The 50,078-nt window shown below is 60.5% G+C and carries 78 protein-coding genes and 2 tRNA genes (1 of these 80 running past the window's edge); 29 read left to right on the top strand and 51 right to left on the bottom strand.

The window, feature by feature from the left end:
• From C0Z16_RS28100 to C0Z16_RS27955, 33 genes are all read right to left on the bottom strand, one after another.
• A protein-coding gene (locus C0Z16_RS28100) for a portal protein (RefSeq protein ID WP_102635323.1) crosses the window boundary here: on the bottom strand, positions 1–1,259 show its 5' portion. The gene continues 841 nt to the left of window position 1, outside the view; 1,259 of the gene's 2,100 nt are visible here — the first part of the coding sequence; its start codon is at positions 1,257–1,259; its stop codon lies beyond the left edge, outside the window.
• A 3-nt stretch (positions 1,260–1,262) separates the two neighbouring features.
• Entirely contained in the window at positions 1,263–2,159 is an 897-nt protein-coding gene (locus C0Z16_RS28095) for a hypothetical protein (protein WP_146014362.1), read from the bottom strand.
• 8 nt (positions 2,160–2,167) lie between these two features.
• A complete protein-coding gene (locus C0Z16_RS28090; RefSeq protein ID WP_102635321.1) occupies positions 2,168–2,521 on the bottom strand; it encodes a hypothetical protein in 354 nt (117 codons plus the stop codon).
• Positions 2,518–3,015: an HNH endonuclease gene (locus tag C0Z16_RS28085; protein ID WP_102635320.1), complete on the bottom strand. Its 498-nt coding sequence runs from the start codon at positions 3,013–3,015 to the stop codon at positions 2,518–2,520. Before C0Z16_RS28085 ends, C0Z16_RS28090 begins: the two co-directional genes overlap by 4 nt.
• Complete coding sequence (locus tag C0Z16_RS28080) at positions 3,015–3,194, bottom strand: hypothetical protein (protein WP_102635319.1); 180 nt, start codon at positions 3,192–3,194, stop codon at positions 3,015–3,017. The genes C0Z16_RS28085 and C0Z16_RS28080 overlap by 1 nt, the downstream gene beginning before the upstream one ends.
• Before the next feature lie 128 nt (positions 3,195–3,322).
• Positions 3,323–3,514, bottom strand: coding sequence for a hypothetical protein (locus tag C0Z16_RS28075; RefSeq protein ID WP_102635318.1), 192 nt, complete (start codon positions 3,512–3,514; stop codon positions 3,323–3,325).
• Position 3,515: 1 nt separating this feature from the next.
• Positions 3,516–5,096 (bottom strand): hypothetical protein, encoded by a 1,581-nt coding sequence (locus tag C0Z16_RS28070; protein ID WP_102635317.1) that lies wholly within the window; start codon positions 5,094–5,096, stop codon positions 3,516–3,518.
• Entirely contained in the window at positions 5,093–5,650 is a 558-nt protein-coding gene (locus C0Z16_RS28065) for a hypothetical protein (RefSeq protein WP_102635316.1), read from the bottom strand. Before C0Z16_RS28065 ends, C0Z16_RS28070 begins: the two co-directional genes overlap by 4 nt.
• Before the next feature lie 2 nt (positions 5,651–5,652).
• Positions 5,653–6,555: a hypothetical protein gene (locus C0Z16_RS28060; RefSeq protein WP_102635315.1), complete on the bottom strand. Its 903-nt coding sequence runs from the start codon at positions 6,553–6,555 to the stop codon at positions 5,653–5,655.
• Positions 6,556–6,632: 77 nt separating this feature from the next.
• Positions 6,633–6,803 (bottom strand): hypothetical protein, encoded by a 171-nt coding sequence (locus C0Z16_RS37865; protein WP_158244530.1) that lies wholly within the window; start codon positions 6,801–6,803, stop codon positions 6,633–6,635.
• Between the two features lie 2 nt (positions 6,804–6,805).
• The gene (locus tag C0Z16_RS28055; RefSeq protein WP_102635314.1) at positions 6,806–7,093 is read right to left on the bottom strand and encodes a hypothetical protein; all 288 of its coding nucleotides are present in this window, start codon (positions 7,091–7,093) and stop codon (positions 6,806–6,808) included.
• Positions 7,093–7,461: a hypothetical protein gene (locus C0Z16_RS28050; RefSeq protein ID WP_102635313.1), complete on the bottom strand. Its 369-nt coding sequence runs from the start codon at positions 7,459–7,461 to the stop codon at positions 7,093–7,095. Before C0Z16_RS28050 ends, C0Z16_RS28055 begins: the two co-directional genes overlap by 1 nt.
• Before the next feature lie 235 nt (positions 7,462–7,696).
• Positions 7,697–8,290: a hypothetical protein gene (locus C0Z16_RS28045; RefSeq protein ID WP_102635312.1), complete on the bottom strand. Its 594-nt coding sequence runs from the start codon at positions 8,288–8,290 to the stop codon at positions 7,697–7,699.
• On the bottom strand, positions 8,287–8,502 hold the full coding sequence (locus C0Z16_RS28040) for a hypothetical protein (RefSeq protein WP_102635311.1): 216 nt from the start codon (positions 8,500–8,502) through the stop codon (positions 8,287–8,289). Before C0Z16_RS28040 ends, C0Z16_RS28045 begins: the two co-directional genes overlap by 4 nt.
• Positions 8,499–8,828 carry a hypothetical protein gene (locus tag C0Z16_RS28035; protein ID WP_102635310.1) on the bottom strand — a complete coding sequence of 110 codons (330 nt, stop codon included), beginning with the start codon at positions 8,826–8,828 and terminating at the stop codon, positions 8,499–8,501. The genes C0Z16_RS28040 and C0Z16_RS28035 overlap by 4 nt, the downstream gene beginning before the upstream one ends.
• The gene (locus tag C0Z16_RS28030) at positions 8,825–9,055 is read right to left on the bottom strand and encodes a hypothetical protein (RefSeq protein WP_102635309.1); all 231 of its coding nucleotides are present in this window, start codon (positions 9,053–9,055) and stop codon (positions 8,825–8,827) included. Before C0Z16_RS28030 ends, C0Z16_RS28035 begins: the two co-directional genes overlap by 4 nt.
• A complete protein-coding gene (locus C0Z16_RS28025; RefSeq protein WP_102635308.1) occupies positions 9,055–9,333 on the bottom strand; it encodes a hypothetical protein in 279 nt (92 codons plus the stop codon). Before C0Z16_RS28025 ends, C0Z16_RS28030 begins: the two co-directional genes overlap by 1 nt.
• Position 9,334: 1 nt before the next feature.
• Positions 9,335–9,619 (bottom strand): hypothetical protein, encoded by a 285-nt coding sequence (locus C0Z16_RS28020; protein ID WP_102635307.1) that lies wholly within the window; start codon positions 9,617–9,619, stop codon positions 9,335–9,337.
• Positions 9,616–9,771, bottom strand: a complete 156-nt coding sequence (locus tag C0Z16_RS37860; protein ID WP_158244529.1) for a hypothetical protein — start codon at positions 9,769–9,771, stop codon at positions 9,616–9,618. The genes C0Z16_RS28020 and C0Z16_RS37860 overlap by 4 nt, the downstream gene beginning before the upstream one ends.
• A 12-nt stretch (positions 9,772–9,783) precedes the next feature.
• Positions 9,784–10,206: a recombination protein NinB gene (locus C0Z16_RS28015; protein WP_102635306.1), complete on the bottom strand. Its 423-nt coding sequence runs from the start codon at positions 10,204–10,206 to the stop codon at positions 9,784–9,786.
• On the bottom strand, positions 10,203–10,487 hold the full coding sequence (locus C0Z16_RS28010) for a hypothetical protein (RefSeq protein WP_102635305.1): 285 nt from the start codon (positions 10,485–10,487) through the stop codon (positions 10,203–10,205). The genes C0Z16_RS28015 and C0Z16_RS28010 overlap by 4 nt, the downstream gene beginning before the upstream one ends.
• The gene (locus tag C0Z16_RS37525) at positions 10,484–10,663 is read right to left on the bottom strand and encodes a hypothetical protein (protein WP_146014361.1); all 180 of its coding nucleotides are present in this window, start codon (positions 10,661–10,663) and stop codon (positions 10,484–10,486) included. The genes C0Z16_RS28010 and C0Z16_RS37525 overlap by 4 nt, the downstream gene beginning before the upstream one ends.
• Positions 10,660–11,223 carry a hypothetical protein gene (locus C0Z16_RS28005; protein ID WP_146014360.1) on the bottom strand — a complete coding sequence of 188 codons (564 nt, stop codon included), beginning with the start codon at positions 11,221–11,223 and terminating at the stop codon, positions 10,660–10,662. Before C0Z16_RS28005 ends, C0Z16_RS37525 begins: the two co-directional genes overlap by 4 nt.
• Positions 11,220–11,762, bottom strand: coding sequence for a polynucleotidyl transferase (locus C0Z16_RS28000; protein WP_244201382.1), 543 nt, complete (start codon positions 11,760–11,762; stop codon positions 11,220–11,222). The genes C0Z16_RS28005 and C0Z16_RS28000 overlap by 4 nt, the downstream gene beginning before the upstream one ends.
• A complete protein-coding gene (gene dnaB, locus C0Z16_RS27995; protein ID WP_102635303.1) occupies positions 11,759–13,150 on the bottom strand; it encodes a replicative DNA helicase in 1,392 nt (463 codons plus the stop codon). The genes C0Z16_RS28000 and dnaB overlap by 4 nt, the downstream gene beginning before the upstream one ends.
• Positions 13,147–13,962: a hypothetical protein gene (locus C0Z16_RS38995; protein ID WP_244201381.1), complete on the bottom strand. Its 816-nt coding sequence runs from the start codon at positions 13,960–13,962 to the stop codon at positions 13,147–13,149. Before C0Z16_RS38995 ends, dnaB begins: the two co-directional genes overlap by 4 nt.
• Positions 13,952–14,206: an HNH endonuclease gene (locus C0Z16_RS39630; protein ID WP_158244528.1), complete on the bottom strand. Its 255-nt coding sequence runs from the start codon at positions 14,204–14,206 to the stop codon at positions 13,952–13,954. Before C0Z16_RS39630 ends, C0Z16_RS38995 begins: the two co-directional genes overlap by 11 nt.
• A 23-nt stretch (positions 14,207–14,229) precedes the next feature.
• Positions 14,230–14,418 (bottom strand): hypothetical protein, encoded by a 189-nt coding sequence (locus tag C0Z16_RS27980; protein WP_102635301.1) that lies wholly within the window; start codon positions 14,416–14,418, stop codon positions 14,230–14,232.
• The gene (locus C0Z16_RS27975) at positions 14,415–15,167 is read right to left on the bottom strand and encodes an HNH endonuclease (RefSeq protein ID WP_102635300.1); all 753 of its coding nucleotides are present in this window, start codon (positions 15,165–15,167) and stop codon (positions 14,415–14,417) included. Before C0Z16_RS27975 ends, C0Z16_RS27980 begins: the two co-directional genes overlap by 4 nt.
• Positions 15,164–15,421: a hypothetical protein gene (locus C0Z16_RS27970; protein ID WP_102635299.1), complete on the bottom strand. Its 258-nt coding sequence runs from the start codon at positions 15,419–15,421 to the stop codon at positions 15,164–15,166. The genes C0Z16_RS27975 and C0Z16_RS27970 overlap by 4 nt, the downstream gene beginning before the upstream one ends.
• Entirely contained in the window at positions 15,418–15,690 is a 273-nt protein-coding gene (locus C0Z16_RS27965; RefSeq protein WP_102635298.1) for a hypothetical protein, read from the bottom strand. Before C0Z16_RS27965 ends, C0Z16_RS27970 begins: the two co-directional genes overlap by 4 nt.
• Positions 15,687–16,049: a transcriptional regulator gene (locus tag C0Z16_RS27960; protein ID WP_102635297.1), complete on the bottom strand. Its 363-nt coding sequence runs from the start codon at positions 16,047–16,049 to the stop codon at positions 15,687–15,689. Before C0Z16_RS27960 ends, C0Z16_RS27965 begins: the two co-directional genes overlap by 4 nt.
• Before the next feature lie 286 nt (positions 16,050–16,335).
• Positions 16,336–16,551 carry a hypothetical protein gene (locus C0Z16_RS27955; protein ID WP_102635296.1) on the bottom strand — a complete coding sequence of 72 codons (216 nt, stop codon included), beginning with the start codon at positions 16,549–16,551 and terminating at the stop codon, positions 16,336–16,338.
• 91 nt (positions 16,552–16,642) lie between these two features.
• Here C0Z16_RS27955 and C0Z16_RS27950 point away from each other — a divergent pair, with 91 nt between their 5' ends.
• The 23 genes from C0Z16_RS27950 (at position 16,643) to C0Z16_RS27845 (ending at position 29,763) form a co-directional block, all read left to right on the top strand.
• A complete protein-coding gene (locus tag C0Z16_RS27950) occupies positions 16,643–17,278 on the top strand; it encodes a helix-turn-helix domain-containing protein (protein WP_244201380.1) in 636 nt (211 codons plus the stop codon).
• A gap of 391 nt (positions 17,279–17,669) precedes the next feature.
• On the top strand, positions 17,670–17,864 hold the full coding sequence (locus C0Z16_RS27940) for a hypothetical protein (RefSeq protein ID WP_102635293.1): 195 nt from the start codon (positions 17,670–17,672) through the stop codon (positions 17,862–17,864).
• Positions 17,865–17,897: 33 nt separating this feature from the next.
• Positions 17,898–18,131 (top strand): hypothetical protein, encoded by a 234-nt coding sequence (locus C0Z16_RS27935; protein WP_102635292.1) that lies wholly within the window; start codon positions 17,898–17,900, stop codon positions 18,129–18,131.
• 9 nt (positions 18,132–18,140) lie between these two features.
• Positions 18,141–18,281: a hypothetical protein gene (locus C0Z16_RS38265; RefSeq protein WP_167403566.1), complete on the top strand. Its 141-nt coding sequence runs from the start codon at positions 18,141–18,143 to the stop codon at positions 18,279–18,281.
• Between the two features lie 136 nt (positions 18,282–18,417).
• Entirely contained in the window at positions 18,418–18,588 is a 171-nt protein-coding gene (locus C0Z16_RS37855; protein WP_158244527.1) for a hypothetical protein, read from the top strand.
• 261 nt (positions 18,589–18,849) lie between these two features.
• Positions 18,850–19,038, top strand: a complete 189-nt coding sequence (locus tag C0Z16_RS27925) for a hypothetical protein (protein ID WP_102635290.1) — start codon at positions 18,850–18,852, stop codon at positions 19,036–19,038.
• On the top strand, positions 19,035–19,274 hold the full coding sequence (locus C0Z16_RS27920) for a hypothetical protein (RefSeq protein ID WP_244201379.1): 240 nt from the start codon (positions 19,035–19,037) through the stop codon (positions 19,272–19,274). The genes C0Z16_RS27925 and C0Z16_RS27920 overlap by 4 nt, the downstream gene beginning before the upstream one ends.
• Positions 19,271–19,435: a hypothetical protein gene (locus tag C0Z16_RS37850; RefSeq protein ID WP_158244526.1), complete on the top strand. Its 165-nt coding sequence runs from the start codon at positions 19,271–19,273 to the stop codon at positions 19,433–19,435. The genes C0Z16_RS27920 and C0Z16_RS37850 overlap by 4 nt, the downstream gene beginning before the upstream one ends.
• Positions 19,435–20,238: a RecB family exonuclease gene (locus C0Z16_RS27915; RefSeq protein ID WP_102635289.1), complete on the top strand. Its 804-nt coding sequence runs from the start codon at positions 19,435–19,437 to the stop codon at positions 20,236–20,238. Before C0Z16_RS37850 ends, C0Z16_RS27915 begins: the two co-directional genes overlap by 1 nt.
• A 4-nt stretch (positions 20,239–20,242) precedes the next feature.
• The gene (locus C0Z16_RS27910) at positions 20,243–21,463 is read left to right on the top strand and encodes a hypothetical protein (RefSeq protein WP_102635288.1); all 1,221 of its coding nucleotides are present in this window, start codon (positions 20,243–20,245) and stop codon (positions 21,461–21,463) included.
• A gap of 49 nt (positions 21,464–21,512) precedes the next feature.
• Positions 21,513–22,121 (top strand): hypothetical protein, encoded by a 609-nt coding sequence (locus tag C0Z16_RS27905; RefSeq protein WP_102635287.1) that lies wholly within the window; start codon positions 21,513–21,515, stop codon positions 22,119–22,121.
• A gap of 97 nt (positions 22,122–22,218) precedes the next feature.
• On the top strand, positions 22,219–23,997 hold the full coding sequence (locus C0Z16_RS27900; protein ID WP_102635286.1) for a recombinase RecF: 1,779 nt from the start codon (positions 22,219–22,221) through the stop codon (positions 23,995–23,997).
• Between the two features lie 28 nt (positions 23,998–24,025).
• On the top strand, positions 24,026–24,646 hold the full coding sequence (locus C0Z16_RS27895; protein ID WP_102635285.1) for a 3'-5' exonuclease: 621 nt from the start codon (positions 24,026–24,028) through the stop codon (positions 24,644–24,646).
• Complete coding sequence (locus C0Z16_RS27890; protein WP_102635284.1) at positions 24,643–24,996, top strand: hypothetical protein; 354 nt, start codon at positions 24,643–24,645, stop codon at positions 24,994–24,996. The genes C0Z16_RS27895 and C0Z16_RS27890 overlap by 4 nt, the downstream gene beginning before the upstream one ends.
• Positions 24,993–25,718: a hypothetical protein gene (locus C0Z16_RS27885; RefSeq protein WP_102635283.1), complete on the top strand. Its 726-nt coding sequence runs from the start codon at positions 24,993–24,995 to the stop codon at positions 25,716–25,718. The genes C0Z16_RS27890 and C0Z16_RS27885 overlap by 4 nt, the downstream gene beginning before the upstream one ends.
• Positions 25,715–25,903 (top strand): hypothetical protein, encoded by a 189-nt coding sequence (locus tag C0Z16_RS27880; protein WP_244201378.1) that lies wholly within the window; start codon positions 25,715–25,717, stop codon positions 25,901–25,903. Before C0Z16_RS27885 ends, C0Z16_RS27880 begins: the two co-directional genes overlap by 4 nt.
• Positions 25,904–25,969: 66 nt before the next feature.
• Positions 25,970–26,335 carry a DUF1566 domain-containing protein gene (locus tag C0Z16_RS27875; protein ID WP_102635281.1) on the top strand — a complete coding sequence of 122 codons (366 nt, stop codon included), beginning with the start codon at positions 25,970–25,972 and terminating at the stop codon, positions 26,333–26,335.
• 29 nt (positions 26,336–26,364) lie between these two features.
• The gene (locus C0Z16_RS27870; protein WP_102635280.1) at positions 26,365–26,823 is read left to right on the top strand and encodes a DUF1566 domain-containing protein; all 459 of its coding nucleotides are present in this window, start codon (positions 26,365–26,367) and stop codon (positions 26,821–26,823) included.
• A 17-nt stretch (positions 26,824–26,840) separates the two neighbouring features.
• Positions 26,841–27,215: a four helix bundle protein gene (locus tag C0Z16_RS27865; RefSeq protein WP_102635279.1), complete on the top strand. Its 375-nt coding sequence runs from the start codon at positions 26,841–26,843 to the stop codon at positions 27,213–27,215.
• Positions 27,190–28,557 (top strand): RNA-directed DNA polymerase, encoded by a 1,368-nt coding sequence (locus C0Z16_RS27860; RefSeq protein WP_455430268.1) that lies wholly within the window; start codon positions 27,190–27,192, stop codon positions 28,555–28,557. The genes C0Z16_RS27865 and C0Z16_RS27860 overlap by 26 nt, the downstream gene beginning before the upstream one ends.
• Positions 28,554–29,201 carry an HNH endonuclease signature motif containing protein gene (locus tag C0Z16_RS27855; RefSeq protein ID WP_102635278.1) on the top strand — a complete coding sequence of 216 codons (648 nt, stop codon included), beginning with the start codon at positions 28,554–28,556 and terminating at the stop codon, positions 29,199–29,201. The genes C0Z16_RS27860 and C0Z16_RS27855 overlap by 4 nt, the downstream gene beginning before the upstream one ends.
• Positions 29,188–29,436: a hypothetical protein gene (locus C0Z16_RS27850; protein ID WP_102635277.1), complete on the top strand. Its 249-nt coding sequence runs from the start codon at positions 29,188–29,190 to the stop codon at positions 29,434–29,436. Before C0Z16_RS27855 ends, C0Z16_RS27850 begins: the two co-directional genes overlap by 14 nt.
• 6 nt (positions 29,437–29,442) lie before the next feature.
• Positions 29,443–29,763 carry a hypothetical protein gene (locus C0Z16_RS27845; RefSeq protein ID WP_102635276.1) on the top strand — a complete coding sequence of 107 codons (321 nt, stop codon included), beginning with the start codon at positions 29,443–29,445 and terminating at the stop codon, positions 29,761–29,763.
• Positions 29,764–29,828: 65 nt separating this feature from the next.
• Here the strand turns inward: C0Z16_RS27845 and C0Z16_RS27840 are convergent, their stop codons facing one another.
• On the bottom strand, positions 29,829–30,077 hold the full coding sequence (locus C0Z16_RS27840) for a hypothetical protein (RefSeq protein ID WP_102635275.1): 249 nt from the start codon (positions 30,075–30,077) through the stop codon (positions 29,829–29,831).
• Between the two features lie 44 nt (positions 30,078–30,121).
• Here C0Z16_RS27840 and C0Z16_RS27835 point away from each other — a divergent pair, with 44 nt between their 5' ends.
• The 4 genes from C0Z16_RS27835 to C0Z16_RS27820 are packed head-to-tail and all read left to right on the top strand — an operon-like array spanning position 30,122 to position 33,157.
• Positions 30,122–31,084, top strand: coding sequence for a phage Gp37/Gp68 family protein (locus tag C0Z16_RS27835; RefSeq protein ID WP_102635274.1), 963 nt, complete (start codon positions 30,122–30,124; stop codon positions 31,082–31,084).
• Positions 31,081–31,806 carry an ASCH domain-containing protein gene (locus C0Z16_RS27830; RefSeq protein WP_102635273.1) on the top strand — a complete coding sequence of 242 codons (726 nt, stop codon included), beginning with the start codon at positions 31,081–31,083 and terminating at the stop codon, positions 31,804–31,806. Before C0Z16_RS27835 ends, C0Z16_RS27830 begins: the two co-directional genes overlap by 4 nt.
• 2 nt (positions 31,807–31,808) lie before the next feature.
• Positions 31,809–32,054 carry a DUF4224 domain-containing protein gene (locus tag C0Z16_RS27825; protein WP_102635272.1) on the top strand — a complete coding sequence of 82 codons (246 nt, stop codon included), beginning with the start codon at positions 31,809–31,811 and terminating at the stop codon, positions 32,052–32,054.
• Positions 32,051–33,157, top strand: coding sequence for a tyrosine-type recombinase/integrase (locus C0Z16_RS27820; RefSeq protein ID WP_102635271.1), 1,107 nt, complete (start codon positions 32,051–32,053; stop codon positions 33,155–33,157). Before C0Z16_RS27825 ends, C0Z16_RS27820 begins: the two co-directional genes overlap by 4 nt.
• 92 nt (positions 33,158–33,249) lie before the next feature.
• On the opposite strand, the gene C0Z16_RS27815 is transcribed toward C0Z16_RS27820, so the two are convergent.
• From C0Z16_RS27815 to C0Z16_RS27740, 15 genes are all read right to left on the bottom strand, one after another.
• Positions 33,250–33,326: transfer RNA gene (locus C0Z16_RS27815), tRNA-Pro, on the bottom strand.
• 61 nt (positions 33,327–33,387) lie between these two features.
• The gene (locus C0Z16_RS27810) at positions 33,388–33,795 is read right to left on the bottom strand and encodes a MerR family transcriptional regulator (RefSeq protein WP_102635270.1); all 408 of its coding nucleotides are present in this window, start codon (positions 33,793–33,795) and stop codon (positions 33,388–33,390) included.
• A gap of 46 nt (positions 33,796–33,841) precedes the next feature.
• Complete coding sequence (locus tag C0Z16_RS27805) at positions 33,842–34,252, bottom strand: integration host factor subunit alpha (protein ID WP_006052505.1); 411 nt, start codon at positions 34,250–34,252, stop codon at positions 33,842–33,844.
• Between the two features lie 69 nt (positions 34,253–34,321).
• Positions 34,322–36,757, bottom strand: a complete 2,436-nt coding sequence (gene pheT / locus C0Z16_RS27800; RefSeq protein WP_102635269.1) for a phenylalanine--tRNA ligase subunit beta — start codon at positions 36,755–36,757, stop codon at positions 34,322–34,324.
• A 140-nt stretch (positions 36,758–36,897) separates the two neighbouring features.
• A complete protein-coding gene (gene pheS, locus C0Z16_RS27795) occupies positions 36,898–37,911 on the bottom strand; it encodes a phenylalanine--tRNA ligase subunit alpha (RefSeq protein ID WP_167403565.1) in 1,014 nt (337 codons plus the stop codon).
• Between the two features lie 157 nt (positions 37,912–38,068).
• Positions 38,069–38,428, bottom strand: coding sequence for a 50S ribosomal protein L20 (gene rplT, locus C0Z16_RS27790; RefSeq protein ID WP_006052502.1), 360 nt, complete (start codon positions 38,426–38,428; stop codon positions 38,069–38,071).
• 29 nt (positions 38,429–38,457) lie between these two features.
• Positions 38,458–38,655 (bottom strand): 50S ribosomal protein L35, encoded by a 198-nt coding sequence (gene rpmI / locus C0Z16_RS27785; RefSeq protein WP_006052501.1) that lies wholly within the window; start codon positions 38,653–38,655, stop codon positions 38,458–38,460.
• A gap of 247 nt (positions 38,656–38,902) precedes the next feature.
• A complete protein-coding gene (infC, locus tag C0Z16_RS27780; RefSeq protein WP_074263967.1) occupies positions 38,903–39,427 on the bottom strand; it encodes a translation initiation factor IF-3 in 525 nt (174 codons plus the stop codon).
• A gap of 49 nt (positions 39,428–39,476) precedes the next feature.
• Positions 39,477–41,384, bottom strand: a complete 1,908-nt coding sequence (gene thrS / locus C0Z16_RS27775) for a threonine--tRNA ligase (protein WP_102635268.1) — start codon at positions 41,382–41,384, stop codon at positions 39,477–39,479.
• Between the two features lie 251 nt (positions 41,385–41,635).
• Positions 41,636–41,712, bottom strand: a tRNA-Val gene (locus C0Z16_RS27765).
• Between the two features lie 138 nt (positions 41,713–41,850).
• Positions 41,851–44,094, bottom strand: a complete 2,244-nt coding sequence (locus C0Z16_RS27760; protein WP_102635267.1) for a RelA/SpoT family protein — start codon at positions 44,092–44,094, stop codon at positions 41,851–41,853.
• A 78-nt stretch (positions 44,095–44,172) separates the two neighbouring features.
• Complete coding sequence (locus C0Z16_RS27755) at positions 44,173–44,526, bottom strand: RidA family protein (RefSeq protein WP_102635266.1); 354 nt, start codon at positions 44,524–44,526, stop codon at positions 44,173–44,175.
• Between the two features lie 82 nt (positions 44,527–44,608).
• Positions 44,609–45,520: an alpha/beta fold hydrolase gene (locus C0Z16_RS27750; protein ID WP_102635265.1), complete on the bottom strand. Its 912-nt coding sequence runs from the start codon at positions 45,518–45,520 to the stop codon at positions 44,609–44,611.
• Between the two features lie 293 nt (positions 45,521–45,813).
• Positions 45,814–46,455, bottom strand: coding sequence for a CoA transferase subunit B (locus C0Z16_RS27745; protein WP_102635264.1), 642 nt, complete (start codon positions 46,453–46,455; stop codon positions 45,814–45,816).
• A gap of 2 nt (positions 46,456–46,457) precedes the next feature.
• Positions 46,458–47,162 (bottom strand): CoA transferase subunit A, encoded by a 705-nt coding sequence (locus C0Z16_RS27740; protein ID WP_102635263.1) that lies wholly within the window; start codon positions 47,160–47,162, stop codon positions 46,458–46,460.
• A 240-nt stretch (positions 47,163–47,402) separates the two neighbouring features.
• Between C0Z16_RS27740 and C0Z16_RS27735 the strand changes: the two genes are divergently transcribed.
• On the top strand, positions 47,403–47,948 hold the full coding sequence (locus tag C0Z16_RS27735; RefSeq protein ID WP_102635262.1) for a LuxR C-terminal-related transcriptional regulator: 546 nt from the start codon (positions 47,403–47,405) through the stop codon (positions 47,946–47,948).
• Between the two features lie 100 nt (positions 47,949–48,048).
• Here C0Z16_RS27735 and C0Z16_RS27730 read toward each other — a convergent pair whose 3' ends face one another.
• The gene (locus tag C0Z16_RS27730) at positions 48,049–48,492 is read right to left on the bottom strand and encodes an acyl-CoA thioesterase (protein WP_102635261.1); all 444 of its coding nucleotides are present in this window, start codon (positions 48,490–48,492) and stop codon (positions 48,049–48,051) included.
• Positions 48,493–48,697: 205 nt separating this feature from the next.
• Positions 48,698–49,474: an SDR family oxidoreductase gene (locus C0Z16_RS27725; RefSeq protein WP_102635260.1), complete on the bottom strand. Its 777-nt coding sequence runs from the start codon at positions 49,472–49,474 to the stop codon at positions 48,698–48,700.
• A 188-nt stretch (positions 49,475–49,662) separates the two neighbouring features.
• Between C0Z16_RS27725 and C0Z16_RS27720 the strand changes: the two genes are divergently transcribed.
• Positions 49,663–50,078 (top strand): NAD(P)/FAD-dependent oxidoreductase (locus C0Z16_RS27720; protein WP_146014359.1); only part of this gene is annotated, 416 nt, incomplete at its 3' end.

Here is a 50,078-nt window from a genome sequence, read left to right as displayed (position 1 = left end):
TTCGGATCGGTCGCCATCGTGATGCCGCCGGGCACATTGCGTACGAGGCTGCGCAGATCCACCTGCGCGCCGCGCTTCACCACGAAGTGTTTGTTCAGCACCAGCTTGACGTTGTCGAGCCGCTGATTGGCAATCTCGTTTGCCTCTTTCTGGAGGCCCTCGACCAGTTGCGGAACGCCGGACGGATACGTCTTGTGCGTCTCGATAATCGCGCAGCCCATCTCGAGCGGGCGCATTCCGTGGAAATAGACCTCCTTCAGAGGCTTCGGCTCAGTGAGCATGAACTCAGTGCCGAGCGTCCAGTAGACCCACTCCTTGCCTTTGCGGCGCACGAAGTTCTCGTGGCACCAGACGATGTCGAAGTCGGCTAGAGTGACCTTCGCTTCAGTCGTCGGGTCTTCACGCTTATTGGCGCGCGCCAGACGCGTCGTGTCGAGGCCTCGCGTCAGCGCCGATCGGATCACTGCATCGGAGGCCTTTTTCCACTTCGGCTGGCCGGTCTTATCGTCCGCCGCTTCCATCATTTCCTTCACGTCGTAGACGTACATCGGAACCATGCGGATCACGTACGGGCTCGAGTGGATCGGGTCCATCCAGTCGGCGGCCGCGTCGATGCGGATATTCTCGAGCGGCTGCAATTCGATGCACGGGCGGTCCTCGACCACGCTGTCATGCTGCGCGGCCTTCAGCACCGGCTGACCATTCTCGTCGTACTTGCCCTGCCCGGTGTCCTCGTCGACCTCGTGCACGTGGTGCGTTTTCTTCTCAGTCCGGTACCGCCAGTACTGGTAAGAGCACACCGCGCCCATCGTGGCCGCATCCTGAAAGCCACCCATCAGCACCTGGAACCACGGAATCGTCTTGGTGAGCCGGTACTGAACGAGGCTCTTGATCACCTGCGCCGACGCGACCTGTTTCGGGTCGCCCTGATTCATCGCCGTCGTGTCGATCACATCGACGTTCGAAAAAAAAGCCGCGCAGGCGGCGGCTTCAATCTTGCGGATCAGGGTCCGAGTCTTCGGGCGGTACACCTTCGAACGGTGCCGGAAGGCGTCGGTGTTGTATTTCGAGTCCGGCGCGTGGCGCGACTGGAAGGCGTACAGCGCCTTCGTCCACTCGTTTCTCAGATTGGAATCCAGATAGGACGTCGACTGCTCGTAAGCCTCAGAAGCGATCGACAGCCAATCCGGCGAGCCACTGCCAGCGGCAGCTTCGCGCTTGGCGAGATCGGGTGGGGTCGGGCCGGCGACTTGGTACATAGATCAGTTACCCACGCAGATGTAGCCAACCGTATCGGTGCCGCTTCCGTAGAACGTCACGGAGGTGCCGCTCTGCTTCGCCGCGTTCGCCGCTGCCGCGGTGGTCGAGAGGTCGCTGACCGTGCACTGGTATGTGAGTGTCGAGGTGAAGACTGCCGCGCCGCTGAAGGTGACCGAGACCGTGCCAGCGACCAGCGTGACCTGACCTTCAACGATATGCGGTGTGGTCACCGCCACGCCCGCGTTGCTGTAGACCGGCGGCACGCCGAGATTGCCAGCGGCCGCGCTCGCAGTCGTTGCTCCGGTACCGCCGCCGGCGACACCAAGCGTCGCGAATGTCGGGTCCGCGCTTGCACCTCCGCCGACGAGCGGCAATCCAGATGCTCCCGGACCGGCCACCGCCACGGCACTCGTGCCCTCGCCAATCATGACGCCATGCGCCGTGATGGAAGTCAGGCCGGTACCGCCGCCGGCGGGTGTGATGTTGGTGAAGATCGGATCGGCAATCGCGCCCTGAGAAACGAGAGGAATGCCACTGTTGCCCGGCGCGGCAATCGTCACCGCAGATGTTCCTGCACCGACCAACACGCCATGCGCGGCCAGCGAAGCGGATCCGGTGCCGCCGCTGGCGACCGGCATCGCCGGGTTGAGTCCAGAGATCGAGCCGCCGGTGATGCTGACGTTGCTCGCGCTCTGCGATCCCAGAGAGACGGGCGGATTGCACGTCGGTAGCGTGCTGCCTTGGCTCACTCCATTGCGGTCGTAGTAGACACCGCCCTGCAGGGAGAAGATCTGTCCACATGAGTTCGCGGTCGTGGCATAAGGCTGCGACGGATTGAACTGCGCGAAAGCGGGTGTGGCACACGCGAGCAGCGCAACCGCGTACAGGATTCTTTTCATGGTCGATTTCACGTGTTGTCACCCCGGAAAAAGCGCGGATCGGATCCTTCGAGAACCTGCGCGAACTGGCCAGCCCATGCGCCCCGCGCCATCTTCGCGCGTTCGAGGAGTTCGCCGCCCGCCAGCACTGCGGCGCGCTTCATCTCCGACCACGTCGCCAGCTTGTCGGGATGCAGCACGAAGCCGTAGAACGAGCTGATCGCCAGATTCTTGACGACGATGACGCCGCCTTGCCAACTCACCGCCCACAGGTGGTTCGGGTAGTGCTCGTTGAGCGCCTCTCCGACGTTCTTGGCGGTCTCCATCTGGGCGATGTCTTCGGTGCCGGTTAGGTCGGCAAGATGCATGTCAGCGTTGCTCATACGGAGGCTCCATGGTTGGCAAACTCGCCGTGCAGCATGTCGGCAGCTAGGCAGTAGACTTCATGGGCTTCTTCGGCGGTGTCGTAACACCCAAGGTGCTTCATCTTGCCGAGCCAGCCAATAGATGCTACGAACCTCTTCGCAGCTTTGTGAAAATGCACGCCTTTGATGCCAAGCTTGTTATCGGTTCTGGTGACCCTGTTTGCGCAGTTTTGCGACTGGGTGCAAGGCCTCAGGTTCTCGATCCAGTTGTGATCGCCGATGTTGTCGCGGTGATCGACCCGGCGGGGCATATGGCCATGCACGTACAGCCATGCGAGCCGGTGCGCGCGGTACATCTTCCCATCGATCTTGATGCGGCGATAACCGTCTTCGACTTTGCCAGCCACCGAGCCGGCAGGGTGAGTGCCCCGCTTGCGCTCGACGCGGTACGTGAATATCCCTGTCAGAGGGTCGTAGCAGAGAAGCACTTTCAATCGTTCTTGAGTCAGCATCAATCTTCAACCCAGTCAGGTTCGGTGAAATCGCGCATCAGCCGCGCGCGGCCCTGCTCGCCCATCCATCTGAATTCTTTCGGCGTCACGTGGACTCTCACGTCCGCCGGCAACCGGTCATAGTCTTCGTCGCCGGTCGGCGCGAGAGCATCGTTGAATGCGCTATTTGGCGATCGCACGCATGCTCCTCTTCCAGTTCTTGTACGCGGCGCGCGGGGTGATGCCGAACCCAATGGCCCAGCACTCGTCGGTGCGTTTCATCTCGCCGCAGCACCACCGGCCGTTGCGCATGTAGATGCGCGGCCGCTCACTCGCCTGATACGGCATACGGGCCCTTCAGCGAGTCTTCCATGTAACGGCCATTGCTCCACTCGTACACCGTGTCGCGCTCGCCCCACTCCTCGCCCCACGCAGCGATCACCATCGACGTCACGCTGTAGGTGCTGAACGTGACCTTCTGGCCGTAGTTCGGTTGCCACTGGTAATTCGGGGGATTCATGTCAGTCCTCGGCGTAGTCGGGTTCGAGCGATTGCTCGTCAACCATGATCGGCGCGGGCAGTTCCATGTCGTAGATGCGGCTGCACACGTCGACCAGATCCTTCTTTGCGCCGAACGGGAACAACCGGAATTCGTCCATGAAGTCTTTCGTCAGGTCGTACGCGCGGCCGTTCTCGTCGCGCCGCACGATATTGCGACCCACGCGAAAGCCCTCGCCCGCTTCGATCACCGTACGCTGGTTACGCGTGACCTTCTTCTCGTCGAAGCCGTGCGGCAGCTTGAAGCGGCCCATCCGGAAGTCAGGCTCAAGCCGCTGCACGCGGTCGATCTTTGAGCCGCCGCCCTCGCGCGGCCACGCCAGTTCCTCGATATCGAAGAAGTTCTGTTCGATCTTCATCCGCTCTTCGAAGTAGTCGAAGTCGGACTCCGCGCCGAACTTCTCGTAGCCGCACTTGACCAGTTGCACGCCAGGCATCGACATCCAGCGCCGGCGCAGCAGCTTCATGGCATCCCAGCGCTCGGAGAGCTTCATCTTGTGGCGGAAGCCGTCTAGCAGGTACTTGTTCGACGCGGCGTCGATGCCGACCACCGCGAACGCCGTGTTGTCGCTGTCCTTCTTCTTGCTGCGCGCCGGGTCGCACAGGACCGCCACGTTCAGGATCGACGGGCGGATGTCATAGTAGGTCAGCCACTCGACCTTGAACGTCGCCTGCTGGCCGCTCAACGGGTTCTGAAGCATCTGGCAGGCGATCGTGTATTCGCCCTGCGTGACCTTCTTCTTCTCCCACTCTTCAGCCGAGAGCAGGACGGGATCGCCGTTCGCGGTACCGTCGTGCGTGGCGGGGTAGATCCGCTCCTGCAGACTGCCGCGGTCGATGATCGACTGGTACGTGTCCGCGAAGCTGTAGCGCGTGCCCACGTGCCAGCGGCGCCCACCGGCCATACCGAGGTTGTCCGACAGTTCCCACGCTTCCGTGGTCTTCTTCACCTGCTCGGGCGTGGTCACCGACTCGCGCGTGACTACATCGTCATAGATGCGCAGCTTGTAGTGCGCCGACGTCGGCTGGCCGTCGACCAGTCCCCACGCCTCGACGGTCGCTTCCTTCGGGTTGCTCGACCGCTTGACCAGCAGGCCGTTATCGAGGCTCCAGCGCGGCGACGACTTCTCAGGCGTCCGGTACAGGATGTCCGGAAACGCGCTCTTGAGCGTGTCGTTCGACTGCAGTTCCATCATGATCTGGCGCATGAACTTCTGCGCGATCCCGCGCGTGTGCGCAAAGATGCCAATCGTGATGTCCGGGTCCTTCAGGATCTCCTGAATCGCGCCGGCGAACGTGATGATGGTCGACTTGTAGTGCTCTCGCGCCCACAGGTCGAGCTTCTCGTCCGGGTCGGCCTCGACCTCGCGGCACCGGGCGTAGATCCACGGGTGCAGCATGTCGTGCCGACGGCAGACACGCACCAGCAGGTAGAAACGGTCCTCCAGCGTCAGCGCGCGGATCGCGCTTAGATCGCGGCCCCCATCGTCCAGCTTGTCCCACTCGACGAGCAGTTCATCGAGCGGCAGTTCATGAAGACTCATGAGCCACGGATCTTCGCCCGCAGCTCGGCCGCGCGACCGAGATCGATCTGGTTGTCGTCGTCTGGCGGCGGCTCGGCCTCACCGATGCCGTACGCCTCGCGCTCGAGACCGATCAGCCGCGCCCGCGATCGCACCAGCGACTCATGCGTCGAAGCGAGTAGCGCGACGTCCTTCGGCAGGACCGCCGATCCCATCAGATTGTCGATCTTCTCCGCGATCTTGCGCGTCCGGTCGGCTTCGGTCTGGATGTCGCGGCGGTGCGCGCTGATGATTTCGACGTTCGTATGGGCCGCAGCTTGTACGCTTTCGGCGTCGCTTTGTACTGATTTTGTAGCGTTTTCACGCGCCTTCTCAGCCGCAAGCCTTATCAGTTCGGCCTTCGTCTGTACTCTTACCTGTTCCGATAAGTCGCGGGACCATCCTTCGGCCTTCTGCTTCTTGACGATCGACGAGACCGCGACCTCGTGCTTCGCAGCTATCTGGCGAAGAGAGAGTTGACCGATGCGGTAGTCGCGCTCGATCGATTCCCAGTCGATGTCTGAACGGCGCCCCATGCCTATTGCTGGGCGAGCATCGCGCGCAGTTGCACGATCATCTTGTGGCCGTCGGTGCGCGAGGAGCGCAGGGCGGTCGTGAAGTACTCGTCGATCGCATCCAGCAGACCGAGCGGCGTGTCCGGCGCGGGCGCCTGCGGCGCCGGGTACGAGACGGGTGAATCGAGCGGAAGCTCGCCTGACGCCTTTAGCGTCGTGCCGTCCGGATAATGGCGCGTTTCGAAGCGGTCCATCAGGTCAGCGAAAGTAGCAACGGCGTCGGCCGTAGCGGGTGCGAGCGGGGCAGCGTCGGTCGAAATCACAGTACTGGCAGAATCGCCCTGCCCCGCGTCGTTTCCCGCATCAGCGCCGTCGGCTGCAGGGGCGGCAGTAGAACTCGAGGGCGAGAGCGTGCCTGAGTCTTTTTGCTCTTCGGCGTGCGGCTCCCCCGCATCACCAGCCGAAATGCTCGCGCCGGAGCCGGCTGATGGTTGCGAGGACTGATTCGCGGCGGGCTCCCCCGGCTGCGCCACCTCAGCGCTCGACTGAAAAGCCGAGGGATCGGCAATAACAGGCGTGGCAACACCAGCGGGCGACGTGCCCGCACCGACGTTTCCCAGGTCAGACGTAGCCGATGCTGTGCCTAGGATCGCAATAGCTGCATCGGCAGAGACGTTTCCCGCTTCACCCGCGCCGTTCGAGCCCGCGGCATCGTGCGCAGAGATCGCGCCCTGCGACGGCGCGTCCGAGACACCACCAGCAGCAACGTTTCCCACGTCAGCCGCCGCAACCGTCGCGGCGGAAGCGCTCGACGAGGATTGCGTAGAAGCGGCCGACGTCTGGACGACCTCCCCCGATGGCGCCACCTCCGGCGCGGGCTGCTGTGGTTCCGTGCTGCTTGGTGCTGCGTCCTGAATGTCGCTCATGTCATTCCTCGATTCGATGTATCTCAAACTTAAGGCGGAGATGACTGCGAGGCCACCGCCGCCAGCCATGAAGATGCTCACTTGCGCCCCTTCTTCGTGTGCTCAGGGAGCTTGCTGACCTTCTTGCCGTGCGTCTCGGCCACGAACCCTTTGGCAACCTTCTGCGGAACCCCGGTCTTCTTGGCAACCGCCGGATCATGCGCAGCCGCCTGCATCAGGCGATTCTGTGCTTTCGAACGAACTGGCATGGTCACCCTCCGATCCGCGTGTAACCGTCTTCGAAGGCTCCCGCCGGAGAAAAAGACTTGTATCCGTCGGCATACACCACGTAGTAGCCGCCCACCTGCGGGCGATGCTTCATGGCCCACGCTTCGTCCACAACGAACGGTGCGTAGCCATCATCTGCCGGCGTGATCGTGGCATTACCGCGAGGCTCGCCTTCGAGCGGAGGTCTGTCGTAGCAGACGTCTTTGATCTTCAGCGCCCATATTTCCTTGTGGCACCGGTATCGAGGCATTTCCTTCTGGACGCCTTCCATCAGCGTGCTCCCCGCTTCATCGGCGCCTTAGCGGCCGGCTTGCTCTGCGCCACCTTGGCGTAGCTATCGGCTTCCTTCGCGGCGTGCCGCTTGGCTGCAGCGTGACGTTTCGGGTCGGACTGGATCTCTGCCGCGCGCTTCAGCGAGTGCATGTCCTCGCGTGCTCGCCAATCCTCTTCGCCTTGCATCGTTGCTATGGGTGCAGCCTTGCGGGTAGCCATGGAAACCTCCGGGAATAAAAAAAGCCCGTGGCCGGAATGGCGACGGGCGGAAACCCGGTCGTGACCGGGCATGGAGACGCTAAGAATGGGAAGGCCAGTCCGGGAGTGCTCTGCGGCGCCGGCCGCCGCGTGACTGGCAAAAAACATTCACTCTCACGGTTGACGATTCGGCGACAAACCGTCACGCAGTGCCTAGCTCATCCCAGCCATGCACCCGTCTAAATCGCCATGCGTGAGAAGGCCTGTCCGTCTAACACTACGGCACCAACCGCCGCTGACCGGCCAGAAACGAAAAAAGCGCACGCCGTTTCGGGCTGTGCGCTTTTCTGTGACATTTACGGAATGTATCGAAACAGGATGGTATTACGCATTTTTTGAGAAGTCAATGCGACACTGGCTCGTCGTCCCGAATGAGCATGCCCGCATCCTCGAGCCGAGCCGTAAAGCTGAACCACGCCCTGCCCTCAAGATCCTTCAGGAATTCCTTGATGCGCGCGTGGTGCTCGCCGGCCGTCTTTCTCGACACGCTGCAATAATCGGCGATCTCCTGAATGCTCAGCTTCTGCCCGAAGAACTTCTGCGTCGACGCGAGGCGAATCGCCCGACTTGATATGCCGGTACCGACAGCGAGCAGCGCGTGATCGCATAGCTGGCTCGTAGCCATCGTCCAGATCGGGTTCGGCGTCCATTTGCTGCAACATGGCGAGCCGCACGTGCAACGAAGACGCTTGGCGCTGCAACGCGCGATCAGAGCGATCGACTCGTGATAGTCGAGCCGGATGATTTCAGCGAACACCATGCCGGCCTGTCCGGAACCGTCGAGCCCCGAAAGGCCGCGGCCGCTACCGTGCGCGCCGTGCTTGAGCAGAAGCGCCATCGGCGACTTGGCGTACTGCTGATCCGAGAAGTTGAGCGAGAACACGATCGCCTCCTTCGCGTCCTTGAAAATCCCTTCGTGCTTTGCGCCTTCCTTCATTTGCCGCTCCCGTCATCGTAAAGTTCACAGCGCTTCGTCTTGTCCACGCTGAGCTCAGCCTTGCGTTTTCTTTTCCGGCACGCCACAGCCGTTGTGTTGAACAGTTTGTCCGTCTTCAGAAAGATGCAGCCCGCGCAGGTGCGCCGCTCGCGACGGATCAGGATCTCGAGCGGGTCGCCGCGCTCCCACTTTGGGTCCTCCTTCTCCTTCACTCCGCCACCACCAAATGGCCACGCTCGACCAGCGCGATGTATGTCTTGCAGACCATCTCGGCTTCGAAGACGCGACGTTCGTGCTTCTCCATCACGCCGCCCTGGTCAAGCATCGAGTGGCAACCGCGCACACCGGGCCGATCAGCGCACAGCGCCGCCAGCGCGGCGTCGCTCGCCTTGATCCCAGCGCCCTTACCTAAGTTCATGTGCGCCGCCTGTGTGTGCCCAGAGATGCCGCAACACATACATGGCAATTGAGCGACGGCGCGCCGCAGATCTTCGCAGCGGAAGGTGAGCGTTTTCGGGAAGATGAGGCGCGCGGTCATCGGTTGCGCCTCCGCGGCGTCCAGTGCCAATCGAAGACGACACCCTGCAAATCGGCATCCTTCGGAAGTACCACGCAATCGACCCGCGCGAGACGTTCGCCCCGGTAGTGCGTTTCGAGGATGCGATAGCGGCGTCCCGTGCGCGTCCTGATCTCGTCGCCGCAAACAGGTTGGCGTGTGCACCAGCCGTCGACGCGCAACTTCACCGGATCCCATACGGCTTTCATCAATCACACTCCCCGCCGTCGCTGTCTGAGAACCCGAAGAGGGCCGAGGCCAGCGGCTGCACAGGCCGCTCATAACCGGTCAACCTCGGCACATCCCGCACCTCCCGTACGGCGTCAGCCGGCAAGTCGACTACGTTCGGATCAATCGCGTCGAACATTCGTCGCGCAGCATCGCTTTGCTGCAGATCAGCGTCTGCGCGAAGGTTTTGCGAGTATTGGTCAGCAACTGCTTGACCGAGGACTTCGAAGACGCCAAACGGATAGAAAACGCAGAACATGTCAGGCCTCCATCGGACCAACGATCGGCCCGTCATCAAGCATCGCGAGCCGTCCGTCTAGATTTGCGGGGACGAACCACTTCGCGTCGGGCCCGCACTCTCCATCCTTGGCACGCAAGTGCTTTGGTTCGCCGGCATAGGTCAGATGCTTCCCAGTTACCGGGTCGAATTCCTGTCTCTCGCTACGGGCGAGACATGCATCGCCAACTGCAAACTTCCACAGTTCGCCCGCGGGCTGGTAGTGCTTGCAGTCTTTGCAGAACTTCATAGCAAGATCGTCCTTCATTTGTAGCAAGCCGATGCCACAAGCAGGACACCGATGGTCACGAAAAACCAGACACCTATGGCGTCGCACACTTTTCCCGTGCGGTGATAGGTGTACAGCGTCGAGCCGGTCGGCATGACCCACGCGAACAAGAACCACAAAACATCTTTCATGGGGATCCTCGGTCAGAATGCTTCTTCGAACTCAACGCCATGCTCCGCGGCCGCGTTCGACTGCACGCGCGTCACGTAATCGGCGAACTCTTTCTGGCTCATGTCGGACGTCGATTTGCGCCGGCTGAAAATCTCTCCAGTCGGCAACGTGACTTCAACGCGCGGGCAGTACTGCTCGGCGTAGTACTCGTGCCACGTGTCCGCGCTGAATTGGTTTCCGTTCACCCAGGCTTGCTCGGCGATCCCGCGCAGCACGACGCCCCAATAAAAGGCGTTGGCCTCTGGCGTGCGCCGGCGCTCTTCGGTTGTGACGATCAGCCGAAGCGGCGTTCCGCGATCGATGAACGCCTTGGCGTGCTCGCGCATAAGTTCCTTCACGAGTTGCCAGACGGCAGGCCCGCTGATCGTGAACTCGCGGTACAGTCGCGCGCTCACGCAGGCTCCTTGATGTCATCAGTTGCCTTTTCCGGCACTGGAACGCCACGGATCGGCTGCAGAAGGCAGTCTTCGATTGCTTCAACCTTCACGCGCATGAACCCGATGTCCACAGGGATGATTTCGCCGATTTTCCAGACCGGCATCCCGTTGTGCTCCGGGCCCAGTTCGACGCACCGCACGACCCGACCAAGAACGTCTCGCTCAAGCGCCTTCCTCACCGCATCGATGCAAGGAAACAGGCGGACCACAATGGCGATGTCACCCTTCCTGCAGTTCATAGCCGCACCTCGCGTGTCGAGTGGGTAGCGTTCGACGAGCCTGACGGCTTGTGCTCGTCGCAGTACTCGCGGCCTTCATGTTCCCAATGCGCCTTCACGCGCGGCCCCTGCTTCCGGCAGACGCAGCAATAGCGCCAGCCGCCGGCCTTCACCATGTCTTTTGTGATTCGCTTCACGCTGCCTCCATCTCGTCGTCAGTGATGCTCATCGACTGCTGATAGACGCGACCGACCATGCTCACCGGCGGTGGCCGAACGAAGCCTGCAGCAGTCAGGAAAGGGTTCACCTCGCGCCGCAAACGCGCTTCTGTGCGCGGGCCGACAACTTTCTGGTACGGGTAGGAAGCGTCCGGTAGATTGCCGAGCTTCCAGAGCGCGGCAGGCTTGCGGGTGGTCTTGCGATAACCAGCGACGTACAAGCCGTTGCCGTGCATCTCTTTTACGAAGTCCAACACCGTGCACTTGCTGACCTTTGCTTTTTCGACGATTTCGTTAATCGTCAGGCCGTTCTCGCTCAATTTGATCGCGGAATTCATCCGATCGCGCGCGACCCGTTGGTGCGGCAGAGCGAAGCAACCGGGTTTGCGTCGCATATGGTTTTTGTCCCGGAACTCCGCGATTGCATCGGTTGATCGGCCTGGCAATCGAGCAGCGATATCCTCGAGACTCGCCCCGTTGGGCCACATCTCCCAGACAATCCGCGCTTCCCATGTCATCCATGGTTTTCCACCGCTCATGACCCGCACTCCTTTTCGATCGCGTAATGAAGGATCGCGAGACTGTCCGCCTCGTTGTCATCCGCTGGCCGGAACCCGCGACGCCGCGCCTCGGCGAGCATCTGTTCCTTGTTCGCGCGGCCGTTGCCAGTGAAGCTTTTCTTGATCGTGCCGACACTCACCGGCACCAGGCGGATCCGGTTCACGTCGCAAAAGATCTCCAACTGCGCGAGGAAGCCGCCATACACGTGCGCCGCGATCACGTTCGGGTTATCGCGCGTGCCGTGCGCCATCACCTCTTCGTAGTAGATCGCATGCAGTTCACCGACCTCGCGCTTCAACGCCGACAGGTGCGCCGTAAATTTCAGCCACCGTTGTCCGGCGTTGTCGCGGGCCCGCGCCGCGAAAGAGACACTTCCGCTGCGCACGCGCGCATCACCGTTCTTCAGCGACCAGCCGCATTGCGTACCGATATCGAGCGCGAGGATGTTTCGCGCCCCGCTCGCGACGTGCACCGGCTCAATCGCCGGCATGTCGAATTCCGTCTGGATCGCGCTCATTCTTCAAAGCCTCTTTGCTGGCGTGGTTTGGTGCGCGGCACCGGGATGTAGCCGCCCTGCAGATCGCCGAACTTGGCGTGCTCGCCGATGAACGCGAGATGCGCGACGCCGAGCGCGCCGTTACGCTGCTTGCCGATGATCACTTCCGCGACGCCCTTGTCGGGTGAGTCGGGGTTGTAGACCTCGTCGCGGTACAGGAAGAGAATCGTGTCGGCGTCCTGCTCGATCTCACCTGAGTCCCGAAGATCCGACATTAGCGGCCGCTTGTTCGGGCGCGCCTCGAGTCCGCGGTTCAGCTGCGCAAGTGCAATGACCGGAACGCCGAGGTTCTTGGCCAGGCTCTTCAGGCCGCGCGAGTACGAGCCAACCTGCTGCGTGCGCCCTTCTCCTTCGCCGCCTGTCATGAGCTGCAGGTAGTCCACGACGATCAACTTCAGGCCATGCTTACGCTTTGCGGCGCGCGCACGGCTCGTGATCTCGGCCAGCGACAGGCCAGCACTCTCGTCGAGCAGCAGAGGCATCTCCGCGAGTCCGGCGACGGCGCTCGTGAGGCGTGGCCAGTCCTCGTCGGTCATCTTCGAACCGTTCTTGATCCGCGGCAGGGGGATGCCGCCTTGAAGCGAGATGCCGCGCTGCGTGAGTTGCTTGCCCGGCATTTCCATGGAGAAGACCAGCACCGTCCCCTTGCACTCGGCGACGTACATCGCGATCGCCATGGCAAGGGCCGTTTTCCCCATCGACGGCCGCCCGGCGAGGATGAAGAGTTCGCCATCGTTCATGCCGCCGTCGAGCCGCCAGTCCAGATCGCGGAATCCCGTGGGAATCGCTTTCGACGGCGCGCCGTGGGACTGTTCATCGATCTCCTCGACCACCGGCGCCAGGTATTCGCCGATGAACCGGGGCTCGCTCGCGCGAGATTCGGCCAGCGGCTCGAACTTCGACTGGGCCAGCGCGATGATCTCCGACACTTCCATGCCGTTCCGGTTGTAGGCCATCGAACCGATCTCATCGGCGGCGGCCAAAATTCCGCGCAGCTTCCAACGGTCGATCACGATCTGCGCGTAGCGCGCGACGTTTGCAGACCCGGGCGTGTTGTTCGCCAGCGCATTGAGGTACGGCAATCCGCCAGTGCGGTCGACGTGACCGGCCGTCTGCAAGTGCTCGTAGACCGTGACGACGTCGGCCGTGCGACCGGCCACGATCATTTTCTGGATCGTCTCGAACAGCAGGCGGTGCTCGTAGCGAAAGAAGTGCTCAGAGCGAAGTCCGCCGAGCATGTCGATCGCTTCGTTGTTGAGCAGCAGGGCGCCCAGAACGGACTGCTCCATCTCGACCGAATGCGGTACTTCACGGATGTGCTCGTTCGGAAATTCGTCGGGGGCGTTCATGCCGCGTCCCTCCCGTGCGCACGCTTAGCCTGCTCACCGACCGTCGTCAGCGCGCATGCGCCGTCCGCACCGATCCACCAGAGCTTGAACCAGTTGCCTCGGACAGACTTCCGGAAGACCGTCCGCCAGTCCTTGTAGCGCTTGGCACCCTCTTCGCAGTACCGGGCTTTGAACTCCAGCCAGTGCAGGCGCAAGAACTCGTCCGGAATGCCAGTCTTCGCGGCGTAGTCAAAAACCGTATCGGCTTCCAGAATCGGCTTCTCGCTTTTTTCCTTGCACTGCTCGAGGAACGTCTTCAACGCGATGATCGGTCGTTTTTTCGTTTCAACGATTTCGCCCCCCTTGGGGGGTATGGGGGGTTGTTTACTGTTCTTATTCTTCTCTTCTCTGGTAACGCTTTTTGTAACGCTATGTGCGTTACTTTCAGAGTTACCATCTGCGTTACCTTCAGCGTTACCGTCTCGTTGCTTGCTGCGTGACAAAGCGACACGTTTATTGCCGAGAGCCCGTTTCTTGGCGCTTTCGCCGTTGTGCACCTCAAATTTTGGAATATCGATGGCGCCGTCGTCGCCTTCCAGCCAATCGGCCTCGAACATCGCATCGGCGAAGCCAGGACACGAAACGTAACGATCAATCCACGAACGTGTAACGCTCATAGCGTTACCGTCGACAGTGTGGCGATCGGCCCAACTCCAGAGCTTCTGTAGGCGTCCGACGACGCCGTATTCGTCGATGCCGGTCCTGCTCGCAATGAGCACTACCGCAGGGTCGTCTACGAGATCGTGGCGCATCTTGATCCACTCACCGGCCATTACAGACTCCCAAGACTTTGCTGCCCTTCTTTGTATTGCAGCGAGTACACAGGACACGCAAATTGACGCGCGAACTGCTTCCACCCAGAGACCTAGGGTAAATGTGGTCAATGCTTAAATAGACGCCTTCAATCGGCGTGTAGTAGCCGTATCCGCCGCGCGGGAACCGTTTTTCCCACCCGACAATGCTGCAATCAGCGCAGCGATAGCCGGCATCGCGAAACACGCGACGACGCAGCGACATGGGAACGCCTGACTTTCTTGGCATTACCGGTTGACTCCCTTGCCGACGCCCGCCGTAGCTGTGACGTCGCGCAGATATTCATCGATCTTTCCGCGGAGTTCGCCCCATAACCAGACGCGCGCATCTTTCGTCTCGGCCACAGTCATACGGGCGCCGAGCTCGTGAATCTCGAAGAGCCGGTGATCTTCAGGAAAAGGGAGTGGATGGTTCATGCCGCGGCTCCCATGCCTTCAAAGTCGAACAGGGTCGGCGTGGACATCTCGAGTTCGGCCGCTTCTAAATCAGCGATCTTGTCGATTCCATCCAAGTCGGGGAAATTGGGTGAGTCAGGCTCTTGAGGGAGCCACGCGCGAGTCACATTCGCGTTGCTGTGAACCCACAGATGACACTGGCGGCAGAGCAGCACCAGGATTGCCGGGTTTGCGCGCAGGGCCGAAATCTGGAAACTCCAGACGTGGTGAATATGGAATGTCTGCTCGGTGGAGCGGTCGACCGTTCGCCAATCCTTACCGCAGTTTCGGCAGCACGCGTTATCGCGCGCCCAAACGTAGCGCACCACTACCTTCCATTCCGCCGAGCGGTAGAACTCCTGACGCTCAGGCGTCGCACCACCTGCCCAATTGGGGTTTGCTTCAGGAAGTGACCCCTTCAGCCAATGCTGCCCATTGCGAAGGTACGGAACTGCGCCGCGCGCGATAGACGCGGCGCGCACCCGCGCGATGCTCTCGGGCGAGTGGCGACGGCCGGCGAACGCGCTGCGCTCGCCCTTACGGAAGTGCACCGCAGCGTTAGATCCGCGAGGCCGCGTGGAGATGTCGGCCGCGACCAGCCACCCGCGGACGGTCGACGCATCGCGGTCGTACAACCAGCCGATATCCGGGCATGAAAGGCCGAGTTCGGTATAGAGCCGCGCGAGTTCGTCGTTGGACGGGCGTGGGTAACGTGATTTGGTTGCGCTCATGACGCATCCAATTTCAATCGAATCACCTCACCCCGTTCGTCGGTCGCCAGTTCAGCCATACCACGTAGCGAGAGCCATTCGAAAGCTTCCTGAATGGCTGGGTCGGCAATATCGAGAGCAGCGACTTCGTGGCAGTTCTCATCGACGAGGCCGAACAGATTCGGCTCAAGTGAAACTGCATGCGCCCTGATCAGTTCGACCATCGACTCATCAGCGATCGAGAATGCCAGGGCGACAATTTCTTCGTGTTTCACGAGGCCTCCAGCGCCAATGCGAGCTGGCCCCGCGCATACCGCCGCGCGAGCCATTCGGTGTATTGATCAGGAAAGAGAATCAGGTTGTTGCGGTCGAGCTTCGTTTCGGTGAGATATGCCGAGATGTGCCGGCTGTTCCACACGATGTACCCCGCCATGCAACCACCAGGAAAAGTGGTGCGATCGGCCTCGACCACCTCATCGGGCGTCATGCCACGCGAGCGCGCATAAGCGACGAAACGCGGATTCCAAGAATTCGGCGCGTTCACGCTGCCTTCCCCTGCAGGAGCTGGCGCAGAAGCCTGTTCTCGCGTTCGGCTTCCTCTCGGCGCGCGCGCTCTTCGGTAGCGATGCGCTCTGCCTCCGTCTGGATCATCACCAGCGTGCAACCAATCTGATACGCCAGCCACTCGGCGTAGATCGTGTTTCCCACGACCTGACAAAAGTCGCGCAGAAGATCGGCATTCAGCGTCGCCATGCCTTTCTTTATTTTGGAGAACGTGCCGGCATCGATCTTCAATGGCATCGCAACCTCCTTGTCTTCCAGACCACTCGCATCGCACGCGAGCGTGAAAGCCGCGCCAGCAGTGCGTTTTGACCGGATGATCTCGATCGGCATGGTGATCATTTCGGGCTTCCTGGTAAGGGCCAACTCCTGCTGATCTTCAACCGGTCGAAAAAGACTTGAACTCACTTGGTTATCCCCCACCGCCGAAAAAAATGGACCATGAGGTCCTGTACTCAGCGAGCAAACGTCGATGACTTCCGATCTATTCGCCCACCAGTTTTGTAATTACCGGCCGCCCTACGTCAGGGCGACCGGATCAGGAATAAAAAAGCCCGTCCCGAAGGACGGGCAAAACCACGCGTCCGGGGGAACGCGAGGGGACCGTCAGATGGCGGACGGTAGGCATTCAGGCCACCGTCTCGCCGGAGTTCTGTACTGCGCGCAATTCCTCACGCCACTGCAGGATGGCCATCAGCGTGCTCGACTTGCAGTCGGACTGACCGTTGAGGATTCGATTGACCGTCGGCTGCGAACAGCCGATCCGGTCGCCAATAGCCTTTTCGCCGAGCTTGGTCAAAGCCTTGATCTCGGCGAGCAGCTGGGAGGGAGTTAGCGTGTTCATGAATGCCAATTCTATACGCGAACGAATATTTGTCAATGCGCGAATGAATCGAACTTTGACCCGCCCTATTCACGCTTGCATAGTTGGGACCATGAAAGAAGACGTTGGCGACCGACTGAACGAGCTTATGCAGGCCCATCCGCTTTACCGTGGACGCGGCGGACAAAGCGCGCTCGGCAAAAAGACGGGCGTTCCGCAGCCCACCATCAACCGTATTCTCGGGAAGAAATCGCTGCCTGAACTGGGCACGCTGTCAAAGCTGGCTATCGAGTTCGGCGTCACAACTGACTGGCTAATGACCGGGCGGCCGCCGAAGTTCATCGCGGATATCGTTCTCACCGATAGTGCAGGCAACGTGACACTCGTCGAGGCGAAGCAGCATCGACAGGACCGGCGAGCCGTTGAAAAAATGGCCGCAGAACAGGCGCTGCCCGAGTACGTGTCCGAGGCGATCGCCGCAATCCATAAGGCTTACGCGGACAACGTACCACGCGAAGCATTTGATGCCGTGCGGGTACTTTTTTCTCAGCTAAAACCCTCGGTTGGTGGCACTATTACTCCTCCGAATAAAGACGAGGCGGTGAAGTCCTCAACCGCGATGCAGAGCATCCGCGAGACGGCCGAGAGAGCCCAGAAGGACGCAGAGAGCCACCTCGCCACACGTACCGAGGACCAACGTGCGGCGCGAAGAATCGGGGAAAAGCGATCAAAAAATATTCGACATTGAGTTGTATAGAAAGCGCAGGCGTCGAATACCAACTGATCGCGAGGCAAAGCCAATGGCAGTCCGAGAACCAGGCGGGTTTGACGGTCAGAGCACCGTCTACCGGGGAAACCTGTACGTGCACATAGACGAGGACGGAAAGGTCGACTTCGATATCGTCCGTGCCGAGCGCAACGACGCGCCCGCCCTAGTTATGGCATGTCTTGTCATGTGCATGAAGCTCACGCAGCTTATAGACGAAGAACAGCGCTCGTAGCACCTCTCCACGACACTCGCCTGCGCCGGCTCCAAGCCGGCGTTTTCGTCTGCGCATAATTATTCATTCGCGCATTGACATTTCTATTCGTTGACGTATAGTTCCGATCAACGCAGCACACAATACACGGAGAAAGCGATGACCTTCACCTACTTCTGGAACGGCGCCAGCGTATCGCGCGCACAAGCATCCCTCCTCGTCGCTCGGGAGGCTTACAGCCACGGCTACGAGAAAGAAAACTGGGAGCCCGCGTTTCGTTCGCCGGGTACCGAAGAGCGTCGCGAGTTTCTCAATGAGATCAGCGGCTACCAACTCGAGATCGTTGCCCACTAAGCGATCGATCGCCTCTCTCCTCGGAGAACAGCCATGCAAACCGGAACAGTTCGTGACGAAGAAGGAAATGAGTTCGCGGGCCAGAAGCGACCGAATGGTTCGGTCACCTGGAAGGTGGGCTCGATGACGCGCTACGCGGATATCGGCGACTTCGCCGATCTGGGGTTCACATGGACCCCGGCCCCTGCGGATGACGATGCCCCGCTCGCATACCGCGAACCGGTCGATGCACCGCGTTTCTTTCGCATAACTGGCGAAGGTTTGTAGGAGAGCGCCATGTCTCAGATTGCATCCGACCTGATCGAGTTGAAGCGGCTGGCTGACGGTGGCGCCGGCGCACTGACCGAGCATCTGCTTCGCGAGGTCGCGGCGGACATCATCGCCGAAGGCGTTGCGGACGAACGAGGAGGCTGCTGATGGATCCGGTCGTTCAGTCAATTGCGGTCGTATTCACAGTTCTCGCAGTCTCGCTTGGATTCGAAATAAAGCGTCTGCTAACTCGAAAGTAATACCCCCAGAGGGCGAATGGTTCTTCCCAGTCAGGAGTCCAGTCATGCGCTACGTCGACAAAGACCTGAATCACGATTACCGCCTCACGCGCGATGTGGATGAGGTCGAGCCGATATCACCAGAGCCATACGGAGATTTTCTAGATCGCCGTTTGAAGGATGAGGCCTATCTGGATTTCCCAGCCCCGTACTCGTTTTCTCAGGTGCTGCAATGAGCAATCTCGTCATCGGGTTTCTGATGTGGTCGTTCGTCGCGTTTTGCCTCTGCCGCATCGTGAGGTTCGCGTGAACCGTTACTTCCTGAATCGCCTTGCCGGCCGCGTTGTGCGGCGCGTGCTTGGCATGCAGCGCGAGCCCGTGCGTCAGATGTCAGAAGGTGATTACCGCCTGATCGAGCACGCTTTCGCGTTCGTGGTTGCGACCGCCGCGTTGGGTCTTGTGGCGTCAGTACTGCTCTTACTCAATTGGAGACCGACATGCTGAAAGACCGCATTCTCGATCTGAAGTACGAAATGCTGTGCGCCCGCACGGCCCGCCGTCAGGAGGCTGCGAAGGCCGCCCTCGTTCGTCGCGGCGTGGTGCCGCGCGTTCGGATCAGCGGCGCCTACGTGCCGCCCTGCGTAGCTCGCGTCTACACGTACACGAACGTTCGAGGTCTGGCGTGAAGGACTTCAACTCGTGGTTCCTCGATACCACCGAGCGCATTCTCGCACCGAAGAAGATCGAGCGCGTTCTCACGCCTGAAGCTCAGGCAGAGCGCGACGACTTCAAAGCCATCGGCTACGAGGACAGAGGATGCACCTGCTTTACCGGCTGCGTCCCGTGCGGCTGGTGTACGCATCCCGGCAATCCGTTGAATCAGGACGAAGACGAATCCTGCTGGATGGAGGTGTCCCAATGATCCGCGCTATGGACCGCTTCTACGAGAAGCACCCGAACATATCGTTCGCGATCGCAGTGCTCGCGGTCTTTGCGATTATGTACATCGCACGGGACTGGGACCAGTCGGAAACGTCGGTGCTGCGTCTGCAGATGATGGCGGCAAGCCGGAGCGCGACCTGATGAGCAACCTGACCATCCGGGCGTCGGCATTCGGTGGACTCTTCGACTGCGGGTACAAGTTCGAAGGCGAACACATTCTGGGCATGAGGCGCCCAGCAGGCGTGCGCACGCTGCTCGGCACCGCGACGCATAGCGGCACTGCAGCCTTCGATTCGGCACGTTTGCGCGGCGAGAGCATCTCGCCCGATGACGCCGCCGGCGTGTTCGTTGATGCCCTGCGCAACCCCGAATACGAGGTCAAGGTATTCGACGACGATCTGTCGTTGAAGGAAGCCGAACGGATCGGTCTGACGCTCACGACGAAGTATTGCACTGAGATCGCGCCGCAATTCCATTACACCGCAGTGGAAATGACTCTCAAGCCACTCGAAATCGACTGCGGCGGCGGTGTCACGATCACTCTGACCGGGACGATGGACCGTGCGCGCGCGGCCGAGACAGACGCCGGCACGATCATTCCGGACGTCAAGACAGGTTCGAAGGTCGTCTCGAACGGCGTAGCCAACATCAAGGCGCGCTCCGCGCAAACCGGCACCTACCAGCTGATGTATGAGCACACGATGCGCGAGCCGACTGCTGGTGCGCAAGTCATTGCACTCGGCACCAGCTCGAAGACACCGGTCGCCGTCAGCCCCGTTTTTGATGCGCGCCGCATTCTCATTGGCACCGATGAAGCGCCCGGGCTGATCCAACTCGCGGCAGACATGTTCCGCGCCGGCCTTTTCCCGCCTAACCCCGCTTCGTATCTATGCAGCAAGCGCTACTGCGCCCGCTGGGAGCGATGCATTTACAGAGAGGATTGACACCATGAACGCACGCACCCTCGCCGACGTCGCGCAACAACCGATTGCCGGCAGCGGCTCAACCGACGTCACCATCAACATGTTCTCCGCGCAGGGATTTGCACTAGCCCAGCGACTCGCTAACGCCTACCAATCGTCGAACGCGGTACCGGCGCCGTTTCGGTCAGTTGTCACGAAGCGGGAAAAGCGTGGCGACGACTATGTCGACGTAGAAGTGCCGAATCCTTCGGCGATGGGTAACTGCATCGTCGCCATTGAGACGGCACAAGCCGTCGGCATGTCGATCACGGCGGTGATGCAGAACGCTAACATCATCGAAGGTCGCCTGACATGGTCTGCGAAGTTCGTGATCGCTGCGATCAACGCCTCCGGTCGCTTTCACCCGCTCCGATTTGACCTCCAGAACCTGGGAATCATCAAGGCCACTTACAAGGAGAAGGGCTCGTGGAATAAGCAGAACCGCAAGTACGACATGATCGAAAAGGAAGTCGAGATCGAGAACCTTGTGTGCGTCGCCTGGACTCTGCCCCGCAACGTTCAGTTCCCGCGCGACGTGTACACGTTGGCCGACGCCAAGGCCATCAAGCTTCCTGTGATTGAGTCGTCGCCGGTAAGCATGCGCCTGGCTGTCGAAGAAGGCTGGTACAGCAAGCCAGGCAGCAAGTGGCAAACGGAAATGAAGTACCAGATGCTGCAGTACCGCGCAGGCTCTTTCTTCGGGAATATCCACGCACCTGACGTCGTGATGGGTATGGGACGCACCACCGAGGAAGCGATCGACACGATTGACGTCACGCCGCAGGCAGACGGGACGTACGCAGTGAGCGTCGAAACTCTTCGCACCCAGCCTGCTGCATCGAGCGAGTCCGAAACCAAGAACAAGGTCGTGGACGCTACCGACGTCGAGTCAACTGAAAAAACAAAGCAAACGGATGGCCCCAGCGCGGCTCAAGCCCAGGCTGGTGGCAGTCCCGCATCGAGCGCGACCGCCTCGACGGTTTCAGGGGGCGAGACGAGCGGCCCGCTCAGCTACGCACAGATCGTTGATCGCCTGAAGGCCGCTGATTCCAGCGACGCGCTGGAAGGCTTGCGCCCTCTGATCAACGACGTGCCCGATCCGCAACAGGAAGCTGAATTGGTCGAGTTTTTCACAGACCTCCAGAAGAAATTCGCCCGCGCCAACCAACGCGCCAGCCGCAATTCTAACCGGCCGTCGGCCGAATAACCCGCGCACGATCGCGACCCCTTCATTCCGTCGATAGGAGCAAATGGACATGGCATTCGAGTACGAACGGCAGTTGACGAAGCTGATGCACATCAACATCCGCACCGAGAAGCATGGCGATCAGGACGTCACCGCCGTCGATCTGAGCCTGCGCTACACAGCGAGCAACCAGTCGCTCGCGATGCTCTCGCCCACGCTCAAGTCGTCGCTGTACGAGAAGGAAGACACGCCGCAGCAGGAGGTGAATCCGGATGTCGATCACCTGACGGTTGTGAAGAACCCGAAGATGGGCCGCATCAAGTGGGAAGAGAAGTACGAGCACGCCCGATTCGTCTTCCACATCGGCGCCAGCGGCAAGGAAGACGTCAAGAGCGCTGACGCGACCGCCGGGAAGCTTGTGATCGATCCGAAGCAGGGCGGCACCGTCGTTTATGACTATCAGGTCAGTCTTTACCCGAGCGATACGGATCTCGCAAAGATGGCCGGCAAGTTGAATCAGGAAGTGTTCATCACGCTTGATCCGGAAGGCGGCGAAGCGGAAGACGTGAAAGACAAGGCTGACACCGGCAAGGGTGCGAACGAGATCGCCGAGCAGTTGAAGGCAGCTAACTCGCGCGGCGGTGGACGTACCAAGAAGCAACTCGCGATCGTCGAATAAACCTTCACGGGGAAAGTCGGCACCGACCGGATGAAGCTGCCGCGCAGCGCGAATCTCCGACAGATGCCAGCGAGTACCCCCTCCTTCGAGAACCAGAATGAAAATCAACCATATCGTCGCGACGAACTTCATCGGAGCGAGCTCCATCGACGTGTCAATCGAAACTCCCGTGGCCGTCTTCGCCGGTAACAACGGTGCCGGCAAGAGCAGCCTGTGCGAAGGCATCAGCGCGGCGCTAACGGGCGATGTGTCACGAGTCGCGCTCAAGAAGGAATACGGCGATCTCGTCACTACCGGAAAGAAGAAGGCCGAGGTCGTTGTCTCAACCGACCACGGCGAAGCAAGCATCGCGATGCCAGACGGTAAGCACGTCGGCCTTCCTCTGCACGCTGAAGCGCTGCCGTTCGTGCTGCGCCCTTCCCTGTTCTCATCGATGAAGGATACCGAGCGCCGCACGTTTCTGTTCGGGCTGACTGGCATCACCCTTAACGGCGCGACCGTCAAGGAACAACTGATTCAGCGCGAGTGCATATCTGCCAAAGTCGACACCGTCCTGCCGATGCTGCGCTCGGGGTTCCCGGCCGCTTGCGAGTTCGCCAAGGACAAGGCTAAGGAAGCCAAAGGCTCGTGGAAGGCGATCGCTGGCGAGCAGTGGGGGAAGGATAAGTCCGAAGGGTGGGAAGCGGAGATTCCCGACTTCGACGCCAAACGCCTCACGGCACTGAGCGAGCAGCTGGTGACAGTCGACGCTCGAATTGAAGAACATTCACGCACGCTCGGTTCATTGCAAGCGAAGCACGCTGCTTACACGAAGCACACTGCCAGCGCCGAGAACAACGCGGTAAAGGCGAAGGAACTGACTCGCTACACCGAAAAGCTGGCGTTCGACGAAGCTGAACTGGTGAAGGCCGAGGCGGCGCTGCTCGAGGCTCAACAGCGAGCAGGCACCGCGCCGCGTGAAGGCTTGGTTCACGACCTGGCACGAGGCGTTGACTACCTTCTTTCGTTCGAAGAGGTCGATCCGGCAACTGAACAGGATGAGGCTGCACGCGCAGCGCTGGCCGCTTATGAAAAGCAGTATGGCAAGGTCAAACAGGAAGGTGGCGACGCGGAAGCGCGCGCTGCACTGCCCGCGCTGATTCAGGCTCGCGACCTCATGAAGCGGTCAGTCGACAACGACAAGCGCGCGCTCGACGAAGCGAAGACCGCTGCGGCCGCGCTGGAATTGTCCGCAGACGTCGAGAAAGTGACCGACGAAGACATCGCCGCGGTGAACCGTTCGCTTGAAGCCGCGCGCCAGCAGCGTAAGACGCTTGCCGACGAGCAACAGAAGATTCGCAATCAGAAGATGGCCGCCGACGCTGCAGTCGAAACGACGAAGAAAGCGGCCGCGCATCACGCCGACGTGATCGAGTGGCTCGCGATCGCAGACCAACTGGCCCCGGACGGCATCCCGGGAGAAATGCTGGCCAATGCCCTCAAACCGATCAACGCACACCTGGCTGAGTACTCGCGTTCCACCGGTTGGCCTTCAGTTGAAATCGGCGCGGACATGACGATTCGCTACGGCAAGCACCTCTACAGCCTGTGTTCTGAAAGCGAGAAGTGGCGCGCTGACGCAATGATCGCGGTCGCGATCGCGGTGCTGTCCGAACTGAAGTTCGTTCTGCTAGATCGGATGGACGTGCTGCAGATCTCGGCACGCGGCGATCTGCTCGCGTGGCTCGACGAACTCGCAGACCTCGGCGACCTGGACAGTGCTCTTGCGTTCGGCACGCTCAAGCAATTGCCCACCGGACTTGCGCCGACCACATCAGCGTTCTGGATCGAATCCGGCTCGCTGAAGCACGCAGAAGCTGCCCTCGAAACCGCGTAACCCCCTTCTCTCTCAAGCAAGGAACGCCATGACTCCCATCCTCGTGTTCGATACCGAAACGAACGGCCTGCCCCAATGGAATTTGCCGTCGGAAGATCCGTCGCAGCCGCACATCACCCAACTGGCAGCGGAGCTCTTCGACGAAGACAGCGGCAAGGTTCTGTCGTACATGAACCTGCTCATCAGACCGGATGGCTGGACGATTCCCGCCGATCTCGAAGAGTTGACCGGCATCACCAACGAGAAGGCAACGCTCTTCGGCGTGCCGATCGCGCTCGCGATGCAGATCTTCATTCCGATGTGGCGTAAGGCAACGCTGCGCGTCGCGCACAACGAAAGCTTCGACATGCGTATGGTGCGCATCGAGATGATGCGCCAACTGGACGCGGACGATGCGTTCCACGACGAGTGGAAAGCTGGGCCGGCGTTCTGCACGCAGTCCAACAGCACGAAGATCCTCAACCTGCCGCCGACGGAGAAGATGATCCGCGCCGGCCGCAAGCACGCGAAGTCACCGAATCTCGGCGAAGCGTACGAGCACTTCGCCGGCAAGCCGCTCGAGGGCGCGCACGACGCTGCGATCGATCTTTCCGCCTGCAAGACGGTGTATCTCGGGATCAAGGCTCTCCGCGCAAAGGCCGAAGCATGACTGCCAGCGAAATGCTCGACATTCTGGACGACGTTCGTTTCTACGATTACCAGTTCAAGGTGGTCGAAACGAATGGCCTGCCCGCTTACCTGCAGGCTACCTATCTTGAACCGGACATCGTTACGGGCGCGCCAGAGGTTCAGCACACGCGCAAATGGCAACTTTCCCGACACATGACAAAGAGCGAGTTCGTACAGACTGCTTTCAAGTGTTGCATCACGTCGATGGAACACCGGACACGCGAGCACTTTCGCTATAAAGGCGCCGCGGTGTTCGGACCGCACTTCGACGTGGACGCGCTGTTTGAGCTCTGCCAAGCGCGCCAGTTCGATTACAGGGAGGCAGCTTGAGAGCCGAAATCGAGAAGTATCTTGGCACCGTCATGCAATCGACGGCGAAGACCATCGCAGACAGGGTCGGCGCCGATCGTCTGCTGGTGTCGCGCGAACTCAACGCGATGGTGAGTTGCGGAATTCTGGAAAGAAAGCTGGAGGGCGTCGGCGGGCGCCATTCGGAATACATCTACTGGCTCACGCGCAAGGACGCTCAACCGGTATCGAAGGAAGACCACAAAGAGAGTCCCAAGTCTCTGCTCGAGGCGGTCGTGACGGCGGGGAACAATGCCTCGCCGAAAGTCGCAAAACCGGAAGTGACAGACGCGGAACTCGGCACCGTCGAAGAAGCATTGGACCTCGCCTTGCAGTTGCAGGCCGTCATTCGCGAACGAGACGATCTTCGAGTGCAACACGGGGCTGTTGTCGATTCGTTCGAGGTGTATCGCACCGCGGCAGTCGTTGAGATAGACGGCCTGAAAGAAGTGATTACCAAGCTGCGTGCGAACAACGCAGCGCTCGAACGGAGGATCGACGAGTTGACTCTGGTCGACGCGGAATTCGTGCCGTCTCAGGTCTTCGTGACGCTTGGTAGAACTGCGGCGCCGAAGCGTCACCGGACGCTCGAAAAAGCCCAACGCCGCGCACAGCTACTCGTGCGCACCGACAAGGAATCTGAGGTGCTGGTACTGGAGCCGGTGGGCCGCGTCGTGCGTGGTGCCGAATGGAGGTCCCAGTGACGACGAACGAACCGCTATTCGAAGCGCTCAAGCGGCTAGAGCATGCGGACCTTCCACCGACTGACCGCGAGATCCTGCGGCCCGCGTTCGCCGCGCTGCACGGCGGTCAGGCAATTGCGTTACCGGAACGAGTGGTACATCGAATTCGCGCGCTCGACGCGCAACTGAGCGTGTCGCCACGCTGACCAGAGCGTGGTGTGTGTTGAAAGCGGCGCATTCCCGGCCGCTCTTTTTACCGAACAGGAGAGGCAATGCAACAACTTCAGATTCCCCCGCTGTCCGAAGGCGAAGTGTACGTAGGCTCGATCGGCGACAAGAACGGCGACGTTCAACACATCGTCCTGCTGCCCGGCGACAACGAGCGTGCATCGTGGTCCGACCAACTGGCATGGGCGAAGAGCATCGGTGGAGATCTGCCGACGCGGGTCGAGCAGGCAATGTTGTTCGCGAACTTCCGCGATCAGTTTCAGCAGGCCGCTTACTGGTCAAACACGCCGGACGCCGATCCTGACTATGACGGTTGGGCCTGGTATCAGGACTTCTACTACGGTGGCCAGATCAGCAGCCACAAGGGCCACGCGCTCCGCGCGCGTGCCGTCCGCAGATTGTCCATTTAACCATTTATCCATTTCATGGAGCGTCTCACATGACGATCACGCTTGAGGCCATCAAGGCCGAGCACACGAAGGTTGCCGACATGATCGCGGCTTTCGAGAAGCAGGCTGCGACGACCGAGTACGTCGTCAACGCTGCGACGATCACTCTCTCGCCCAGCGAGCGCTACGCAGGATTGATCGTCGGCGAGAACGGCGAGCCCGATTATCACTTGGTCCTGCTCCCAGGTGAAGCCGAGAGCATGGACTGGGTTGCGGCCGGCAAGTGGGCACAGGAGCAAGGCGGTGCGCTGCCCACCCGGCGCGAGCAATCTCTTCTCTTCGCCAACCTGAAGAGCGAGTTCCAGTCCTCTTATTACTGGTCCGGCGAGCAGCACGAGAAGGAGTCAGGTTGGGCCTGGTGTCAGACCTTCAGCACCGGTGGCCAGCTCAACGGCCACAAGTACCACGCGCTCCGCGCGCGTGCCGTCCGCAGATTAATCCTTCAGTAATTTAGTCATTCTTCAGCATGGCCATCCATACCCAACTGCCAATTTATAAGGTCGCTTACGACATGCTCGACGTCGTGACCGACCTCGTAAAGAACATGCAGCGCGACTTCAAGCGCTCGATCGGCGAGAAGATCAGCGCCGAGTGCATCGAGATAACGGTACTCGTGTTTCGCGCCAATGTGGCTTCGAACAAGGAGACGCATCTGATGGAGTTGCTTGAGCGGCTGCAGGTGATCGAGCTGCTGGTTCGTCTCGCGATGGACAAGCGCCTGATCTCGCGCGGCGGATATGCCAAAGCCGTGGAACTCAGCACGAGCATCGGCAAGCAGGCAACTGGATGGCGTCGCGCCGCAAATCGCCCGCTTCATGGAGGCCAAGGCCGTCATGACTGAGCGATCTTTCAATCTGGTCGTGCCGCTGGCTCACGAGGCCACCGCCATGCGCACCACGGAAACCACCCGCCGGCGTGCGGAACGGTCCGGCGCAGTTTCCCCGCTGAGCGATCGGCCGGGCGACGTAGATAGCACGATGGATGCGGTTGGGCCTGGTATCAGAACTTCAACAACGGTAACCAGAACAACAACCACAAGAACAACGCGCTCCGCGCGCGTGCCGTCCGCAGATTGGAACGCGCAGGATGATTTCACTTTTACAGAGCTGGTCGAGGCGTATCTCGACTGCCGGCGCACGAAGCGCAACAGTGCTAGCGCGCTGACGTTCGAGGCGAACCTCGAGCGGAATCTTCGTCATCTATACGACGATCTTGTCGGCGGTAGCTACGCTCCGGGCCGCTCCATCTGTTTTGTGGTGACGCGCCCGAAGCCGCGAGAAGTGTGGGCAGCAGATTTCCGCGATCGCATTGTGCACCATCTGCTGTACAACCGTATCGGCCCGCGGTTCGAGCGTTCGTTCATCGCCGATAGCTGCGCCTGCATCGTCGGACGCGGCACGCTCTACGCAGCGCAGCGCCTCGAATCGAAGATTCGCAGCATCACGCAAAACTGGAGCCGGCCGGCGCACTACCTGAAGTGTGATCTTGCCAACTTCTTCGTCAGCATCGACAAGACGATCCTGCGCGAGCTGCTCGCCCGCAAGATCAGCGAGCCGTGGTGGATGGCCCTCGCCGAGACTGTCCTGTTCCACGACCCGCGCGAGAACTTTGACTTGCGAGGCGACCGGTCATTGATCGCGATGGTGCCGCCGCATAAGCGCCTGATGAACCAGCCGGCTCACTTGGGCTTGCCGATCGGCAACCTGTCGTCGCAATTCTTCGCGAACGTCTACCTCGACGTGCTCGACCAGCGCGCGAAGCACGTTATCGGCGCTCGTCACTACATCCGCTACGTCGATGACTTCCTCTTCCTGCACGAGTCCACCGACTGGCTGAACGCCGCCCTGCGCGACGTGGATGCGTTCCTGCCGGCGACGCTGGGCGTGCGACTGAACCCGCGTAAAACGATCCTTCAGCCGGTCTCGCGTGGCGTCGATTTCGTAGGTCAAGTCATCAAACCGTGGAGCCGCTCGACGCGGCGCCGCACGGCGAACGAAGGTATGCGCCGCGTCGCGGCCGCGCCGGATACAGACGTGTATGTCTTGGCGAACAGCTACTTCGGTCTGCTGCGGCAGGCACCGTCGAGTCACCATGACCGGGCGCAGCTAGCGAACGTTATTCGCGATCGCGGGCACGCGGTGAGTCACGCCTTGACCAAGACCTTTCGCGGAGGTTCGATATGACGAAGCGAAAGCCCGGATCGACCAGACCACCGCGCGTGTTGTGGTCGCCGGAACAGGATGCCATTCTCAAGGCTCGCTATCCGAATGAACGTGCTGAAGATCTGGTGGCAGTTATTGGTCGATCGTTGATTTCTATCCGGGGTCGCGTCGCTAAGCTCGGCCTGAAGAAGAGTGAGGCCTTCTTTGCGGCCTCTGAATCAGGTCGAACTACCGGCGATCGAGGCGCCGGGACCCGTTTCTATAAGGGTATGCCGAGCCACAACCGGGGTACGAGGCGTCCCGGCACCGGCAGTCGCACGTCGTTCAAGGCTGGTCAAAAGCCGCTCAACTGGATGCCAATCGGAAGTCTTCGCGATAGCCAGGGCGGCTATCTGCAGGTCAAGGTGTCCGAAACGGGAAACCAGATGAAGGACTGGGTTTTCCTCCATAAAAAGCTGTGGGTGGATGCGCACGGTCCGATTCCCAATGGACATGCAGTCGTATTCAAGGATCGGGACAAGTCCAACGTTGTGTTGGATAACTTGGAACTGATCACGAAGCGCGAGCTGATGGCACGCAATTCCGTTCACAACCTGCCGCCCGAATTGAAAGAGGTAATTCACCTTAAGGGCGTTTTGACAAGGAAGATCAATGGCAACGATTGACGAACTGCGCACCCATCTGTTTGCCACGCTGGAAGCGCTCAACGACAAAGAAAATCCGATGGATATCGAGCGTGCCAAGGCTGTGGCCGAGGTAGCTCAGGTAATCATCAACTCCGCGAAGGTCGAGGTAGATCACCTCAAGGTTACCGGTGGCAAGGGCACAGGCTTCATTGCCGACAACAAGGATTTGCCGAGGGGAATCACCGGTGTAACGCAGCACAAAATTGCAGGCTGACCCGACATGATGACCCTGCCGCAGTATTTCCTCGTCAAGATCGCCGAGGAAGCATCGGAAGTCGCACAGATCGCGCTCAAGACAGCGCACTTCGGTCTCAGCGAGATTCAGCCGGGCCGCGCTGAGACAAACGCCGAGCGCGTGTATGGTGAACTGAATGACCTGCTCGCCATGGTGCATCGCCTTGGCGAAGTGTCGAACGGTGAATTCTGGTTTGACATTGGTTCGCCGGATCACGTGGCCATTGCCACGAAGCTGGCAAAGGTCGCGCACTTCCTCACCTATTCGCAATCGCTTGGCCTTGTCGAATCCGGAGTGCAAACATGACCACCCCATCCAGCGCGCAGAGCGGGGGACTGAGGCAGTGTCCTAGCCCAATCGTGCGTAGACCGCTAGCCCGCAGCGCCCACGCCGAGCTCGTCGTCATCGTCCATCGCATCGGGATCGTCGCCCAACGCTCGCAGCACGTCGCGCAGGAATTCCTCCTCGGCGATCGCAAATTCGGGCGTGCCGGGTATCAGGTCGTTAAGGCTCTTTTTTCCCTGCGCTTTCCGAACAGCGTCAACGCTGATCCCCAGTGCCTGGGATTCAAGGTAGCGCGGATGTCCCGGGCCAAATTTGGGTTCGTTTTCATTGTCCATGAATCCGATGACGGCAGCGGACAGAGAAACTTTAGGGGTGCACTGTGAGCGAGAACAGCAAAATCGAGTGGACCGACCACACATTTAATCCGTGGGAAGGTTGCCAGAAGGTCGGCCCGGGCTGCGATCATTGTTATGCCGAGGTGCGTAACGCGCGCTTCGGCGGCGGCACGGCGATCAATTGGGGGCCCGGAGCGCCACGGCGCCGCACGTCGCCGGCGAACTGGCGCCAGCCGCTGCAATGGAACACTACGCACGCCGAGTTCTTCGCCGCGCACGGCCGCCGGCAGCGCGTATTCTGCGCGTCGCTTGCCGACGTGTTCGACAACGCCGTTGATCCGACGTGGCGCCACGATCTGTTCGATCTAATCGAGCAGACGCCGAACCTTGACTGGCTGCTCCTCACGAAGAGGATCGGGAACGTCATGTCGATGATTAGCGAGACGGCTCAGTATCGGTTTGACTTGGAATGCCTCGAAAACCCGAGCCTGCCCAACAACGTCTGGCTCGGTGCGACGATCGTCAGCCAGGAAGAGGCCGACCGCGACGTTCCGAAGCTGCTCGCTGCGCCAGCGCGAGTGCGCTTCCTGTCGATGGAGCCGCTCCTAGGGCGCGTGCGCCTCGATGCCATTTGCGGGCAAGACTGGGACGAGGATCTTCGCGTCAATGTGCTTACGGGATACGGCATCACATCTCCCCGCCAAGAGAAGCCTCACCAAGTTCTCGAAGAGAAGATCGACTGGGTAATCGTCGGTGGCGAAAGCGGCCGAGGCGCGCGGCCGATGCATGCGGACTGGGCGCGTTCGCTGCGAGACCAGTGCGCCAACGCTGGTGTTCCCTTCCTGTTCAAGCAATGGGGTGAATGGTCTGAACCCGGCGTTAGCTTTCCTGACGGAAGACCAGATCTATCTGAATCCGACGAACTCGCGCGATTCAAAGTCGGCAAGAAAACCGCCGGCCGCCAGCTCGACGGCCGTACGCACGACGAATTTCCGGGGGTCGAATGAAAGAAAGACCGATCCTTTTTAGCGGCGCCATGGTGCGCGCGCTGCTCGACGGCAGCAAGACGCAGACGCGACGAATTCTCAAGCAGGCATCCGGGCCAAGTCTGAGTGTCGACTGCGACGATCGTGGTTTGGCCGAGCTATCGTGGCTACATGGCGACGGCCCCGGGCACGAAGTCCATGAGCGCATACAGCGAGTGCCGTGTCCCTATGGTGAGCCCGGCGACCGACTCTGGGTGCGCGAATCGTTCTGGGGCTGCGATGCGCCTGGCTATGGTGATCAGCCGTGCGTGGTTTATGACGACGAGTGGCACGGAAAGGAATACCGGGCCGCCGAGATCAGGCCGTGGGCGCGCAAATTTGGACGCATCCCATCGATCCACATGCCGCGCGATTGTTCGCGCATCACGCTCGAAATCACTGGCGTGCGCGTGGAGCGGTTGCAGGACATCAGCGAGCAGGATGCGCTCGCCGAGGGCGTCGAGTCTCCTGACGCCGAGCGCGACGAACACGATTGGAGCATCTGTCCGCAGTGCGGCGGCACACGTCTATATGACGCAATCGGGCCGAATCTCGGCGTAATGCCGGACACCGATTGCAGGAAATGCGACACGCACGCGAAGCGATACCGGAACTCATGGGACAGCCTGAACGCTGCGCGCGGCTACGGCTGGGACACGAACCCGTGGGTGTGGATCGTCGAATTCAAGAGAGTTGCGGAGTGAGCATGGATACCCGACTAATGTCCGATCAGGATCTCATCGACGTAACCGGCAAGAAGCGTCACAGCGCGCAGGCTGCGTGGTTCGAGCGTCATTTCGGCATCACGCCAGTGCAACGCGCGGACGGGCGTATCATCCTCACCTGGGCGGCGTTCGAAGGGTTGCAGGCCAAACGCGCCGGCGTCGGGCCCGCGACCAGCAGCGCGAACACCGAGCGTCCGCCTCTCATGCCGATCCGGAGGGCCGCTTGAACGCTCGTCGCAGAACCAAGGCGGACGGCCTGCCGAACCGCGTGTACAACCGCTCGAACACGTTCTGGTGGGTGCGCAACACTGACCAGAAATGGATCCGGCTGTGCCGCGTCGACGAGGGCGAAACCCGGATGCTCGAGCGCCTCGCAGAGGAAAAGCGGAAGATCGAGATCGATCCGGATTCCGGCAACATGCCGCGTCTGCTCGACATCTACATGCAGACCCACGAAAAGCAATACGCGGAATCGTTCCAGGCTGAGTGGAAGCGGCGCGGCGAGACGATCAAGACAGCGTTCGCGAAATACGACATTCAGCAAGCGGACGCGGGCGCGATCGACGACTTCCTGCGTGGCAACTGGGCAGACAAGCTGCCCACATTTCAGGCGATGCACGGCTGGCTGTCGAAGTTCTTCGCTTGGGCAACTGTGCGGCGATACGTGAGCGCCAACCCGTGCCGGGAAGTTCAGGTGAAGAAGCCGAAGGTCCGTAAGGTGTATATCCCGAACGGGCACTTTCTGGCGATTCGCGCGGCGCTGACCACCACGACGTATGAGAAGAAGATCAAGGGAGAAGTCCGCACCATCACGGCCAAGGTGCCGAGCGGGCCGATGATGCAGGTATTTGTCGACCTCTGCTACCTGACGTGCCAGCGCTCGACCGAGATTAGATACTTGCGGCTCGATCAGATCGACCGGGAAGCCGGCGTGATTCACTTCGTGCCGACGAAGACGGAAGATTCGAGCGGCGAGGCTGTAGATTGGCCGATCACGCCAGAGATCGACGAGGTGCTGAAGCGCGCTCGTGCGCTTGAACCCACATTCGGACAGACGTATGTCGTGCGCGATGCACACGGTCAGCCGTACACGGATCAGGCTTGCCGCGACGCGTGGGAAGGCGCGATGGTCCGCGCGAAGCTAGGCGACAAGCCCTACACGATCAAGGATATTCGCGCAAAGGCAATGACCGACGCGAACAAGGCTGGCTACGACCTCGATGCCCTGCAAGTGGCAGGTGCGCACTCTGACCGGTCGACGACAGCCGGCTACATCAAGTCGCGTCAGGTGCCGGTTTCGACAGTCAGGTTAGCGCTTCCGGGCGGCTGAATATTGGAATACTTCCAATATGCCTTTGAATTGCGCTGAGATAGACAGCCAATGAAAAAGCCGCAGCGCCTTACGGCGTGCGGCTTGTATCTTGGTCGGGGCGAGAGGATTTGAACCTCCGACCACCTGCACCCCATGCAGGTACGCTACCAGGCTGCGCTACGCCCCGAACAGCACAAAATTATAACAGACACTTCATTCGAATAGAACCGCCTGCACCAACAAAGCGACTAGCGGCTCAACAGATCGATTACGTGCAGCAGTTCCTTGCGCAACTGCTCAACGTCGACGGCGGCTGTTGTTGCTGCCGGCGGGACGACGCCTTCCATCTGCTCTCCCGCCTCAGCGGATGCGCCGTGCGCCCCGCCGCCATGCGAATCGAGCCGGTTGCGCGCGCCGTTGATCGTGAAGCCCTGCTCGTACAGCAACTCCCGAATCCGCCGGATCAACAGCACCTCATGATGCTGGTAGTAACGGCGATTGCCGCGCCGCTTCACCGGCCTCAACTGCGTAAACTCCTGTTCCCAATAGCGCAACACATGCGGTTTCACGCCGCATAGTTCGCTGACCTCACCAATCGTGAAGTAGCGTTTCGCCGGAATCGGAGGCAAGACGACTTTTTCCATCGTCGCTGTCATCGTCAGTTAGCCGTCGTGGTGGGTTGCGCAGGAACGCCGCAGTCGATCAGCGCGTGAAGCTCGCTTCCGCGCCGTTCTCGACCAGAGCCTTCAGCTTTTGACTTGCATGGAACGTCACAACGCGACGCGCGGCAATGGGAATCGCCTCGCCGGTTTTCGGGTTTCTGCCGGGACGCTGCGGCTTGTCGCGCAACTGGAAGTTGCCGAAGCCCGACAGCTTCACGCTGTCGCCGCTTTCCAGCGCATCCCGGATCACCTCGAAAAACGCTTCCACCATGTCTTTCGCTTCCCGCTTGTTGAGCCCGACATTGTCGAACAGCAACTCGGCAAGTTCCGCTTTAGTGAGCGTCGGCGTTTCAGTTGAAACGGCGGCGGGTGATGTCGGAATTTCTCGAATCATGGCGCTGCGTTGCGCCGTAAGAAGGGCTTCGAAATCACTCGAGTTCATTTCATTCATATCTATCAAATGGCGCGCCAAGCAGAAAACAAAGGATGCGGAAACAGCCGTGCAATTGTTAAATGCGGGTTATCCGCGCAACCGTGCGCCATATACTCGAGCCAGACGTTCCACCAGAGTCTGAATGGCCAGATCGACCGTTTCGTCCTGAAGGGTCCCGCCAGTATCTTGCAAGGTCACACGGAACGCAAGGCTTTTCTCGTGAGCGGCCAGACCGCCGGAAGTGTTTGATTTTGGACGGAATTCGTCGAAAAGCGCAACCTTCTGAACGGTCTTGCAGGCGGCCTCGGACTGGGCCTGGTAGAGCTCGTCGAGCAGCGCCTGAACCTCGATTTTCTGATCGACAACCACCGCGATATCGCGACGCACCGGCGGGAATTTAGACACTTCCGACGGTGTGGGCAATATGCGCTGCATTAATGCTTCCGCTTCGACTTCAAACAGAATCGGCGCATGCGGCAAATCATATTTTTGCATCCAGCGCGGATGCAGTTCGCCAATCCAGCCGACTGCGCGGCCATTCAATTCGATGCGCGCGCTGCGTCCAGGATGCAGCGCCGGATGCTCTGCCTTCATGAAGCGCGCCACGGCCGGCGCGAGCACCGCTTCGAGATCGCCCTTCACGTCGAAGTAGTCGACGGTGCGCGCCGGCGCGCCCCATTGCTCTTCGAGCGCGGGACCGTAGGCGAGCCCACCGATCATCTTCGGCTGCGCGAAGCCTTCGACCGTCAGCTCGCCGGCTTTGATAGACGGATCGTGCAAGAACACGCGGCCGGCTTCGAACACGCGCACGCGGTCCGCTGCACGGCGGTTCAGATTTGTGTGCAGCACGTGAATCAGGCTGCCGAACAGCGTCGTACGCATGACCGACAACTGGCTTGCAATCGGGTTCAGCAAACGCACGGGCTTGTCATTGCCTGCGAAGTCCTGTTCCCAGTCGGCATCGACGAAACTGAAGTTCACCGTTTCTGCGTAATCGCGCGCGGCGAGCGCGTGACGGATCGAGTGAATCGAGCGGCGCGTTTCGTTGGTCGCGCGCATTTCGCTTGTCGCGACCGGCGGGCGCGCCGGGATCTTTTCGAAGCCGTAGATACGCGCGACTTCTTCGATCAGGTCTTCTTCAATCTCGATATCGAAACGGTACGACGGCGGCATCACCGAGAACGTGTCGCCATCGCGTTCGAATGTGAGACCTAGACGCGTGAAGATCTGCGCGATTTCATCGGCGCCGATCGCGACTCCGATAATGCGGTTCGCGCGCGACACGCGCATCTTCACGGCCTCGCGCTGCGGCACGTTGACGATCTGATCGTCGACCGGACCGGCTTGGCCGCCGCAAATGTCGAGGATCAGTTGCGTGATGCGCTCGATATGCTCGACGGTGCTGGCGTAGTCGACTCCGCGCTCGAAGCGATGGCCCGCATCCGTGGAGAAGTTGTATTTGCGCGAACGGCCGCGAATGCTATCCGGCCACCAGAATGCGGCTTCGAGATAGATGTTGGTCGTGTCGAGTGTGACAGCCGTACTGTCGCCGCCCATGATGCCCGCGAGGCTCTCAATATGTTGTTCGTCGGCGATCACGCCAACGGTTTCATCGAGCTCGACGGTGTTGCCGTTCAGCAGCTTGAGCGTTTCGCCCTTGCGCGCCCAACGCACCTCCATGCCGCCGTGGATCTTGTCCAGATCGAACACGTGCGACGGCCGGCCCAATTCGAGCATCACATAATTTGAAATATCGACGAGCGCCGAGATGCTGCGCTGCCCCGAACGCTCCAGACGTTCAACCATCCATTGCGGCGACTTCGCATGCGCATTGACGCCGCGGATGACACGACCCGAGAAACGGCCGCAGAGATCGGGCGCCGAGATTCTGACAGGCAGCGTCTCGCCGAGCTTCACTTCGACCGGCTTGATCTCAAGCGGGCGCAACGGCGCGCCGGTAATGGCGGACGTTTCGCGCGCCACGCCGAACACCGACAAGCAGTCCGCCTTATTCGGCGTCAGCTTGATTTCGAAAATGGTGTCGTCGAGATTGAGCGTTTCGCGGATGTCCTGGCCAATCGGCGTATCTTCCGGCAGGACGAGGAGCCCGCTATGATCTACGGAGAGCTTCAGTTCGCGCGCCGAGCACAGCATGCCCTGGCTTTCCACGCCACGCAGCCTGGAGAGTTTGATGGCAAACGGCGTGCCGCCCGCTTCGGCCGGGGGCAGTTGCGCGCCGACCAGCGCCACCGGCACCTTGATGCCCGGCGCGACATTCGGCGCACCGCATACGATGTTCAGCGTCGCGCCCGTGCCGGCGTTGACCTGACAGACGTTGAGCTTGTCCGCATCCGGGTGCTTGACGACTTCCAGCACCTGGCCGACCACGATCTTCGAGGTCGGCGGCGCAGCCGGTCGCAGGTCTTCGACTTCGAGACCGGCCATCGTCAATGCGTGCGACAGCTTGTCCGTCGTCAGTTGCGGATCGACAAAGGTTCTCAGCCAGGATTCCGGGAATTGCATGGTTCTGTGTACGTTCTGATCGGGTTAGGTCCACGTGAGGCAAGTTACTGCGAGTCACTGACAGTCACTACGAGGACGCTGTGGCGGCACGCATTGCGTGCGGTGCCGCGCTCTATGCTTGTGGCGTCGTACGCGTTCGTTCAAGCGAACTGACGCAGGAAACGCAAGTCGTTTTCGAAGAACAGACGCAGGTCTTGCACGCCATAGCGCAACATGGTGAGCCGTTCGAGACCGCTACCGAACGCAAAGCCAATGTAGCGCTCAGGGTCGAGGCCCATGTTGCGGATCACCGTTGGGTGAACCTGGCCTGAACCCGAAATCTCGAGCCATTTGCCTGCGTTCTTTCCCGTTTCGAACAACATGTCGATCTCGGCCGACGGCTCGGTGAACGGGAAATACGACGGGCGGAAACGAACGAGAATATCGTCGCGCTCGAAAAATTTCTTGAGAAAGTCGGTGTAGACGCCCTTCAGATCGGCAAAGCTGATGTTTTCGTCGATCCACAGGCCTTCGACCTGGTTGAACATCGGCGAATGAGTCGCGTCGCTGTCCACACGGTAGGTGCGGCCGGGCACGATCACTTTGATCGGCGGCGTGTTGGTACGCGCGTAACGCACCTGCATCGGGCTCGTATGCGTGCGCAGCAGCAATTGACGGCCGTCGGCATCTTTGCCGTCGACGTAGAAAGTGTCCTGCATCGAACGCGCCGGATGATTTTCCGGGCTGTTCAACGAGGTGAAGTTGTACCAGTCGGTTTCAATCTCAGGGCCGTCGGCTACGTCGAATCCGATGCTGCCAAAAATCTGTTCGACGCGCTCCCACGTGCGCATCACCGGGTGCAGGCTGCCCGCGTTAGTGCCGCGGCCCGGCAGCGTGACGTCGATGGCTTCAGCGGCGAGGCGCTGATTCAGCAACGCGTCGGCCAGCGCCTGGCGGCGAGCCGTCAACGCAGCTTCAACGTGTTGCTTGACGAGGTTGATCCGTGCGCCCTCGGTCTTGCGCGTTTCGGGATCGAGTTTGCCAAGGCCCTTCAACAGCTCGGTCAGCGCACCCGATTTGCCGAGAAAGCGTGCTTTCTCATTCTCGAGGGTGGTGACGTCGGAGGCTTCTGCGAAGGCTTTTTGCGCGTCGGCGACAATCTGGTCCAGGTCCATTGATCCCATCATTTCAACGTCAGTGTTCTATCGAAGCAAACTGGTTCTACCAACAAAAACGGGGCTCGGTGAGGAGCCCCGTTTTTGCTGCAACGTCACCGAGACTACCGGATCTTCGCTGCAACGAACCACGCAGTTTTAATTGCCAGAAGCGCAATCAGGCTGCAACGGCGGCTTTCACCTGCTGAACGATCGCAGCAAAAGCAGCCTTGTCGAACACAGCCATGTCGGCCAGCACCTTGCGGTCGAGTTCGATCGAAGCCTTCTTCAGGCCGTTGATGAACACGCTGTACGTCATGTCGTGCTGGCGCACCGCCGCGTTGATACGCGTGATCCACAATGCACGGAACACACGCTTCTTGTTGCGGCGATCGCGATAGGCGTACTGGCCTGCGCGCATGACCGCCTGCTTGGCGATGCGATAGACGTTATTGCGACGGCCGCGGTAACCCTTGGCCAGCTTGATGATCTTCTTGTGACGGGCCCGTGCGGTAACCCCACGTTTTACTCGAGGCATGTTTCGCTCCTATGAGTTTCGGTTAAGGGTTAAGCGAACGGCAGCATTGCGCGCACGGAGTTCAGATCGGAATCATGAACTGCCGTCGAACCGCGCAGATGGCGTTTGTTCTTGGTGGTCTTCTTGGTAAGAATGTGGCGCTTGAAGGCTTGACCGCGCTTGACGGTACCGCCCGGACGCACCACGAAGCGCTTTGCAGCACTCTTCTTGGTTTTCATCTTCGGCATGACAACTCCATTATTAGATGGACATGGGTGTGCGGTCGGCCAGATGGCCATGACCCGCCCTTCGAAACCCATTCCACTTGGTATGCAGACCACCGATACCACCGGCAGCCGCTTTTCAGGAAACGGCGCGCATTTGCATAAGCGCCGCTCCGAAACCTGCTCATACCGCACCGGACACCCGGCGCGGCATCATCCAATCTCTCACAACCAGAACGCGCGCCACGTGGCGCGCCGCCGCTCTGACCGCTTACTTCTTTTTCTTCGGAGCGAGCACCATGATCATCTGGCGCCCTTCCATTTTCGGCATTTGCTCGACCTGACCGACTTCGTCGAGGTCCGTGCGCAGGCGCTCGAGCATGCGCATACCGATTTCCTGGTGAGCCATTTCGCGGCCACGGAAACGCAACGTGATTTTCGTCTTGTCGCCGTCGTCAAGGAAGCGGATGAGGTTGCGCAGCTTGACGTTGTAGTCACCGTCGTCAGTGCCCGGGCGGAATTTGACTTCCTTGACCTGGACGATCTTCTGCTTGAGCTTGGCCTCGTGTTGCTTCTTCGCTTCCGAGTACTTGAACTTGCCGTAGTCCATCAAGCGGCAAACCGGCGGAACCGCTTGCGGCGCGATTTCGACCAGATCCACGTCTTGCTGTTCCGACATGCGGAACGCATCAGCGAGTTTCACGATGCCGAGCGGTTCGTTCTCGACTCCGACCAGACGCACCTCGGGTGCCGTAATTTCACCGTTGATGCGGTGCGCAGACTTATCAGTAGCGATGTTACGTTTCCTCTAAAAATTAAAAAAACGAGCCGGGCTGCCAAGTGGCTCAGTTGAACGACTGCACGTTCTGGCGCAGACGCTCAATGAAGGAATCGACAGGCATGACGCCAAGGTCGACACCACCACGGGCACGCACGGCTACCGTTTGGGCTTCACGCTCCTTGTCGCCGACCACAAGCAGGTACGGCACCTTCTCGAGCGTGTGCTCACGTATTTTATAGCTAATCTTCTCGTTGCGCAAATCGGCCTCCACTCTAACCCCTTGTTTTTGCAACGATTGGGCCAGAGACTGTGCGTATTCGGCCTGACTTTCGGCGATATTCATGACCACCACCTGCATCGGCGCGAGCCAGGCAGGCATTGCACCAGCATGGTGCTCGATCAGAATGCCGAGAAAACGCTCCATCGATCCGACGATTGCCCGGTGCAGCATGATCGGGCGGCGACGGCTGTTGTCTTCCGCGACGTATTCGGCGCCCAGACGCTCCGGCAGCACCATATCGAGCTGCAACGTGCCGCATTGCCACGAGCGGCCGAGCGCGTCCTTGATGTGATATTCGACCTTCGGGCCGTAGAACGCCCCCTCGCCTGCCAACTCTTCCCACGTCACGCCGCAAGCCGTCAACGCTTCGCGCAGACCCTGCTCGGCACGGTCCCAGGTTTCGTCGGTGCCGGCACGCGCGTCGGGGCGCAGCGACAGCTTGATCTCGACGTTGTCGAAGCCGAAATCGCGGTACACGCTCATGGCCAGCGTGTTGAATGCAATCGACTCGCTGATGAACTGGTCTTCGGTACAAAAAATGTGGGCGTCGTCCTGCACGAAACCGCGCACGCGCATCAAGCCATGCAGCGCGCCCGACGATTCATTGCGGTGACACGAGCCGAACTCCGCGTAACGCAGCGGCAGATCGCGGTACGAACGCAAACCGTGATTGAACACCTGCACGTGACCGGGGCAGTTCATCGGCTTGATCGCGTAATCGCGCTTTTCCGATTCCGTCGTGAACATGTTTTCACGATAGTTCTGCCAATGGCCCGATGCTTCCCACAGCGAACGGTCCATGATCATCGGCGTCTTGATCTCGAGGTAACCGGCGTCGTTCACGCGGCGGCGCATGTACTGCTCGACCTGTTGCCATAGCGTCCAGCCACGTGGATGCCAGAACACCATGCCCGGCGATTCGTCCTGCATGTGGAACAGATCGAGTTGCTTGCCGAGCTTGCGGTGATCGCGCTTCTCGGCCTCTTCGAGCATGTGCAGATACGCGTCCTGATCTTCCTTCTTCGTCCAGGCCGTACCGTAGATGCGCTGCAATTGCTCGTTCTTCGAATCGCCGCGCCAGTACGCGCCGGCCAGCTTCATCAGCTTGAAGACCTTGAGCTTGCCGGTGGACGGCACATGCGGACCGCGGCACAGATCGGTGAAGCCGCCATGCGAATACAGCTTGATCTCGTCGGTAGCGGGAATCGATTCGATGATCTCCGCCTTGTACTTCTCGCCGATGCTCTTGAAGTAGTCCACCGCTTCGTCGCGCGACACCACGCGACGCGAAACCGGCTCGTCTTTCTTCGCCAGTTCCTGCATGCGCTTTTCGATCTTCTCGAGATCTTCCGGCGTGAAGGGGCGGCTGTAAGCGAAGTCATAGTAGAAGCCGTTGTCGATCACCGGACCGATCGTGACTTGCGCTTCAGGGTACAGATCCTTCACCGCGTACGCGAGCAAGTGCGCCGTGGAGTGACGAATGATATCGAGACCGTCTGCGTCTTTTTCGGTGACGATGGCAAGCGCCGCGTCATGGTCGATCAGCGTGGACGTATCGACCAGTTCACCGTCGATCTTGCCGCCGAGCGCGGCCTTCGCGAGGCCAGGGCCGATCGAAGCAGCCACTTCGGCGACGGTCACCGGGTGCTCGTACTGTCGAACAGAACCGTCAGGCAGACGTATCGAAACCATTGTGTTCTCCGTGGTGCCGACCGGCGGCGGCATATACAACCATCTAAAAACCCAAAAAAAATGCGGCCCCGCTTTCGAGGGGCCGCATTCACATTTCCTGCAAACTACACTGGCGAAATTGGTCCTCGACTAGCGTCGCTCCGAAGTGGTTTCGGTCAACGTTCGCGGTGTCATAACCGTATTCGCCTTTTGCGCCACAGGCGCTTACTGCAGCTTGCGAAACCCCGGCAATACCGGAATTTCTCTTTCGTTGGTAGGCTCGATTGGACTCGAACCAACGACCCCCACCATGTCAAGGTGGTGCTCTAACCAGCTGAGCTACGAGCCTGAAGAAACGAGATTATATGGAGCCCCACACTGCTTGGCAAGTACTTTTATGCATCGACTTTCAATTACTTCTACACATGTTATCCACTCGCTCGCGCATGAGCGCGTGCATGGATCAAGTCATCGACCCGCCACCCCGTTAGCCCTTGCGCGATGCCCGCACGACACCCGTCACTTCGCCGAGCAACGTGCAAGCGCGTTGAATCTGCGCGGCACTCGATACTTCCACGGTGAATTGCATGAACGCGGCATTACGGCGTGTCTGCGTCTTGACGCCGATCACGTTCATCTTTTCACGCGCAAAGACTTCCGAAATATCGCGCAGCAAACCCTGGCGGTCGGTTGCTTCGATCGAGAGGTCGACCGGATACACCGATTGCCCGCGGCCGCTCATCACGTCCGCCGACCATGCCGTTTGCAACACACGCTCCGGCGCGCGTTCGGCCATGCGCAAGAACGTCGGGCAATCGCTACGGTGAATCGACATGCCCTTGCCGCGCGTCACAAAGCCGGAGATGTCGTCGGGCGGCGCCGGGCGGCAGCAGCGCGCAAGCTGTGTGAGCAACGCGTCGACGCCGACCACCAGCACGCCCGTCGATGCACCGCGCGCCACGCTCGCGCCGCTACTGCGCTTCTCGAATTGCTCGGGGACTTCGACCACCGGTTCCGGCGGCGGTGCATCGTGCAGCGCCTGCTCGACGAGCCGCAAACTGAACTCTTCCTTGCCGACGACCGAGAACAGATCCTCGGTAGTCTTGAAGCCGAGTTTGGCAGCGAGTTGATCGAGGTTGACAGACGTCTTGCCCTCGCGCTGCAAGGTTTTTTCGACCATCGCGCGGCCACTCGCAATGTGCTCCTGCAGTTCGACAGCGTTGAACCAGGCGCGCACTTTCTGACGTGCGCGCGGGCTATGCAGATAGCCGAGCTGCGGGTTGAGCCAGTCACGCGACGGCCCGCCTTCTTTCACCGCGACGATCTCCACCGTCTGGCCGTTCTGCAACTGCGTATTCAGCGGCACCATCGCGCCGTCTACGCGCGCGCCACGGCAGCGATGCCCCAACTCGCTATGCAGGTGATAGGCGAAATCCACCGGCGTCGCGCCATGCGGCAACGCGATCACACGCGCTTGCGGCGTCAACACGTAGATGTGGTCGTCGTCAAGCGTGGCCTGGCGCAGCTGCTCCCACGGCTGTGCTGTGCGCTTGTCGCCGTGCTCCCCCTCCGACACGTCGTCCTTCCACGCGAGCAATTGACGCAGCCACGCGATCTTCTCGTCGTACTTCTCATTGGCGGCGAACTGGCCGCCGTAACCACGTGTGCCGGCTTCCTTGTAACGCCAGTGCGCGGCCACGCCGTATTCGGCGAACTGATGCATGTCGTGCGTGCGGATCTGCACCTCGAATGCGCGGCCGTCGTCGCCGATTACGACTGTGTGCAGCGACTTGTAGCCGTTCGGCTTGGGCCGCGAGATGTAATCGTCGAACTCTTTCGGCACCGGCTGCCACAGGTTGTGCACAATGCCGAGCACGGTGTAGCAATCCTTGATGTCCGGGACGATCACGCGAAACGCGCGCACGTCGTACAGTTCCGCGAAGTCTAGCTCCTTGCCGCGCATCTTCCGCCAGATGCTATAGATATGCTTCGGCCGGCCGCTGACTTCCGCGTGAATATTCGCGGCAGCGAGTTCCTGCTGCAGGCGTTCAATGGCCTGCGCCACGTAGCTTTCCCGTTCGACGCGCTTCTCGTCGAGCAGCTTCGCGATGCGCTTATAAGTTACCGGCTCCTGGAAGCGGAACGCGAGATCTTCGAGCTCCCACTTCAATTGCCAGATGCCGAGGCGGTTGGCGAGCGGCGCGTAAATATCGAGCGTCTCACGCGCCACATCCGGTGACGGAGTGAGCTTCGCCGCCGCGTAATAGCGCAGCGACTGCAGACGCGACGCGAGCCGGATTAACACCACGCGAATGTCCTGCGCGAACGCGAGCAGCATCTTGCGCAACGCTTCCACCTGCGCGCGCCGCGCGGCCTGTGCATCACGCCCCGCTTCGGGCATTGCGTTCTGAGCGGCGCGCAAGCTCACGGTGCCGAGGCGCAGCAGCTTGCGCACGTCGCCGACGAGTTGCGCGACTTCTTCGCCGAAGTTGTCGGCAATCACGCGCTCGGGGTCGCGCAAATGTGGCGTCAATGCAAACAATGCCGCCGCCAGCACGGCCGGCGGATCGACGTTGAGCGTACGCATGATCGACGCCGTGCCCGCCGCGTGATCCGCGAGCAATTCGCCCGACGACAGCCGCACCTCGCCCGCATTCTGACGCACAAACGCCATCGCTTCGTCAAAAGACGGGAGGGGATTCGGCGTGCGCGTAACGATTTCGGTATTCATGGTGCGGCGGCCCGTGGGCCTAAGCAAATCAACGGAATTTCGACAACAACTGCTCTGTCTGGCTTCGATTCGTTTCGCTTAGCTGCGCTGCGCAGCAACCACGACCACTTCGACGAGGCACTTCGGGTTCGCAAGCGGCGCTTGAACGGTAGCGCGCGGCGGCGTCGCGCCTTGTGCGACCCACTCGTCCCACACTGCGTTCATGCCGGCGAAATGCACCATGTCTGCGATGAAAATTTGCACCGACAACAAATGCGATTTGTCGCTGTTCACTTCAGCCAGCAGACGGTCGATGTGACCGAGCACTTCGCGCATCTGGCCCGTGATGTCCTGGTCCGCGTCTTCGGCGATCTGCCCTGCGAGGTAAACGGTGCCGTTATGCACGGCGATTTCCGAAAGGCGCTTGCCGACATGGTGACGAATGACTGCCATGAAGAATCCTGAAGTAGATGGAAGTATGTTGAACGGACATGCATCTGGTATGCCGCGCTAAAACGTCATGCCGAACTGCATATTATGACGCGTCGTCAGCCGGACCGATAAAGAACTGCCTCGCAATGTCGATCTGATCGGCCGAGAGAAACGCCGGCGCGTGCCCCACGCCGCTGATTTCGACGCTCGAAACGGCGCGCCCCGTGTGGACCATCTTCGCGACCGTTTCGCGCGACAGCAAATCGGACAGTTCGCCTCTCACCACCAGCACCGGCCCCTGAAACGACGCCAGCGAATGCCACAGCGCGCCCTCGCCCAGCTTCGCGGTTTCTTCCGTCGTCGCGGCAAAGGGCTGCGCGATGCGCGGATCGTAGCGGAAAAGCCACGTGCCGTTCTCTTCGCGAAGCAGCGGCGTATTGATTTCGCGCCATTCGTCCGGCGTGAGCGGGCCGAAGGTTCGCGCGAGAAACGCTGCGTGATCGATACCTTGCTGCAGCGACTCGAAACGCACGGGCTTGCCGAGATAATCGCCGATACGCTGAACGGCCTCCGGTTCCAGATGAGGCCCGACATCGTTCAGTAACAGCTTGCGGATAGGTGTGTCCGCGAGGCCAGCGAGTCCGAGCCCGATCAGGCCGCCCATCGACGTGCCGAACCAGTCGACTGTTTCGACATTCAGCCGCGCAATCAGCGTGACCATGTCGGCGACGTATTGCGGCACGGCATACAGGTTCGGACTGGCGAGCCACGATGACAGGCCCCGGCCGACCACATCAGGACAGACCACACGGTAAGTGCCCGCAAATTGCGCCGCAAGCCGGTCGAAGTCGCGCCCCGAGCGCGTCAAACCGTGCACGCACAGCAGCACGCGCGGATTGTCGGGATCGCCCCACTCGGTGTAGGCAATGCGGTGCAGACCCACGGCGCTCGCGCACTGCACATAACGTTGGCGGGGCATGGGCCGTTCGCCCGCGAAAGCTGTCGTGGCAGTCATCTGTGGTCCTTGTAAAAGCGTTGCGGATCGGGCCTGGCGTTAGCGCCAAGCGCCAGGAACCGGCAAGCATCGAATCTTCAAGTGATTGGTTCGGACGATTGTAAACCGCTTTGACGCGCTGCAAGGATCGGCCAAACGGTATAAGACGGTCGCCCGAAAAACGCGTGCCCAAAAAAGGAAAAGCGGGCGAGACTCACGCCTCGCCCGCTTTCCCGACGCCTCAAGCTCACGCGCACACGTCAGCCGGACAGCGGATTTCCGCAACGTCGATTCGACATCAATTCATCATCAATTCAGCTCACCGCGCTCACATCGAGCGGCGCGCCCGTCTTCGCCTTGATCTCGTCGACGCTCACGCCGGGCGCCAGTTCGGTCACCTTCAAGCCGTCGTCCGTGACTTCGATCACGCCGAGGTCGGTGATGATCTGGTCCACCACGCCCACCCCGGTCAACGGCAGCGTGCATTCTTCGAGAATCTTGTGCTGATCGCCCTTCGCGACGTGCTCCATCAGCACGACCACGCGCTTGACGCCGGCCACCAGGTCCATCGCGCCGCCCATGCCCTTGATCATCTTGCCAGGGATCATCCAGTTGGCGAGATCGCCTTTCTTGCTGATCTGCATTGCGCCGAGAATTGCCAGATTGATGTGGCCGCCGCGAATCATCGCGAACGAATCCGCTGATGAAAAAATCGACGAGCCAGGCAGCGTAGTCACCGTCTGCTTGCCCGCGTTGATGAGGTCGGCGTCGACTTCGTCTTCAGTCGGCGACGGTCCGATGCCAAGCAGGCCGTTTTCCGATTGCAGCCACACCTCGACGCCCGGCGGCACGTGGTTAGCCACGAGCGTCGGCAGGCCGATGCCCAGGTTCACATAAAAGCCGTCCTGCAATTCCTTCGCCGCGCGCGCGGCCATTTGGTCACGAGTCCATGCCATGATCAGTCTCCTTTCGCGCGAACGACGCGTTGTTCGATGCGTTTTTCCGGATGCGCATTGAGCACGATGCGCTGAACGAAGATACCAGGCGTATGAATCGCGTCCGGATCGAGCTCGCCCACCTCGACGATTTCCTCGACTTCCGCGACGGTAATGCGGCCGGCCATCGCGCACATGGGATTGAAGTTGCGTGCCGTGCGGCGATAGATCAGGTTGCCCGACTTGTCGGCCTTCCATGCCTTGACGAGCGCGACGTCCGCCGTCAGCGAATGTTCCAGCACGTAATGGTTTTCGCCGAACTGACGGGTTTCCTTCCCGTCGGCGATCAGCGTGCCGAAGCCAGTGTTCGTGAAGAACGCCGGAATGCCCGAGCCGCCCGCGCGCAGCTTTTCGGCAAGCGTGCCTTGCGGCGTGAATTCGAGTTCGAGTTCGCCGGCCAGATACTGGCGTTCGAACTCCTTATTCTCGCCGACATACGACGAAATCATCTTCTTGATCTGGCGCGTCTCGAGCAGCAACCCGAGGCCGAACCCGTCGACGCCCGCGTTGTTGCTGATGCAGGTGATGTTTTGCACCTTGGTGTCGCGCAGCGCCGCGATCAGCGCCTCGGGAATGCCGCACAGCCCGAAGCCGCCGACGGCAAACGTCTGCCCGTCCTTGACGATGTCTTTCAGCGCCTCGGCGGCGCCTGGATAGACTTTGTTCATCAGTATGTCCCTTCCTTTATGGAAACCCGAAACCGGTTTATTGCGGCTGGTACGACATGCTCGGGCGCGGCCCGACACGTCATTCTAGTCATCCGGGAGACGCTGTGCGTTCAGCTTGAGTGAAGCTGCGCGCAAACGCCGCCGCGGGCGCTTCGCCGCGTTCTCATGTGCCCGAAAGAGTACGCTCGCCGCGCCATACGGCACAATACGCAAAAATACATAAGTACTTGCCGCCAGCCCATGCCCGCACTGGATTACCAAACCGCTTTTCATCTCGCTCCGATCGGGCTCGTGCTGTCGCGTGAGCGCACTATCGAAGACTGCAATGACGAACTCGCGTCGATTTTCGGCTGCCCGCGCGAGGCGCTGCTCGGGCAGTCGTTCCAGATTCTGTATCCGTCGACGGACGAATTCGAGCGGATCGGCGCACGGATTCCGCCGATCATGACCGCCCAGGGCAGTTACGCCGACGACCGCATCATGAAGCGCGCCAACGGCGAACTGTTCTGGTGCCACGTGACGGGCCGCGCGCAGCGGCGCGCCGACCCGCACGCGGCGGGGGTCTGGACTTTCGAGGATTTGAGCGCGACGCGGCGTGTGGCCGTGGAACTGACGCCTCGCGAGCGCGAAATCGCCGCGCAGCTCGTGACGGGCAAAACGAGCAAGCAGATCGGGCGGGTGCTGGACATCAGCCCACGCACGGTGGATGTCTATCGCGCGCGGCTGATGCGCAAATACGATACCGGCAACGCAACCGAATTGCTACAGCGCCTGCTTGGGCATTGATTGAACGCAAGAGCGCAGCGTGAAGCCGCGTTGTGCGAAGTGAGGAGGTGAAGAGCGGCCCGAAGTCACGCCGCGAACTCGAGCCGCAATAACCGCGAACTTACGCGGCGGGCTCAGCCGTTTTCACCAGCGCGGCGCGCTCGATGGTCGCGCGCAACACGTCAGGAACCGGCACCGACTTGCCGGCCGCATAGTCGATCCACACGCAGCGGGCAGCGCCGCGCGCATAAACGGTGTTCGGGTTGTCTGCGCGCACGAGTTCGAACCCCGTGTCGAAGCTGCTGCGCCCAGGCGTCGCGACGCTCATGCGGCCGATCACGTCGCCGGGATAATGCAGTTGCTTGAGGAACTCCATCGACGCATTCACGATCACCGGCCCCTGCCCGTCCGCATTGTTGCCGGCAAAGCCGAGTTGCTCGAACCAGGAGATGCGCACCTGCTCCATGTAGCGGAAATAGACCGTGTTGTTCACATGGCCGAATGCGTCCATGTCGCCCCAGCGGATCGGCATCGACATCTCAAAAACGGCGTGAAAATCGCTCATCGTGCTTCTGCTCTTCTTACTTCTTGATGGATTGAATTCGGGTTGACTCGTGGCGAAACAGTTCGATGCCCGCACCTTAGCGCAGGCCTTTTATTGGCAGAAGGCCCGCACGCGTAAAACAGTTTCTTCGGAACTGCGTCACCGGAGCTGCCCTGCGGTGAAAATGCCCGTCGAACCGCACGCCAAACCGGACGCAAAATCGCGCTCAGGACAGACCGAAGCCGTCGTCGGCGGCGATCACCGAGCCGTTGATGAACTGCGATTCGTCGGCCGCCAGCAACAGCAGAAGCCCGTCCAGGTCGTCAGGCTTGCCGACGCGATGGCGCGGCAGCATCGACACGAGCTTTTGCCCCTGCTCGGTCGACCAGTGATGATGATTGATCTCCGTGTCGATATACCCGGGGCAGATCGCGTTCACATTGATTCCGTGCTTGCCCCATTCGAGCGCCATGGCCTTCGTCATGTGGACCACGGCCGCCTTGCTCATCGAATACAGACCGATTTGCGGCAGAACGCGCAAGCCCGCCATGGACGCGATATTGATGATCCGGTACGACGGCTTCTGCGCATTGTTGCCGCGCATGATCATGCGCTTGGCCACTTCCTGCGCGACGAAGAACGCGCCGCGCGTGTTGGTATCGAACACATATTCGAAGTCGGCGGGTGTGACTTCGGACAGCTTCTGCGTGGTCGACACGCCCGAATTGTTCACCAGAATGTCGATGGTGCCAGCCTCGGTTTCCGCGTGCGCGACCGCCGACTTGATGCTCTGATAATCCGTCACGTCGAGCGATACGACGTGTGCTGCGCCGCCCGACGCCTCGATCTCAGCGCGCAGTTCCTTCAGACGCTCGGTTCGCCGGCTCGCCAGCACCACTTTGGCGCCCGCCTGCGACAACACTTGAGCAAAGCGCTTTCCCAACCCGCTCGAGGCGCCGGTGATCAGCGCGACCTTCCCTTCCAGATTGATCGAACGGCCCATTGTCGTTCCTTGTTCGGTTGTAGTTACGAATGCGGTTGTCAGTCGCGGCCCGACCCAATGTTCGGGTCAATACCGTATCACACGAATAGAACGCTCGTGCTAATCTCTACTGATCTGGTTGCGGTGCAAGAATCGATCGCCCACAATACGATCCCGAAAAAAGCATTCTAACGGTAAGAGGAGCATCAATGACCCCCGCAAGTCTCATTGAGCAGTACGGCCCGCGCGAGTCGATGGAATACGACGTCGTGATCGTCGGCGGCGGCCCGGCTGGCCTGTCCGCGGCGATCCGCCTGAAGCAGCTGGCGGCGGACAAGGGCGTCGAGCTTGGCGTCTGCGTACTGGAAAAAGGCTCGGAGATCGGGGCGCATATTCTCTCGGGCGCCGTGATGGACCCGCGTGCGTTGAATGAACTGATTCCGGACTGGAAGGAAAAAGGCGCGCCTCTCGATGTTGAAGTGACCGAGGACCGCTTCCTCTTTCTCACCGAAACCGGCTCGAAGAGCGTGCCGAACTGGGCGCTGCCGGATAACTTCAGGAACCACGGCAACTATGTGATCAGCCTCGCAAACGTCACGCGCTGGCTCGGCCAGCAGGCCGAAGC

It is taken from the genome of Paraburkholderia rhynchosiae, from assembly GCF_002879865.1.
GTDB lineage: Bacteria > Pseudomonadota > Gammaproteobacteria > Burkholderiales > Burkholderiaceae > Paraburkholderia > Paraburkholderia rhynchosiae.
This window is presented reverse-complemented; position numbering and strand designations above follow the sequence as displayed.

What these genes read in the sequence shown, in the direction of transcription:
- pheS (WP_167403565.1), bottom strand. Translation starts at nt 37,911, where the DNA reads ATGGACCTGGACCAGATTGTCGCCGACGCGCAAAAAGCCTTCGCAGAA.
- C0Z16_RS37855 (WP_158244527.1), top strand. Translation starts at nt 18,418, where the DNA reads ATGCGCTACGTCGACAAAGACCTGAATCACGATTACCGCCTCACGCGC.
- C0Z16_RS28090 (WP_102635321.1), bottom strand. Translation starts at nt 2,521, where the DNA reads ATGAGCAACGCTGACATGCATCTTGCCGACCTAACCGGCACCGAAGAC.
- C0Z16_RS27730 (WP_102635261.1), bottom strand. Translation starts at nt 48,492, where the DNA reads ATGAGCGATTTTCACGCCGTTTTTGAGATGTCGATGCCGATCCGCTGG.
- C0Z16_RS27735 (WP_102635262.1), top strand. Translation starts at nt 47,403, where the DNA reads ATGCCCGCACTGGATTACCAAACCGCTTTTCATCTCGCTCCGATCGGG.
- C0Z16_RS27950 (WP_244201380.1), top strand. Translation starts at nt 16,643, where the DNA reads ATGAAAGAAGACGTTGGCGACCGACTGAACGAGCTTATGCAGGCCCAT.
- C0Z16_RS27955 (WP_102635296.1), bottom strand. Translation starts at nt 16,551, where the DNA reads ATGAACACGCTAACTCCCTCCCAGCTGCTCGCCGAGATCAAGGCTTTG.
- C0Z16_RS27935 (WP_102635292.1), top strand. Translation starts at nt 17,898, where the DNA reads ATGCAAACCGGAACAGTTCGTGACGAAGAAGGAAATGAGTTCGCGGGC.
- C0Z16_RS28095 (WP_146014362.1), bottom strand. Translation starts at nt 2,159, where the DNA reads ATGAAAAGAATCCTGTACGCGGTTGCGCTGCTCGCGTGTGCCACACCC.
- C0Z16_RS27925 (WP_102635290.1), top strand. Translation starts at nt 18,850, where the DNA reads ATGCTGAAAGACCGCATTCTCGATCTGAAGTACGAAATGCTGTGCGCC.
- C0Z16_RS27940 (WP_102635293.1), top strand. Translation starts at nt 17,670, where the DNA reads ATGACCTTCACCTACTTCTGGAACGGCGCCAGCGTATCGCGCGCACAA.
- C0Z16_RS27860 (WP_455430268.1), top strand. Translation starts at nt 27,190, where the DNA reads ATGGAGGCCAAGGCCGTCATGACTGAGCGATCTTTCAATCTGGTCGTG.
- rpmI (WP_006052501.1), bottom strand. Translation starts at nt 38,655, where the DNA reads ATGCCGAAGATGAAAACCAAGAAGAGTGCTGCAAAGCGCTTCGTGGTG.
- C0Z16_RS27805 (WP_006052505.1), bottom strand. Translation starts at nt 34,252, where the DNA reads ATGAATGAAATGAACTCGAGTGATTTCGAAGCCCTTCTTACGGCGCAA.
- C0Z16_RS27810 (WP_102635270.1), bottom strand. Translation starts at nt 33,795, where the DNA reads ATGACAGCGACGATGGAAAAAGTCGTCTTGCCTCCGATTCCGGCGAAA.
- C0Z16_RS28085 (WP_102635320.1), bottom strand. Translation starts at nt 3,015, where the DNA reads ATGCTGACTCAAGAACGATTGAAAGTGCTTCTCTGCTACGACCCTCTG.
- C0Z16_RS28025 (WP_102635308.1), bottom strand. Translation starts at nt 9,333, where the DNA reads ATGTTCTGCGTTTTCTATCCGTTTGGCGTCTTCGAAGTCCTCGGTCAA.
- C0Z16_RS27890 (WP_102635284.1), top strand. Translation starts at nt 24,643, where the DNA reads ATGACTGCCAGCGAAATGCTCGACATTCTGGACGACGTTCGTTTCTAC.
- C0Z16_RS27870 (WP_102635280.1), top strand. Translation starts at nt 26,365, where the DNA reads ATGACGATCACGCTTGAGGCCATCAAGGCCGAGCACACGAAGGTTGCC.
- thrS (WP_102635268.1), bottom strand. Translation starts at nt 41,384, where the DNA reads ATGGTTTCGATACGTCTGCCTGACGGTTCTGTTCGACAGTACGAGCAC.
- C0Z16_RS27740 (WP_102635263.1), bottom strand. Translation starts at nt 47,162, where the DNA reads ATGAACAAAGTCTATCCAGGCGCCGCCGAGGCGCTGAAAGACATCGTC.
- C0Z16_RS28065 (WP_102635316.1), bottom strand. Translation starts at nt 5,650, where the DNA reads ATGGGGCGCCGTTCAGACATCGACTGGGAATCGATCGAGCGCGACTAC.
- C0Z16_RS38995 (WP_244201381.1), bottom strand. Translation starts at nt 13,962, where the DNA reads ATGGCCGGTGAGTGGATCAAGATGCGCCACGATCTCGTAGACGACCCT.
- C0Z16_RS27900 (WP_102635286.1), top strand. Translation starts at nt 22,219, where the DNA reads ATGAAAATCAACCATATCGTCGCGACGAACTTCATCGGAGCGAGCTCC.
- C0Z16_RS27725 (WP_102635260.1), bottom strand. Translation starts at nt 49,474, where the DNA reads ATGGGCCGTTCGATCAATCTGGAAGGGAAGGTCGCGCTGATCACCGGC.
- C0Z16_RS27850 (WP_102635277.1), top strand. Translation starts at nt 29,188, where the DNA reads ATGGCAACGATTGACGAACTGCGCACCCATCTGTTTGCCACGCTGGAA.
- C0Z16_RS28075 (WP_102635318.1), bottom strand. Translation starts at nt 3,514, where the DNA reads ATGAATCCCCCGAATTACCAGTGGCAACCGAACTACGGCCAGAAGGTC.
- rplT (WP_006052502.1), bottom strand. Translation starts at nt 38,428, where the DNA reads ATGCCTCGAGTAAAACGTGGGGTTACCGCACGGGCCCGTCACAAGAAG.
- C0Z16_RS28045 (WP_102635312.1), bottom strand. Translation starts at nt 8,290, where the DNA reads ATGAAGGAAGGCGCAAAGCACGAAGGGATTTTCAAGGACGCGAAGGAG.
- C0Z16_RS27845 (WP_102635276.1), top strand. Translation starts at nt 29,443, where the DNA reads ATGATGACCCTGCCGCAGTATTTCCTCGTCAAGATCGCCGAGGAAGCA.
- C0Z16_RS39630 (WP_158244528.1), bottom strand. Translation starts at nt 14,206, where the DNA reads ATGTCGCTGCGTCGTCGCGTGTTTCGCGATGCCGGCTATCGCTGCGCT.
- C0Z16_RS27825 (WP_102635272.1), top strand. Translation starts at nt 31,809, where the DNA reads ATGGATACCCGACTAATGTCCGATCAGGATCTCATCGACGTAACCGGC.
- C0Z16_RS27960 (WP_102635297.1), bottom strand. Translation starts at nt 16,049, where the DNA reads ATGATCACCATGCCGATCGAGATCATCCGGTCAAAACGCACTGCTGGC.
- C0Z16_RS27910 (WP_102635288.1), top strand. Translation starts at nt 20,243, where the DNA reads ATGAACGCACGCACCCTCGCCGACGTCGCGCAACAACCGATTGCCGGC.
- C0Z16_RS28060 (WP_102635315.1), bottom strand. Translation starts at nt 6,555, where the DNA reads ATGAGCGACATTCAGGACGCAGCACCAAGCAGCACGGAACCACAGCAG.
- C0Z16_RS28000 (WP_244201382.1), bottom strand. Translation starts at nt 11,762, where the DNA reads ATGAGCGCGATCCAGACGGAATTCGACATGCCGGCGATTGAGCCGGTG.
- C0Z16_RS28005 (WP_146014360.1), bottom strand. Translation starts at nt 11,223, where the DNA reads ATGAGCGGTGGAAAACCATGGATGACATGGGAAGCGCGGATTGTCTGG.
- C0Z16_RS27830 (WP_102635273.1), top strand. Translation starts at nt 31,081, where the DNA reads ATGAAAGAAAGACCGATCCTTTTTAGCGGCGCCATGGTGCGCGCGCTG.
- C0Z16_RS37850 (WP_158244526.1), top strand. Translation starts at nt 19,271, where the DNA reads ATGATCCGCGCTATGGACCGCTTCTACGAGAAGCACCCGAACATATCG.
- C0Z16_RS27915 (WP_102635289.1), top strand. Translation starts at nt 19,435, where the DNA reads ATGAGCAACCTGACCATCCGGGCGTCGGCATTCGGTGGACTCTTCGAC.
- C0Z16_RS37865 (WP_158244530.1), bottom strand. Translation starts at nt 6,803, where the DNA reads ATGCCAGTTCGTTCGAAAGCACAGAATCGCCTGATGCAGGCGGCTGCG.
- C0Z16_RS27975 (WP_102635300.1), bottom strand. Translation starts at nt 15,167, where the DNA reads ATGAGCGCAACCAAATCACGTTACCCACGCCCGTCCAACGACGAACTC.
- C0Z16_RS27865 (WP_102635279.1), top strand. Translation starts at nt 26,841, where the DNA reads ATGGCCATCCATACCCAACTGCCAATTTATAAGGTCGCTTACGACATG.
- C0Z16_RS27875 (WP_102635281.1), top strand. Translation starts at nt 25,970, where the DNA reads ATGCAACAACTTCAGATTCCCCCGCTGTCCGAAGGCGAAGTGTACGTA.
- dnaB (WP_102635303.1), bottom strand. Translation starts at nt 13,150, where the DNA reads ATGAACGCCCCCGACGAATTTCCGAACGAGCACATCCGTGAAGTACCG.
- C0Z16_RS27760 (WP_102635267.1), bottom strand. Translation starts at nt 44,094, where the DNA reads ATGAATACCGAAATCGTTACGCGCACGCCGAATCCCCTCCCGTCTTTT.
- C0Z16_RS37860 (WP_158244529.1), bottom strand. Translation starts at nt 9,771, where the DNA reads ATGAAAGATGTTTTGTGGTTCTTGTTCGCGTGGGTCATGCCGACCGGC.
- C0Z16_RS27750 (WP_102635265.1), bottom strand. Translation starts at nt 45,520, where the DNA reads ATGACTGCCACGACAGCTTTCGCGGGCGAACGGCCCATGCCCCGCCAA.
- C0Z16_RS28055 (WP_102635314.1), bottom strand. Translation starts at nt 7,093, where the DNA reads ATGGAAGGCGTCCAGAAGGAAATGCCTCGATACCGGTGCCACAAGGAA.
- C0Z16_RS28035 (WP_102635310.1), bottom strand. Translation starts at nt 8,828, where the DNA reads ATGACCGCGCGCCTCATCTTCCCGAAAACGCTCACCTTCCGCTGCGAA.
- C0Z16_RS28010 (WP_102635305.1), bottom strand. Translation starts at nt 10,487, where the DNA reads ATGAACTGCAGGAAGGGTGACATCGCCATTGTGGTCCGCCTGTTTCCT.
- C0Z16_RS27755 (WP_102635266.1), bottom strand. Translation starts at nt 44,526, where the DNA reads ATGGCAGTCATTCGTCACCATGTCGGCAAGCGCCTTTCGGAAATCGCC.
- pheT (WP_102635269.1), bottom strand. Translation starts at nt 36,757, where the DNA reads ATGCAATTCCCGGAATCCTGGCTGAGAACCTTTGTCGATCCGCAACTG.
- C0Z16_RS27980 (WP_102635301.1), bottom strand. Translation starts at nt 14,418, where the DNA reads ATGAACCATCCACTCCCTTTTCCTGAAGATCACCGGCTCTTCGAGATT.
- C0Z16_RS27855 (WP_102635278.1), top strand. Translation starts at nt 28,554, where the DNA reads ATGACGAAGCGAAAGCCCGGATCGACCAGACCACCGCGCGTGTTGTGG.
- C0Z16_RS38265 (WP_167403566.1), top strand. Translation starts at nt 18,141, where the DNA reads ATGTCTCAGATTGCATCCGACCTGATCGAGTTGAAGCGGCTGGCTGAC.
- C0Z16_RS27895 (WP_102635285.1), top strand. Translation starts at nt 24,026, where the DNA reads ATGACTCCCATCCTCGTGTTCGATACCGAAACGAACGGCCTGCCCCAA.
- C0Z16_RS28020 (WP_102635307.1), bottom strand. Translation starts at nt 9,619, where the DNA reads ATGAAGGACGATCTTGCTATGAAGTTCTGCAAAGACTGCAAGCACTAC.
- C0Z16_RS28030 (WP_102635309.1), bottom strand. Translation starts at nt 9,055, where the DNA reads ATGAAAGCCGTATGGGATCCGGTGAAGTTGCGCGTCGACGGCTGGTGC.
- C0Z16_RS27840 (WP_102635275.1), bottom strand. Translation starts at nt 30,077, where the DNA reads ATGGACAATGAAAACGAACCCAAATTTGGCCCGGGACATCCGCGCTAC.
- C0Z16_RS27905 (WP_102635287.1), top strand. Translation starts at nt 21,513, where the DNA reads ATGGCATTCGAGTACGAACGGCAGTTGACGAAGCTGATGCACATCAAC.
- C0Z16_RS27745 (WP_102635264.1), bottom strand. Translation starts at nt 46,455, where the DNA reads ATGGCATGGACTCGTGACCAAATGGCCGCGCGCGCGGCGAAGGAATTG.
- C0Z16_RS28050 (WP_102635313.1), bottom strand. Translation starts at nt 7,461, where the DNA reads ATGTTTTTTGCCAGTCACGCGGCGGCCGGCGCCGCAGAGCACTCCCGG.
- C0Z16_RS28070 (WP_102635317.1), bottom strand. Translation starts at nt 5,096, where the DNA reads ATGAGTCTTCATGAACTGCCGCTCGATGAACTGCTCGTCGAGTGGGAC.